Origin of the sequence: Nocardia sp. NPDC056952, from assembly GCF_042674185.1 — a bacterium.
Lineage (GTDB): Bacteria > Actinomycetota > Actinomycetes > Mycobacteriales > Mycobacteriaceae > Nocardia.
The window spans coordinates 97701-154251 of sequence record NZ_JBHURA010000008.1 but is presented as its reverse complement, the minus strand read 5'-3'; the positions used below and the strand labels follow the sequence as shown (position 1 = coordinate 154251).

At 67.9% G+C, this 56551-nt stretch carries 55 protein-coding genes and 1 tRNA gene (1 of these 56 running past the window's edge); 26 read left to right on the top strand and 30 right to left on the bottom strand.

The window, feature by feature from the left end; translation table 11 throughout:
* A protein-coding gene (locus tag ACFTS5_RS25800) for a (2,3-dihydroxybenzoyl)adenylate synthase (protein WP_378635643.1) crosses the window boundary here: on the bottom strand, positions 1-132 show its start. Its footprint begins 1518 nt before the window's first position; 132 of the gene's 1650 nt are visible here — the first part of the coding sequence; its start codon is at positions 130-132; its stop codon lies off the left edge, out of view.
* Between the two features lie 87 nt (positions 133-219).
* On the opposite strand from ACFTS5_RS25800, the gene ACFTS5_RS25795 reads away from it, so the two are divergent.
* The 4 genes from ACFTS5_RS25795 (at position 220) to ACFTS5_RS25780 (ending at position 3951) form a co-directional block, all read left to right on the top strand.
* Entirely contained in the window at positions 220-1005 is a 786-nt protein-coding gene (locus ACFTS5_RS25795) for an SDR family oxidoreductase (protein WP_378635640.1), read from the top strand.
* A 9-nt stretch (positions 1006-1014) separates the two neighbouring features.
* Positions 1015-2148, top strand: a complete 1134-nt coding sequence (locus ACFTS5_RS25790; RefSeq protein WP_378635638.1) for an isochorismate synthase MenF — start codon at positions 1015-1017, stop codon at positions 2146-2148.
* Positions 2149-2181: 33 nt separating this feature from the next.
* A complete protein-coding gene (locus ACFTS5_RS25785; RefSeq protein WP_378635635.1) occupies positions 2182-2850 on the top strand; it encodes an isochorismatase family protein in 669 nt (222 codons plus the stop codon).
* 102 nt (positions 2851-2952) lie between these two features.
* Entirely contained in the window at positions 2953-3951 is a 999-nt protein-coding gene (locus ACFTS5_RS25780; protein WP_378635633.1) for an ABC transporter substrate-binding protein, read from the top strand.
* A 24-nt stretch (positions 3952-3975) separates the two neighbouring features.
* On the opposite strand, the gene ACFTS5_RS25775 is transcribed toward ACFTS5_RS25780, so the two are convergent.
* The 4 genes from ACFTS5_RS25775 to ACFTS5_RS25760 all read right to left on the bottom strand — a co-directional run bounded on the left by ACFTS5_RS25775 (position 3976) and on the right by ACFTS5_RS25760 (position 8101).
* The gene (locus ACFTS5_RS25775) at positions 3976-5079 is read right to left on the bottom strand and encodes a mechanosensitive ion channel family protein (protein WP_378635630.1); all 1104 of its coding nucleotides are present in this window, start codon (positions 5077-5079) and stop codon (positions 3976-3978) included.
* 165 nt (positions 5080-5244) lie between these two features.
* Positions 5245-6663 (bottom strand): NAD(P)(+) transhydrogenase (Re/Si-specific) subunit beta, encoded by a 1419-nt coding sequence (locus ACFTS5_RS25770; RefSeq protein WP_378635814.1) that lies wholly within the window; start codon positions 6661-6663, stop codon positions 5245-5247.
* Between the two features lie 17 nt (positions 6664-6680).
* Positions 6681-6983 (bottom strand): NAD(P) transhydrogenase subunit alpha, encoded by a 303-nt coding sequence (locus ACFTS5_RS25765; RefSeq protein WP_056818017.1) that lies wholly within the window; start codon positions 6981-6983, stop codon positions 6681-6683.
* Positions 6983-8101 (bottom strand): Re/Si-specific NAD(P)(+) transhydrogenase subunit alpha, encoded by a 1119-nt coding sequence (locus ACFTS5_RS25760; protein WP_211300332.1) that lies wholly within the window; start codon positions 8099-8101, stop codon positions 6983-6985. The genes ACFTS5_RS25765 and ACFTS5_RS25760 overlap by 1 nt, the downstream gene beginning before the upstream one ends.
* A 405-nt stretch (positions 8102-8506) precedes the next feature.
* Between ACFTS5_RS25760 and ACFTS5_RS25755 the strand changes: the two genes are divergently transcribed.
* The 3 genes from ACFTS5_RS25755 to ACFTS5_RS25745 are packed head-to-tail and all read left to right on the top strand — an operon-like array spanning position 8507 to position 10436.
* Complete coding sequence (locus tag ACFTS5_RS25755) at positions 8507-8959, top strand: HIT family protein (RefSeq protein WP_378635626.1); 453 nt, start codon at positions 8507-8509, stop codon at positions 8957-8959.
* Entirely contained in the window at positions 8956-9795 is an 840-nt protein-coding gene (locus ACFTS5_RS25750) for a maleylpyruvate isomerase N-terminal domain-containing protein (RefSeq protein ID WP_378635623.1), read from the top strand. Before ACFTS5_RS25755 ends, ACFTS5_RS25750 begins: the two co-directional genes overlap by 4 nt.
* Entirely contained in the window at positions 9795-10436 is a 642-nt protein-coding gene (locus ACFTS5_RS25745; RefSeq protein WP_378635620.1) for a Type 1 glutamine amidotransferase-like domain-containing protein, read from the top strand. Before ACFTS5_RS25750 ends, ACFTS5_RS25745 begins: the two co-directional genes overlap by 1 nt.
* Before the next feature lie 24 nt (positions 10437-10460).
* On the opposite strand, the gene ACFTS5_RS25740 is transcribed toward ACFTS5_RS25745, so the two are convergent.
* Together ACFTS5_RS25740 and ACFTS5_RS25735 are read right to left on the bottom strand one after the other, a co-directional pair.
* Entirely contained in the window at positions 10461-10961 is a 501-nt protein-coding gene (locus tag ACFTS5_RS25740) for a GtrA family protein (RefSeq protein WP_378635617.1), read from the bottom strand.
* A 65-nt stretch (positions 10962-11026) separates the two neighbouring features.
* Positions 11027-11338: a hypothetical protein gene (locus ACFTS5_RS25735; RefSeq protein ID WP_378635615.1), complete on the bottom strand. Its 312-nt coding sequence runs from the start codon at positions 11336-11338 to the stop codon at positions 11027-11029.
* 339 nt (positions 11339-11677) lie between these two features.
* On the opposite strand from ACFTS5_RS25735, the gene ACFTS5_RS25730 reads away from it, so the two are divergent.
* Both ACFTS5_RS25730 and ACFTS5_RS25725 read left to right on the top strand, forming a co-directional pair.
* Positions 11678-13051 carry an FAD-binding oxidoreductase gene (locus tag ACFTS5_RS25730; RefSeq protein WP_378635612.1) on the top strand — a complete coding sequence of 458 codons (1374 nt, stop codon included), beginning with the start codon at positions 11678-11680 and terminating at the stop codon, positions 13049-13051.
* 19 nt (positions 13052-13070) lie between these two features.
* Entirely contained in the window at positions 13071-13355 is a 285-nt protein-coding gene (locus ACFTS5_RS25725) for a GNAT family N-acetyltransferase (protein ID WP_378635610.1), read from the top strand.
* Positions 13356-13358: 3 nt separating this feature from the next.
* On the opposite strand, the gene ACFTS5_RS25720 is transcribed toward ACFTS5_RS25725, so the two are convergent.
* From ACFTS5_RS25720 to ACFTS5_RS25700, 5 genes are all read right to left on the bottom strand, one after another.
* Entirely contained in the window at positions 13359-13796 is a 438-nt protein-coding gene (locus tag ACFTS5_RS25720) for an SgcJ/EcaC family oxidoreductase (RefSeq protein WP_378635608.1), read from the bottom strand.
* Positions 13797-13940: 144 nt separating this feature from the next.
* Complete coding sequence (locus ACFTS5_RS25715) at positions 13941-15101, bottom strand: acyl-CoA dehydrogenase (protein ID WP_067447997.1); 1161 nt, start codon at positions 15099-15101, stop codon at positions 13941-13943.
* 169 nt (positions 15102-15270) lie between these two features.
* A complete protein-coding gene (locus ACFTS5_RS25710; RefSeq protein ID WP_378635605.1) occupies positions 15271-15933 on the bottom strand; it encodes a TetR family transcriptional regulator in 663 nt (220 codons plus the stop codon).
* A gap of 56 nt (positions 15934-15989) precedes the next feature.
* Positions 15990-16496, bottom strand: coding sequence for a 5-(carboxyamino)imidazole ribonucleotide mutase (gene purE / locus ACFTS5_RS25705; RefSeq protein ID WP_378635602.1), 507 nt, complete (start codon positions 16494-16496; stop codon positions 15990-15992).
* Between the two features lie 44 nt (positions 16497-16540).
* The gene (locus ACFTS5_RS25700) at positions 16541-17764 is read right to left on the bottom strand and encodes a 5-(carboxyamino)imidazole ribonucleotide synthase (protein ID WP_378635599.1); all 1224 of its coding nucleotides are present in this window, start codon (positions 17762-17764) and stop codon (positions 16541-16543) included.
* 39 nt (positions 17765-17803) lie between these two features.
* On the opposite strand from ACFTS5_RS25700, the gene ACFTS5_RS25695 reads away from it, so the two are divergent.
* The gene (locus ACFTS5_RS25695; protein WP_378635597.1) at positions 17804-18346 is read left to right on the top strand and encodes a GtrA family protein; all 543 of its coding nucleotides are present in this window, start codon (positions 17804-17806) and stop codon (positions 18344-18346) included.
* 16 nt (positions 18347-18362) lie between these two features.
* Here ACFTS5_RS25695 and ACFTS5_RS25690 read toward each other — a convergent pair whose 3' ends face one another.
* From ACFTS5_RS25690 to ACFTS5_RS25680, 3 genes are read right to left on the bottom strand one after another with little or no spacing between them, the layout of a single operon-like run.
* Complete coding sequence (locus ACFTS5_RS25690) at positions 18363-19670, bottom strand: sensor histidine kinase (protein WP_378635594.1); 1308 nt, start codon at positions 19668-19670, stop codon at positions 18363-18365.
* Between the two features lie 5 nt (positions 19671-19675).
* Positions 19676-20374, bottom strand: coding sequence for a response regulator transcription factor (locus tag ACFTS5_RS25685; RefSeq protein ID WP_056818039.1), 699 nt, complete (start codon positions 20372-20374; stop codon positions 19676-19678).
* A gap of 41 nt (positions 20375-20415) precedes the next feature.
* On the bottom strand, positions 20416-20949 hold the full coding sequence (locus ACFTS5_RS25680) for a PH domain-containing protein (RefSeq protein ID WP_378635591.1): 534 nt from the start codon (positions 20947-20949) through the stop codon (positions 20416-20418).
* A gap of 148 nt (positions 20950-21097) precedes the next feature.
* On the opposite strand from ACFTS5_RS25680, the gene ACFTS5_RS25675 reads away from it, so the two are divergent.
* Entirely contained in the window at positions 21098-22066 is a 969-nt protein-coding gene (locus ACFTS5_RS25675) for an acyl-ACP desaturase (protein ID WP_378635588.1), read from the top strand.
* A gap of 36 nt (positions 22067-22102) precedes the next feature.
* Here the strand turns inward: ACFTS5_RS25675 and ACFTS5_RS25670 are convergent, their stop codons facing one another.
* Entirely contained in the window at positions 22103-22891 is a 789-nt protein-coding gene (locus tag ACFTS5_RS25670; protein WP_378635586.1) for a biotin--[acetyl-CoA-carboxylase] ligase, read from the bottom strand.
* 190 nt (positions 22892-23081) lie between these two features.
* Here ACFTS5_RS25670 and ACFTS5_RS25665 point away from each other — a divergent pair, with 190 nt between their 5' ends.
* From ACFTS5_RS25665 to ACFTS5_RS25655, 3 genes are all read left to right on the top strand, one after another.
* Positions 23082-24722, top strand: coding sequence for an acyl-CoA carboxylase subunit beta (locus ACFTS5_RS25665; protein ID WP_378635583.1), 1641 nt, complete (start codon positions 23082-23084; stop codon positions 24720-24722).
* A 129-nt stretch (positions 24723-24851) separates the two neighbouring features.
* Positions 24852-25181, top strand: a complete 330-nt coding sequence (locus ACFTS5_RS25660; RefSeq protein WP_378635581.1) for an acyl-CoA carboxylase epsilon subunit — start codon at positions 24852-24854, stop codon at positions 25179-25181.
* 43 nt (positions 25182-25224) lie between these two features.
* Positions 25225-25860 carry a nucleoside triphosphate pyrophosphatase gene (locus ACFTS5_RS25655; RefSeq protein WP_378635811.1) on the top strand — a complete coding sequence of 212 codons (636 nt, stop codon included), beginning with the start codon at positions 25225-25227 and terminating at the stop codon, positions 25858-25860.
* On the opposite strand, the gene ACFTS5_RS25650 is transcribed toward ACFTS5_RS25655, so the two are convergent.
* A complete protein-coding gene (locus tag ACFTS5_RS25650; RefSeq protein WP_378635579.1) occupies positions 25786-26550 on the bottom strand; it encodes a helix-turn-helix transcriptional regulator in 765 nt (254 codons plus the stop codon). The two genes, ACFTS5_RS25655 and ACFTS5_RS25650, sit on opposite strands and share 75 nt — an antisense overlap.
* A gap of 148 nt (positions 26551-26698) precedes the next feature.
* Between ACFTS5_RS25650 and ACFTS5_RS25645 the strand changes: the two genes are divergently transcribed.
* The 4 genes from ACFTS5_RS25645 to ACFTS5_RS25630 all read left to right on the top strand — a co-directional run bounded on the left by ACFTS5_RS25645 (position 26699) and on the right by ACFTS5_RS25630 (position 31107).
* Positions 26699-27589 (top strand): sulfurtransferase, encoded by an 891-nt coding sequence (locus tag ACFTS5_RS25645; protein ID WP_378635809.1) that lies wholly within the window; start codon positions 26699-26701, stop codon positions 27587-27589.
* A 188-nt stretch (positions 27590-27777) separates the two neighbouring features.
* On the top strand, positions 27778-29577 hold the full coding sequence (locus tag ACFTS5_RS25640; RefSeq protein WP_378635576.1) for an acetyl/propionyl/methylcrotonyl-CoA carboxylase subunit alpha: 1800 nt from the start codon (positions 27778-27780) through the stop codon (positions 29575-29577).
* A gap of 184 nt (positions 29578-29761) precedes the next feature.
* Positions 29762-30733: a patatin family protein gene (locus ACFTS5_RS25635; protein WP_378635574.1), complete on the top strand. Its 972-nt coding sequence runs from the start codon at positions 29762-29764 to the stop codon at positions 30731-30733.
* Between the two features lie 29 nt (positions 30734-30762).
* Positions 30763-31107, top strand: coding sequence for a hypothetical protein (locus tag ACFTS5_RS25630; protein ID WP_378635571.1), 345 nt, complete (start codon positions 30763-30765; stop codon positions 31105-31107).
* Positions 31108-31212: 105 nt separating this feature from the next.
* Here ACFTS5_RS25630 and lat read toward each other — a convergent pair whose 3' ends face one another.
* Both lat and ACFTS5_RS25620 read right to left on the bottom strand, forming a co-directional pair.
* Entirely contained in the window at positions 31213-32553 is a 1341-nt protein-coding gene (gene lat, locus ACFTS5_RS25625) for an L-lysine 6-transaminase (protein ID WP_378635569.1), read from the bottom strand.
* A 66-nt stretch (positions 32554-32619) separates the two neighbouring features.
* Positions 32620-33072: an Lrp/AsnC family transcriptional regulator gene (locus ACFTS5_RS25620; protein WP_056818059.1), complete on the bottom strand. Its 453-nt coding sequence runs from the start codon at positions 33070-33072 to the stop codon at positions 32620-32622.
* Between the two features lie 118 nt (positions 33073-33190).
* Between ACFTS5_RS25620 and ACFTS5_RS25615 the strand changes: the two genes are divergently transcribed.
* Together ACFTS5_RS25615 and ACFTS5_RS25610 are read left to right on the top strand one after the other, a co-directional pair.
* A complete protein-coding gene (locus ACFTS5_RS25615; RefSeq protein WP_378635566.1) occupies positions 33191-34708 on the top strand; it encodes an aldehyde dehydrogenase family protein in 1518 nt (505 codons plus the stop codon).
* Positions 34709-34761: 53 nt separating this feature from the next.
* Positions 34762-34835, top strand: a tRNA-Met gene (locus tag ACFTS5_RS25610).
* 43 nt (positions 34836-34878) lie between these two features.
* On the opposite strand, the gene ACFTS5_RS25605 is transcribed toward ACFTS5_RS25610, so the two are convergent.
* Positions 34879-35520 (bottom strand): histidine phosphatase family protein, encoded by a 642-nt coding sequence (locus ACFTS5_RS25605; RefSeq protein WP_378635806.1) that lies wholly within the window; start codon positions 35518-35520, stop codon positions 34879-34881.
* 43 nt (positions 35521-35563) lie between these two features.
* Between ACFTS5_RS25605 and ACFTS5_RS25600 the strand changes: the two genes are divergently transcribed.
* Both ACFTS5_RS25600 and ACFTS5_RS25595 read left to right on the top strand, forming a co-directional pair.
* Positions 35564-40429: a DEAD/DEAH box helicase gene (locus ACFTS5_RS25600; RefSeq protein WP_378635563.1), complete on the top strand. Its 4866-nt coding sequence runs from the start codon at positions 35564-35566 to the stop codon at positions 40427-40429.
* Positions 40430-40433: 4 nt separating this feature from the next.
* Positions 40434-41207, top strand: a complete 774-nt coding sequence (locus tag ACFTS5_RS25595) for an Fpg/Nei family DNA glycosylase (RefSeq protein ID WP_378635561.1) — start codon at positions 40434-40436, stop codon at positions 41205-41207.
* A 51-nt stretch (positions 41208-41258) separates the two neighbouring features.
* Here the strand turns inward: ACFTS5_RS25595 and glpD are convergent, their stop codons facing one another.
* Entirely contained in the window at positions 41259-43049 is a 1791-nt protein-coding gene (gene glpD, locus ACFTS5_RS25590) for a glycerol-3-phosphate dehydrogenase (RefSeq protein ID WP_378635558.1), read from the bottom strand.
* A gap of 201 nt (positions 43050-43250) precedes the next feature.
* On the opposite strand from glpD, the gene glpK reads away from it, so the two are divergent.
* Positions 43251-44747 carry a glycerol kinase GlpK gene (gene glpK, locus ACFTS5_RS25585; protein ID WP_378635556.1) on the top strand — a complete coding sequence of 499 codons (1497 nt, stop codon included), beginning with the start codon at positions 43251-43253 and terminating at the stop codon, positions 44745-44747.
* Between the two features lie 128 nt (positions 44748-44875).
* Here glpK and ACFTS5_RS25580 read toward each other — a convergent pair whose 3' ends face one another.
* Positions 44876-45190 carry a hypothetical protein gene (locus ACFTS5_RS25580; RefSeq protein ID WP_378635553.1) on the bottom strand — a complete coding sequence of 105 codons (315 nt, stop codon included), beginning with the start codon at positions 45188-45190 and terminating at the stop codon, positions 44876-44878.
* Positions 45187-45444 carry a hypothetical protein gene (locus ACFTS5_RS25575; RefSeq protein ID WP_378635552.1) on the bottom strand — a complete coding sequence of 86 codons (258 nt, stop codon included), beginning with the start codon at positions 45442-45444 and terminating at the stop codon, positions 45187-45189. The genes ACFTS5_RS25580 and ACFTS5_RS25575 overlap by 4 nt, the downstream gene beginning before the upstream one ends.
* Positions 45445-45585: 141 nt before the next feature.
* Here ACFTS5_RS25575 and ACFTS5_RS25570 point away from each other — a divergent pair, with 141 nt between their 5' ends.
* Positions 45586-46347 carry an XRE family transcriptional regulator gene (locus ACFTS5_RS25570; protein WP_378635549.1) on the top strand — a complete coding sequence of 254 codons (762 nt, stop codon included), beginning with the start codon at positions 45586-45588 and terminating at the stop codon, positions 46345-46347.
* The gene (locus ACFTS5_RS25565; RefSeq protein WP_378635547.1) at positions 46331-46804 is read left to right on the top strand and encodes an NUDIX domain-containing protein; all 474 of its coding nucleotides are present in this window, start codon (positions 46331-46333) and stop codon (positions 46802-46804) included. Before ACFTS5_RS25570 ends, ACFTS5_RS25565 begins: the two co-directional genes overlap by 17 nt.
* A 42-nt stretch (positions 46805-46846) precedes the next feature.
* Here ACFTS5_RS25565 and ACFTS5_RS25560 read toward each other — a convergent pair whose 3' ends face one another.
* From ACFTS5_RS25560 to ACFTS5_RS25545, 4 genes are all read right to left on the bottom strand, one after another.
* Positions 46847-48022, bottom strand: a complete 1176-nt coding sequence (locus ACFTS5_RS25560) for a PLP-dependent aminotransferase family protein (RefSeq protein ID WP_378635544.1) — start codon at positions 48020-48022, stop codon at positions 46847-46849.
* Positions 48023-48113: 91 nt separating this feature from the next.
* Positions 48114-49571: a hypothetical protein gene (locus ACFTS5_RS25555; protein WP_378635542.1), complete on the bottom strand. Its 1458-nt coding sequence runs from the start codon at positions 49569-49571 to the stop codon at positions 48114-48116.
* Between the two features lie 69 nt (positions 49572-49640).
* Positions 49641-50669 carry a hypothetical protein gene (locus tag ACFTS5_RS25550; protein ID WP_378635540.1) on the bottom strand — a complete coding sequence of 343 codons (1029 nt, stop codon included), beginning with the start codon at positions 50667-50669 and terminating at the stop codon, positions 49641-49643.
* Between the two features lie 289 nt (positions 50670-50958).
* Positions 50959-52359: an NAD(P)H-quinone dehydrogenase gene (locus ACFTS5_RS25545; protein WP_378635538.1), complete on the bottom strand. Its 1401-nt coding sequence runs from the start codon at positions 52357-52359 to the stop codon at positions 50959-50961.
* Positions 52360-52581: 222 nt separating this feature from the next.
* Here ACFTS5_RS25545 and ACFTS5_RS25540 point away from each other — a divergent pair, with 222 nt between their 5' ends.
* On the top strand, positions 52582-53043 hold the full coding sequence (locus ACFTS5_RS25540; protein ID WP_056819179.1) for a gamma-glutamylcyclotransferase: 462 nt from the start codon (positions 52582-52584) through the stop codon (positions 53041-53043).
* Between the two features lie 90 nt (positions 53044-53133).
* On the opposite strand, the gene ACFTS5_RS25535 is transcribed toward ACFTS5_RS25540, so the two are convergent.
* The 3 genes from ACFTS5_RS25535 to ACFTS5_RS25525 form a co-directional block, all read right to left on the bottom strand.
* A complete protein-coding gene (locus ACFTS5_RS25535) occupies positions 53134-54297 on the bottom strand; it encodes a M20 family metallopeptidase (protein WP_378635804.1) in 1164 nt (387 codons plus the stop codon).
* Between the two features lie 125 nt (positions 54298-54422).
* Positions 54423-55625 (bottom strand): M20 family metallopeptidase, encoded by a 1203-nt coding sequence (locus ACFTS5_RS25530; RefSeq protein WP_378635535.1) that lies wholly within the window; start codon positions 55623-55625, stop codon positions 54423-54425.
* Positions 55626-55674: 49 nt separating this feature from the next.
* Positions 55675-56376, bottom strand: coding sequence for an enoyl-CoA hydratase-related protein (locus ACFTS5_RS25525; protein WP_378635533.1), 702 nt, complete (start codon positions 56374-56376; stop codon positions 55675-55677).
* Positions 56377-56551 lie beyond the last annotated feature (175 nt).

The window sequence follows — 56551 nt, the reverse complement described above, 5'->3', positions numbered from 1 at the left end:
CGCGACCGCGCGCGCGGTGAGCACATCGCCGAATGTCTCACCGGTCCAACAGTTCTGCTCTCGATATCGTTGTGCCAGCTCAGCGGGCCACGGAGTGAATCCGGGGAGCACGGGATCGGTCAAGTCGAGCACCTCTTTCCAGCGGATCTTCGAAGTTCCTCGCCGGAAGCTGTAAGGGAAGCTAACCAACCGACGACGAAATCAGGTTAGGCTAACCTCATGCATAGTGGTGAGTCCAGAGGGCGAATCGTTGTCGTCACCGGCGCCGCCGGGGGAATCGGCGCCGCGATCGCCGCCCGTTTCGCCGGCGAAGCGGGAGTTCTCTCGCTGTGGGACCGCGACCCCGCCGTCCACAAGGTCGCCGCCGATCTGACGGCACGATCGGCTCATGGCATCGAACTGGATGTCAGCGACGGCGCCCAAGTACAGGCCGCCTTCGACCGGCTCACCACGGAATTCGGAACACCCGATGTCGTCGTGCACGCGGCCGGGCTCATGGTCGGCGGCTCCGCACTCGAACTCGACCCCCAGGACTGGGCACGCTGCCTGACCGTCAACGCCACCGGCACGATGCTGGTCACCCAGCGCGCGGCCGCCGAAATGGTCCGCGCCGGTCGCGGCGCGATCGTGGTCGTCTCCTCGAACGCGGCCGCCACGCCACGCGTCGCGATGGCCGCCTACGGCGCCGCCAAGGCCGCCGCCACCGCCTTCACCCGCTCGCTGGCTCTGCAAGTCGCGCCGTTCGGCGTGCGGGTGAACCTGGTCTCGCCCGGTTCCACCGATACCCCGATGCTGCGCGAGATGTTCGGCGGCACCGTCGACGACGCGGCCGAGAATGCGCTGCTCGACGGCGATCCGAGTGTCTACCGCCTCGGAATTCCGTTGCGCCGCATCGCCGCTCCCGCCGATATCGCGGGCTCAGTCCACTTCCTGGCGTCCGAGGACGCCCGCCACATCACGATGCACGACCTGCGGGTCGACGGTGGCGCAACGCTCGACATGTGACCGAGAGGAATGATCACCATCAGTACCGACAGCTCAGACCCCGCTTTCCTGCTGTCCCGCCCGCAGCGGACCGTGTCCGCCACCGCGGGCGGGACCGTCTTCCGCTCGGCACACGACGCGATCACCGCACTGCGCAGCGGCCGGATCAGCCACATCGTCGGCGCGCTACCGTTCACCCCTGGTGCTCCGACGGCGCTGTGGGCGCCGGACTCGGTGACGATCACCGAGGCGCCGCACCAGCCTAGTTCGCGAGCGCTCCCCCGCTTCGAACTCGATGCCGCGCTGCCCGCGCCGGAGGAGCACCGCCAGCGCGTCGCCACCGCTGTCGAACTGCTCGCCGATCCCGCGCATCCGTTGCGAAAGGTGGTGCTGGCCCGCGCTGTTCGCGCTCGGGCGCCGAAAACTGTTCGAGCACTGGATATCCTGGACCTGATGGTCGCCTCGGACCCGATGTCCAACGGATTCCTGGTCGACCTCTCCGCCGCGGGCGGGCGCTATCCCGGCCGCCACCTGGTCGGCTCCAGCCCCGAGATCCTGGTACGCCGCACCGGAAGTCAGGTCCTGAGCCACCCGCTGGCAGGCTCGGCCCGGCGAATCCTCGACGACAGCGGCGCCGACCGCGCCGCCGCCGACGCACTGCTCGCCTCCACCAAAGACCATGCCGAGCACCGCTTCGTGACCGACCAGGTTTCCGCCGTCCTGCGTGACCGGTGCGCCGAAGTACAAACTCCCGCACCAGAACTCACGGCCACACCGGCGATGTGGCATCTGGGCACGCCGATCACCGCGACAGTCCCGCTCGCCGGGCCATCGGCACTGGAGTTGGCAGTAGCACTGCACCCGACCCCCGCGATCTGCGGCACACCCACCGCGGCGGCCGCCCGCGTGATCGCCGAACTCGAGGGCGAACGCGGCTTCTACGCCGGTGCGGTCGGCTGGTGCGACGCCGACGGCAACGGTGAGTGGATGGTGAGCATTCGCTGCGCCGAGCTGTCCGCCGACGGCACCACCCTGCTCGCGCACGCGGGCGGCGGGATCGTCGCCGCCTCCGACCCCGCCGCCGAATTGGCCGAGACCACCGGCAAATTCCAGCGCATCCTCGGGCCGCTCGGTATCGCCGATCTGCCCGTCACCGTCGGCTGACCCCGCCGACCCAACGCTCAACGGAGACTCCCCATGCCCATTCCCCCGATCGCGCCCTATCCCATGCCGACCGCGGACGAGTTCACCGCCGACCAGGTCGACTGGACCGCCGAGGCCGGCCGCAGCGCACTGCTGATCCACGACATGCAGCAATACTTCCTCGACGCCTACGACCTCTACCGCGATCCCGCGCGCACCCTCATCGCCAACATCGCCACTCTGCGCGATCACTGCCACCGGTTCGACATCCCGGTCATCTACACGATGCAGCCCGGCGACCAGCATCCGTCACGGCGCGGAATACTCGCCGACTTCTGGGGCACCGGCATGTCCGAGGGCGCCGATACCGAGGTGATCAACGCCATCGCCCCCGACCCGCAGGACATCCAGGTCACCAAGTGGCGCTACTCCGCCTTCCAGCGCACCGATCTGCGTGAGCTACTCGGCTACTACGGTCGCGATCAACTCCTCATCACCGGCGTCTACACCCACATGGGCTGCATGCTCAGTGCCGCGGAAGCGTTCATGGGCGACGTGCGCCCCTTCCTCGTCCACGATGCCACCGCCGATTTCAGCCGCGACGAACACATCATGGCGCTGAACTACGTCGCCCGCCGCTGCGGTGCCGTCACCAGCACCGACGATCTGATCCGTCAGCTCGACACCACGAAGGTGGAATCCACCGAACGCCGATCCGCCTGATCGGTACCGACCAAAGGCCCTGCCGTTCCGATCAACGGCAGGGCCTTTTGCCCGCCGAGTCACCCCTGAACCTGCCCAAGAGAAGTAGAAGGAACACCTTTCATGTCAGTTCATCGAATGACGGCGCGCATGCGCGCCGCCGTCGCACTCCTGATCGTCGCGGTGGCCGCGACGGCAGCGGGCTGCGGCAGCTCCACCGCCGACCAGGCCGCCGGCGCAGGCACTCGCCAGGTGGACACCGCCAAGGGCCTCGTCACCGTGCCGGCCGACCCGCAGCGCATCGTGGTCCTCAACGGCGCTCTCGCCGGCTACCTCTTCGACCTGGATGCCAAGGTGAAAGCCGCGGACCCCCGCATTCTGGGCATCACGCTGAAGCCCGGCGAGTTTCCCCCGTCCTGGGCGGCGGATGCCGCGGAGCAGGGCACCGAGGCGGTGCCCTCCGGCGAGGACCTGAACCTGGAGTTCATCGCCGCCCAGCGGCCGGACCTGATCATCGGCGGCGGCCCCGGCTTCCCGGGCATGCAGTCGATCAAGAACTACGACAAGCTCACGGCCGTCGCGCCTACCGCGCTCGTACCCTCCGACGCCGCCAACTGGCAGGACCAGTTGAAGTCGGTGGCCGATATCGTGAACCGCCCCGGCAAGGTGGACAGCATGATCGCCACCTACAACGACAAGGTCGCGAAGGTGAAGTCCGGCGTGAAGCTGCCGCAGGGCGCGACGGCCGTGATGCAGTCCCAATCGGACGGCAAGCCCATCCTGCTCGCCCCCAACACCCCGCTGGCCACACTGCTCGCCGACGTCGGATTCACCATCGACGACAAGATCGAAGCGAAAGCGGGCAACCCGCCCCGGCCCGCGGCGGGCGACTGGGTGACCTTCAGCCCCGAACTACTGAGCACCGTCGTCGACGCTCCGGTGCTGTTCGTGATCTCGGTCGACAACGGCCGCGATATCGCCCAGCTGAAGGCAGATCCGGCGCTCGCGATACTCCCGGCCTTCCAGAAGGGTCAGGTCTACGAACTGCCCGCGGACAGCAAACGGCCGGACTACCGGGTTGCCATGGCGACCCTCGACCTGTTGGCCGAGCGCTTCAAGTGAGACAGCCGTCGGCGGCCCGCTGACCTAGCGCGCCGACGAAGCCCAGGGCTCGGTGGCCCGCACCGTCTGGTCGTCGACGCGATCACCTGACTGCTCGGCAGAGTGGGTGATCGAAGTCGGGATCTTGGGAAACGCGTGGGCGTGGTGGCGCCCGATCCAGGTGAGCAGCTCCTCGCGGACCGCGCAGCGCAGGGTCCACGCATCGTCGGCATCGGCGGCCGACATCGTCGCGCGGACGACGATGTCGGTCGGCGTGCTGTCGGTCACCAGCAGGTTCCAGTTGCGGCCGTCCCATTCCCGGCACTCGCGCAGGTAGGTGTGCAGGTGCTCACGCAGCGCGGGCACCGGGGTGCTGTGGTCGAGGTGCAGTAGTACTGTGCCGGTGACCTGTGAGCCGCCCCGCGACCAGTTCTCGTAGGGCTGGCTGTTGAAGTAGGACACCGGCATGGTGAGCCTGCGGTCGTCCCAGATCCGCACGGTCAGGAAGGCCAGGGTGATCTCCTCGACAGTTCCCCACTCCCCTTCCACGACAACGGTATCGCCGATCTTGACCGAGTCGCCGAAGGCGATCTGCAACCCGGCCATGAGGTTGCTCAATGTCGACTGGGCGGCAACACCGACGATGATGCCGATCACGCCCGCCGAGGCCAACATCGACGTGCCGAGGGTCCGCAGACTCGGGAACAGCAGCAGGATGGCCACCGCGGCGGTGGTGACCACCAGCACCGAGGTGACGATGCGACGCACCAGTCCGAGCTGGGTGCGCAACTGGCGCACGCGCGAAACCTCGCTGGCGCGTTGGGCATAGCGGCCCAGCAGGCTTTCGGCGACCACATCGGTAGCCCGGATGACCAACCACACCGCGGCGATGATGGCCGCCGTCGCCAGGAAGCTCCGGATCACCACGTCCTGGCGCAGGTCGAGCTCGGCAAGCGGGTAGACCGCGTGCAGGGTGACCGTCCCGAGCAGAACCTGAAGCGGCAGTTGCAGTCGCCGCAGCGACGGCAGATGGACGCTGGGACTGCGGCGCGCCGCGTAGCGCAGCACCCGCTCTACCAGCAAACCCACCGACACCGTGATCGCCACCGTAGCGAGCAGCACGATGATCGGCCGTAATATCTCCTCCACGAGATCGAACTCCTCTCGTTGCCGGCTTGCCTCAGCTGCGGCATACCCACACCCGCCGGCCACAGACATGACCGTCTGATTGCGAGTCGTAGGGTCGGCACAACGACAAGAGGCTCCGCTGTTCAACGCGAACAGCGGAGCCTCTTGCGGTTGTATTCGGCTGTCTTACAGCGCCTTCAGTTCCTCGGTGACCGCACCGACGGACTTCTTCGCATCGCCGAACAGCATCGAGGTGTGGTCGGCGTAGAACAGCGGGTTGTCGATACCGGCGAAGCCGGAGTTCATCGAGCGCTTGAGCACGATGACGCTCTTGGCCTGGTCGACATTGAGCACCGGCATGCCGTAGATCGGGCTGGACTTGTCGTCGCGGGCCGCCGGGTTGGTGACGTCGTTGGCGCCGATGACCAGGACCACATCGGTACGGTTGAACTCACCGTTGATGTCGTCCATTTCCTTCATCGCGTCGTAGGACACCTCGGCCTCGGCCAGCAGCACGTTCATGTGACCGGGCATGCGACCGGCGACCGGGTGGATCGCGTACTTGACCTCGACACCCTTGCCCTCGAGCAGCAGCGCCATCTCCTTGACCGCGTGCTGGGCCTGCGCCACGGCCATGCCGTAGCCCGGGACCACGATCACCTGGTTGGCGTAGGCCATCTGGATCGCGGCGTCGGCGGCGGAGGTGGCCTTCGCGGTCTTGGCCTCACCGTCACCCGCACCTGCCACAGCGCCGCCGCCACCGAAGCCACCGGCCACGATCGCGGGGATGGAGCGGTTCATGGCCTTGGCCATCAGGTTGGTGAGGATGGTGCCCGAGGCGCCGACGATCATGCCCGCGACGATCATCGCGGTGTTGTTCAGCGCCAGACCCGCGGCCGCGGCCGACAGACCGGTCAGGGCGTTGAGCAGCGAGATGACGACCGGCATGTCCGCGCCACCGATGGGCAGCACGACCATCAGGCCGAGCACACCGGCGAGCACGAGCAGGCCGATCATCCACAGCTGCGAAACGCCACCGTTGTCGGCACCGAGGCCGATCACGACGGCGCACACGATCGCGCCGACGAGCAGGATCAGGTTCAGCGGCTGCTGCAAGCGGCCGACGCTGATCGGCTTGCCGGACAGGAGTTCCTGCAGCTTCGCGAAGGCGATGATCGAGCCCCAGAAGGAGATCGAGCCGATCACCGCGGCGAACAGCGAACCGATGATGATGTGGATGGTCGGCTCTTCGTGCAGCTGCGAGAAGCCCGCGCTGTCGACGAATTCGGCCCACGCGATCAACGCGACGGTGCCACCACCGACGCCGTTGAACGCCGCGACCAGCTGCGGCATCTCGGTCATCTTGGTGCGGATGGCGGGCGGAACACCCAGTGCCACACCGACGATCAGACCGGCGGCGATGAGAATCCAGTTGAGCAGGGCCGCGTGCCGCACCGAGATCAAGGTGGCGACCACCGCGATACCCATACCGACAGCGGCGATCTGGTTGCCGCGCACGGCCGTCTTCGGGCCGGTCAGGCCCATCAGACCGTAGATGAACATGGAGAAGGCCACGATGTAGAGGCCGTTGACCAGGTAGGTCATGTTGTCGACTGCGTGCATCACTCGGCCGCCTTCTTCTTACCCTTGAACATGCCGAGCATGCGGTCGGTGACCACGAAGCCACCGATGACGTTCAGTGTTCCGAACACCACCGCGACGAACAGGATCACCTGTACGAGCAGCGAGGGGTCCTTCACATTGCCCAGGGTCACCAGCGCACCGAGCACGACGATGCCGTGAATGGCGTTGGTGCCCGACATCAGCGGGGTGTGCAGGGTGTTGGGGACCTTGGAGATCACGGCGAAACCGACGAAGCCGGAAAGCACGAGGATCGCGATGTTGGCGAGAAGTTCGGTGTACATCAGGCTTCCACCTCACGGGTGACGCAGGAATCCGCCAGGACCTGATCGTCGAAGTCGGGGGCGAGCTTGCCGTCGACCAGCATCAGTTCCAGCAGCGCCGAGATGTTCTTCGAGTACAGCTCGGAAGCGTGCTCGGGCATCGTGGCGGGCAGGTTCAGCGGCGAGGCGATGGTCACCTCGTGCTTGACCACGACCTCGCCGGGCTCGGTGAGCTCGCAGTTGCCACCGGTCTCACCGGCCAGGTCGACGATCACGCTGCCGGGCTTCATGCCCTCGACAGCGGCCGCGGTGACCAGGCGCGGTGCGGGGCGACCCGGCACCAGCGCGGTGGTGATCACGACGTCGAAGCCCTTGATGGCGTCTTCGAGCGCCTTCTGCTGCTGGGCCTTCTCCTCGTCGGTGAGTTCGCGGGCGTACCCACCCTCACCGGCGGCGTCGATCCCCAGATCCAGCCACTGCGCACCGACCGAGCGCACCTGATCGGCGACCTCGGGACGCACGTCGTAACCGGTGGTCCGCCCGCCGAGCCGCTTGGCCGTGGCCAGCGCCTGCAGACCGGCGACACCGACACCGAGCACCAGCACGGTGGCCGGCTTCACGGTGCCCGCGGCGGTGGTCAGCATCGGGAAGAACCGGGTCGACTCCGACGCGGCGAGCAGCACGGCCTTGTACCCGGCCACGTTCGCCTGCGAGGACAGGGCATCCATCACCTGGGCGCGCGAGATACGCGGAATCGCCTCGACGGCGAAAGCCTGCACACCGGCGGACTTCAGCGCGCCGATCTGATTCTCGGCATTGCGCGGCGCCAGGAAACCGATCAGGGTCTGCCCGGAGGACAGCTTGCCCACCTCGGCATCACTGGGCGGGGCGACCTTGACGACGACCTCGGCCGACCATGGGTCACCGATGGTCGCGCCTGCCTCTACATAGGCAGCGTCGGGAATGAGAGCGCCGAGGCCGGCACCGGCTTCCACGATCACCTCGACACCCTGCTTGGACAGGGCGGGGATGATCTTGGGCACCAATGCGACTCGCCGCTCACCCGGGCCGGACTCGCGAACGACTCCGACACGCGCTCCGCGCGGCGAACCCTCGCCCACGTTTTGCGTTGTCTCCACTAGTCAGACTTCCTTTTCGTGCTGGCTTCGAGCCTGGGAACAACGGGGCGCCGAAGTTACCTGTGAGTAAGTTCGACTGAAATCCTGGCAACTGTACTCGGCTCGCGGTGAGCCTAGCGGAGATGCCCGTCACAACGGAGAACTGGACTGACGACCACAAAACGGACACCGCGGCCCTCGTCAGCAGTGACAACCAGCTCCCGGCCCGGCAGACACCGGGCGGTACCCGCACCGAGATTCGTCGCCGCAGGTGGGACACGCAAGAGCGCACATCCACGTCGGTTACTTACCTCGACGTCCGACTCCGGGCCGGACGCCCGCGCATCCGACGAGACGTGATGCGCGTCATGGTAGTGACCCGTTCGGGCTGTTGCGCGACCCAGATCACACCGTAGGGTCGAGGCCGTGAACGACTGCGCCTTCTGTCTGATCGTGGCGGGTGCCGCACCGGCAACCATGGTCTACTCCGACGACGCGGTCTGCGCGTTCCTCGACATCCGTCCCATCACCCGTGGCCATACCCTGATCGTTCCCAAGGTCCACGCGACCGAACTCGACGATCTCGATCCCGACCTCGGCGCCCGGATCTTCCGCACCGGCCACCGTCTGGCCCGCGCCCTGCGCCTGAGCGGGCTGGCGAGCGACGGCGCCAACCTCATCCTCAACGACGGCACCGCCGCGTTCCAGACCGTCGGCCACGTCCACCTGCACGTGGTCCCCCGCAAGCACGGTGACAAACTCACCTTCGCCAAGGGTTTCCTGCTGCGTCGCCCGCACGAACCGAATTCGACCGCAGCGGCGATCCGCGCCGGCCTCACCGCGCTCGACCAGAGCGAAGCAGAAGGAGCACAGGGATGATCGAGACGCCGGGGCGCGAACAACTCACCGACCTGCTCGCCGAGCAGTGGGAAGCCATCGCGCTGCTGGTCACCGACCTCGACGAAAAGGCTTGGCGCCGAACATCTCCACTGCCCGGCTGGACCCTGTTCGACGTGGTCGCGCACGTGATCGGCACCGAGTCGTGGTTACTCGGCGAGACACCGCCGCCGCACGATCCCCTGCGTCCCAAGACCGACGTGCGAACCCTGCCGCATGTCCGCAACGAAGTGGCCGTGCTCAACGAGATCTGGGTCGACCGGTTGCGCCCGCTCTCCGGCAAGCGGCTGCTCGCGCTGTTCGACGAGACCACCGAGCGTCGCCGGGCGGCACTGGCCGCCATGGACGACGACGCCTGGCAGGCGCCGACCGTCTCGCCGGTGGGGCAGGTCCCCTACGGGCGGTTCATGCGGGTGCGGCTGTTCGATTGCTGGATGCACGAACTCGACCTCGCCGACGGGATCGGGCGCAGCGTGCCCGAGGGTGGCGCGCGGGCCGAGGCCGCGTTCGCCGAACTGACCATCGGTCTCGGCCGCGCGGTGGTGAAAGGCGCCAAGGCGCCGGATGGTTCGCTGATCACGCTGGACCTGACCGGTCCGGTGACCAGGCAGGTGCACCTGTCGGTCGCCGGTGGGCGCGGATCGGTTCTCGACGAGGTTTCCGACGAGCCGACCACCGTGATCCGCGTGGACTCCGGGCTTTTCGCGCGACTGCGCGGTGGGCGCACCACCGCCGACCGGCACCCCGGCGAAGTCGTCGTCGAAGGCGATACCGCGCTCGGTGAGCGGCTCGTACGGAATCTGGCGTTCACCATCTGATGCGGCTTTTCCTGGCGTCGTACAGGTTCGGTGGTTTCGCCGATCGGCTCGTCGGGCTCGTCGGTGCGCCGGGACGCGTCGCGGTGATTCCGAACGCGTGTGACGCGTGGCCCGATGCCTGGTCGTCGGCGGTGACGAGCGATGTGAAACCGCTGGAGCAACAAGGCTATTCGCCGGACGTGCTGGATCTGCGCGAGTACGCCGGGCAGCCGGAGCGGCTGGAACGGCACCTGCGCGGGTTCCCGATGGTCTGGGTGCGCGGCGGCAACACGTTCGTTCTCCGCGCCCAATTCGCCCGCAGTGGAGCCGATTCCGTGCTGCCCGCGTTGTTGCGCGAGGACGCGCTGGTCTACGCGGGCTACAGCGCGGGCGCGTGCCTGCTCGGACCCGATCTGCACGGGCTGGAAACCATGGACGACCCCGCCGAGGTGCTACCCACCACCGGCATCGAACCACAGTGGGACGGACTGGGTTTGGTCGATCGTCGCCTGATCGTCCACCTCGACTCCCCCACCGACCCGGATGGCGACTCTGCCGCGATGCTGGCCCACTGCGTCGCCGAGGACATCCCGCACTGGGCGCTCACCGACAACGACGTCGTCCTGGTCGACGGCGATCGCACCGAGGTGCTCCGGGGTTGACGCCGCGGGCACACCGACGCGCGATCACGCGGCGGTCGTCGCCGCCACCGCTGACCGGCGGCGGAAGACGAGCCAGCGCATCGCGCAGTACATGTACACGGCCTCGCAACCGCCCGCGAGCAACCTGGCCAGGTGATACTCCAGGCCGAGCGCGGTGAGACCCGAGCCGACGCCGAGGATGAACGCCAGGTAGTTCACCAGGACCACGACCACGTACACCGCCGCCTGCTTGCCCATCGGCGCATGGGAGTGGAAGTTGAACGTGCGGTTGAGCAGGAAGCTCAGCCCGAACGCCACAATGTAGGCGAGGGTGATCGACAGCCAGACGGGCACACCGAAACCGCCGTGCAGCAGTGTGAGCAACAGCAGGTCGACACCGAAGGTGAAGCTGTTGATCAGCGCGAAGCCGAGGAACGTCGCGGGCACATACCGGTCGAGCCCCCACGGCAACCGGGCGACGACCGCCTCACACCAACGGGTGAATCGATCGGCCACCGATTCGGTGACGCTCGCCTGATGCTCCACGCGGCCAGCCTGCCAGCGGCAGATGAAGCCAGGGTGAGCAACCGGCAAACGGGTGGGCCGAGCAGCTAGCGGCTGACCGCCGCGATCGGGCGAGTATCGAACGAGGCCCACGCGGCGAGGCAGCGGCGGCGGGTGAGCTCATCGGCCTCGGCGAGCAGAGCGTCCCGCAGCAACGCGGGGTCGGCCGCCCAGCGCGCGGCGATCTCGGCCAGCGCCCGGGCATCGAACATCCCGGTCGATTCCAGCGCGGACAGCCATTCGTGATGTGCGCCGGTGTGCACACAACGCATCACCTCGGTGTCGATGCCCGCGTCGGCGAACTCCGCGGCCAGCAGAGCACCCACCAGCTCGCCGCGGTCCTGCGGTTCCTTCATCATCGCCAGTCCTCCCTACGAAAAGCGGTGCGGCGCAACAACGTCGCATGATCGATGCGCGCGGAGCGCACCCGTGGAGCAGAACTCGAAACACGCTGGGCGGCGAGGCGATTCACCGTCGAACACACCCTGTCAGGGCATTGTGACGGATTGGACGGCGTATATACCAACGGGGCGCGCCAGATCACACCTATGCGTGGATTTCCTTGTTCGGGCCCACATCACATCCGGTCGATCACCAGGCATTCTTCTGCCCTGGCGTGGTTCACGTGCGCGCCCGGTCCGCGATCGGCCAGGACGAACTGCCCGCGACGGACGGGGTGCGCGGGTTAGCGTGAACAGGTGGACGAGCGCAGCGGTGACCTCGATTCGTTGATTTCGGCGTTGTCGGACGGGGCGGTCGTCATCGACCCCGATCTGCTGGCGGGCTACCGACAGGACTGGGCGCGCGATCCCGACGCGGGCACGCCGCTGGCGGTGGTGCGGGCGCGCGGCACCGCCGATGTCGCCGCCACGCTGCGGTGGGCGCACGCGAACAAGGTCCCGGTGGTGCCGCGGGGGGCCGGGACGGGCCTGTCCGGTGGGGCCACCGCGGTGGACGGCGGGATCGTGCTCAGCACCGAGCTGATGCGGGAGATCCACGTCGACGCGGTGACCCGGATCGCGGTGGCCCAGCCCGGGCTGCTCAACGCCGAGGTGAAGCGGGCCGTCGCCGCGGAGGGGCTGTGGTATCCGCCGGACCCGTCCTCGTTCGAGATCTGCTCGATCGGCGGCAACGCGGCGACCAACGCCGGCGGGCTGTGCTGCGTGAAGTACGGCGTGACCACCGACTATGTGCTCGGCATGGAAGTGGTGCTGGCCGACGGGACCGTGGTGCGGCTCGGCGGGCCGCGACTCAAGGACTCGGCCGGGTTGTCGCTGACGAAACTGTTCGTCGGGAGCGAGGGCACGCTCGGCGTGATCACCGAACTCACCCTGCGCCTGCTGCCGGCGCAGCCTCCGCAGTCGACCGTCGTGGCGAGTTTCGGCTCGCTCACCGCGGCGACCGACGCGATCCTGGCGATCACCTCGACCCTGCGCCCCGCCATGCTCGAATTCATGGACACCGTCGCGATCAACGCCGTCGAGGACGAGATGCGGATGGGGTTGGACCGCACCGCCGCCGCGCTGCTGGTCGCCCGCTCCGACGCCCCCGGCGAATTCGCCGGGCACGAAGCGCAGGTGATGGTGGGGCTGTGCGAGAAGGCCGGTGCGACCGAGGTTTTCCACACCGCCGATGCCACCGAAGGTGAGGCCTTCACCGCCGCCCGACGATTCGCGATTCCCGCCGTGGAGAAGATCGGGCCGCTGCTGCTCGAAGACGTCGGCGTGCCGTTGCCCCGGCTCGGCGACCTGATCGCCGGCGTCACCGCCATCGGCGAACGCAACGACGTGCTCGTCTCGCTCATCGCGCACGCGGGCGACGGCAACACCCACCCGCTGATCGTGCACGACCCCACCGACCCCGACAACACCGCACGCGCCCACCGCGCCTTCGGCGAGATCATGGACCTGGCCATCGCCCTCGGCGGCACCATCACCGGCGAACACGGCGTCGGCCGCTTGAAAAAGGCCTGGCTGCCCGACCAGGTCGGCCCCGACGTCATGGCGCTGACCCGCCGCATCAAGGACGCACTCGACCCCGAAGGCATCCTCAACCCCGGCGCGGTCCTCTGACCGGGTTAGCATCCGAGGCATGACCACCAGGCTCGAGCACAACGTCGCCGACACCCGCTACGAGATCTACCACGACGATGTCCTCGCGGGATACGCCGACTACGCCGAACGCGAAGACACAGAACTCCGCGACTTCCACCACACCATGACCTTCCCCGAATTCCGCGGCCGGGGAGTAGCGGCCGAAGTCGTGAAATACGGGCTCGACGACTCCCGCGAACACGGCTACCAGATCATCCCCACCTGCTGGTACGTCGAAAAATACATCGCCGAACACCCCGAATACGCCGACCTCGTCCCGTAATAGCTACACGGCGCTGCCCGCCACATTCGTGTTGTGTACCGAACTGACCCACCAGGTGTCGTTGTGTTCGGTGAAAACCCATGTGCCGCGGTTGGTTACCGAGAAATTCGGGGTGCGCAGTGTCTGCTCGACAGTGACGATCGCGTGCCCGCCGGAAAGGAAACGCGCGGCGAGAATCGTGTAGCGCGCTTCGGCGTCCGGGCTGTTGCGCATCGCCGTCCGGTGATAGGCGTGCAGTTCGTCCCAGCCCAGAAAGACAGTGCCCGCCGGGTTGACGAAAGCGACGTCGTCGGTGAAGACACTGTCGAAGGCGTCGGCGTCTTTTGCCGCGAGTGCGGCTTCGAGACTTCCGAACACGCTGGTGATCGCGGCCAGAGCGATGTCTTGATCCTGTGCGACTACGGCAGCCCTCGGGCGCGCGCCAGATGCGTCAACAGTCATCGTTCCAACATACGTATGTCGCCGTCTGCCGACCCGAATCCGCGTGCCCCGCACAGCAATCGACCGGGTGTTCCGGCCTGCCCCTCGTAAACGACCTGGACGAGGAGAAGCAGGCGATGTGGAACACCCGGTCGGGTGCGGGAATCAGCCCTTGAGCAGGTTACGAGCCATCACCAGGCGCTGGATCTGGTTGGTGCCCTCGTAGATCTGGGTGATCTTCGCGTCGCGCATCATGCGCTCGACCGGGAAGTCGGTGGTGTAGCCGGCGCCACCGAAGAGCTGGACGGCGTTGGTGGTGACCTCCATGGCCACGTCCGAGGCGAAGCACTTGGCGGCGGCGGAGATGAAGCCGAGGTTCTTCTCGCCACGCTCGGCGCGGGCGGCCGAGGTGTAGACCATCAGGCGGGCGGCCTCGATCTTCATGGCCATGTCGGCCAGCATGAACTCGGTGTTCTGGAAGCTGGCGATGGTCTTGCCGAACTGCTTGCGATCCTTGGTGTAGGCGATCGCGGCGTCCAGCGCGCCCTGGGCCAGGCCGACGGCCTGCGCGCCGATGGTCGGGCGGGTGTGGTCGAGGGTCTGCAGCGCGGTCTTGAAACCGGTGCCGGGCTCGCCGACGATGCGGTCGCCGGGGATGCGGCAGTTCTCGAAGTACAGCTCGGCGGTGGGCGAACCCTTGATGCCCAGCTTGTGCTCGAGCGGGCCGACCACGAAGCCCTCGTCGTCCTTGTGGACCAGGAACGAGGAGATGCCGTTGGCGCCCTTGTCGGCGTCGGTCACGGCCATCACGGTGTACCAGGAGGACTTGCCGCCGTTGGTGATCCAGCACTTGGAGCCGTTGAGGATCCAGTCGTCGCCGTCGGCCTTGGCGCGGGTGCGCATCGCGGCGGCGTCGGAACCGGCCTCACGCTCGGACAGCGCGTAGGAGGCCATCTCGCCGTTGACGATATCGGCCAGGACCTTGGTCTTGAGCTCTTCGGAGCCGTTGAGGATCAGGCCCATGGTGCCGAGCTTGTTCACGGCGGGGATCAGCGAGGACGAGCCGCAGACGCGGGCGACTTCCTCGATCACGATACAAGTGGCGACCGAGTCGGCGCCCTGGCCGCCGTAGGCCTCCGGCACGTGCACGGCGTTGAAGCCCGCGGCGTTCAGCGCGGTGAGCGCCTCCTCCGGGAAGCGGGCGTTGCCGTCGACGTCCTTGGCGTAAGGAGCGATTTCCTTCTCGGCGAGGCCGCGGATGGCGCCGCGCAGCTCGTCGTGGAAGTCCTCGAGCTTGAACAGATCGAAATCGGGGTTACCAGCCATCGGGGGCACACTCCTGGTCGTGGTCGTGATCGCTGCGGTCTCACAGCGCGTGTGGCGTCGGCACGCAGTGCCAATCTACCGAGGATTATACGCGCGGCACTCTATCGCTACATGCGGATATATGGTTGGCACTCAGTGTCACTGTCGAGCGCTTCGGCTCAGGTGGCGCTCACAGGTTACCGAGGCGCGCGGTGAGAAGATCGGCCACCTTGCGCGGCGGCATGTCGCGGGGGAACACGGCGAGCACCATGTCGTCGGACTCGCTCGGCGCCCTGCGGCCGCGCGGGATCATGGCCAGTTCAGTGCGCAGATCGGCGACCGCCGCCCCCGATTCGCCGCGCACCATCCGCCGCAGCAAGTAGTTGTGCGTGGCGGTGACAGCGGCCGTGTACTGCACCCGGACCAGATCGGGCACCTCCGGCAACCGGCCGCGCAGGAACTCGGTGAACAGCCGCTCGTACCGGAACACCGTGACGATCTCGCGCTCACGCAACGCGGGCACCCGCCGCACCACCTGATACCGCCGCGCCGCGATGTCGCGCCACTGCGTGAACCGCTCGAACACCCCGATCACGGCCTCGCACACCGCTTCCCACGGATCCCCGTCGCCGACCCCCTCGAGAAATTCCTGCGCCGAGGCCAGCTGGAACTCGTGATCAGCGAAGATCACATCCTCTTTGGACCGGAACTGCCGAAAGAAGGTCCGCCGCGAGATCCCCGCCGCCACCGCGATCTCATCCACCGTCGTCGCCTCGTACCCCCGCTCGGCGAACAATCGCAACGCCTGATCAACCACCGTGAGCCGAAACTGCGCCGCGTCATCGTGTGCCACGGGGGTCAACCGTAGTCACTGCTCCGCAAGCGCCTCACCTGACGTCGGGAACGTCGTCAGCCGAGGAGTTTGGTGCGCAGGGCTTCGTCCTTGTCGAGGACCATTTTCTCGAGGCCGGCCTGGAACTGTTCCATGCGGGTGCGCAGGGAGTCGTCGGAGGTGCCGAGGATGCGGGCGGCCAGCAGGCCCGCGTTGCGGGCGCCGCCGATGGAGACGGTGGCTACCGGGACGCCTGCGGGCATCTGGACGATGGAGAGCAGGGAGTCCATGCCGTCGAGGTACTTCAGGGGGACGGGGACGCCGATAACGGGCAGGGGGGTGGCCGAGGCGACCATGCCGGGGAGGTGGGCCGCGCCGCCCGCGCCGGCGATGATCACCTTCAGGCCGCGGCCTGCGGCCTCACGGGCGTAGTCGAGCATGCGCTGCGGGGTGCGGTGGGCGGAGACGACGCCCACTTCGAAGCGGATGCCGAATTCGGCGAGGGCCTCGGCGGCGGCTTCCATGGTGGGCCAGTCGGAGTCGCTGCCCATGATCAGGCCGACCTGGGGTCCGTTGGTGCTCACGTGGGTTCCTTAAAGTGGTCGAAAGCGTTGTGGTCGAAGCGGTTTCACGCGCCGTGCGGGTCCCAGCCGTCGGTCCAGACGGCATGCGACATCCAGTGCGCCGCCCGCTCGGCCTTTTCGCGGACCTCGACGGCGTCGTCACCGAGGATATTGAGGTGACCGATCTTGCGGTCGGGCCGTTCGCCCTTGCCGTAGAGGTGCACCTTGGCCTCGGGCAGGCGGGCGAACAGGTGGTGCAGGCGCTCGTCCATCGACATCTCGGGAGCCTCGGCCGCACCGAGGATGTTCGCCATCACCGTCACCGGGGCGAGCGGTGTCGTATCACCGAGCGGGTAGTCCAGGACCGCGCGCAGGTGCTGCTCGAACTGGCCGGTGCAGGCACCGTCCATGCCCCAGTGACCCGAGTTGTGCGGGCGCATCGCGAGCTCGTTCACCAGGAGTTCGCCGTCGTGGGTCTCGAACAGCTCGACGGCCATGACGCCCACCACACCCAGACCCGCGGCGAGCTCCAGCGCCATGGTCTCGGCGCGCGCGGCGAGGTCCTCGTCCAGGTCCTGGGCAGGGGCGATCACCACGGCGCACTGACCGTTGCGCTGCACGGTCTCCACGACCGGCCAGGTCGCGGCCTGGCCGAACGGCGACCGCGCGACCATCGCCGACAGCTCCCGCTTCAAGGAGACCTTCGACTCGGCCAGCAACTGCACACCGTGCGCGAGCTGGTCGGTGACCAGCTGGGTGGCCTCGGCCGCGTCGGCGGGCATCCACACGCCACGACCGTCGTACCCGCCGCGCACGGCCTTCAGCACGAACGGCCAGCCGTGTTCGTCACCGAAGGCCACCGCGTCCGCGGGCGCGGCGACCTCGACGAACGCCGGAACCGGCAGACCCAGCGCGGACAGCTTCGTCCGCATGGCCAGCTTGTCCTGGGCGAAGATCAGCGCCTGCGGCGGCGGCGCCACGTTCACGCCCTCGGCGACCAGCACGTCGAGGTGCTCGGTCGGCACGTGCTCGTGATCGAAGGTCAGCGCGTGCGAACCACGCGCGGCCTTTCGCAGCGCGGACAGGTCGTCGTGGCTGCCGAGCACGACGTCGGGGGTGACCTGGGCGGCGGGGTCGTCCGGCCGCTCGGCGAGCACCCGTAGACGCTGGCCCAGGGCTACCGCGGCCTGGTGCGTCATACGCGCGAGCTGGCCCCCACCGACCATCGTGACGGTGGGCATGGCTGACGGATCGAATGAACGTGCACTCACGTCGTGCAATGTTGTCATGTCGAATGCGAATGTTTGCGACCGGTACACTCAGAACTCGTGTCAATCGTCGACGACGTGGTCAGCGTCCTTCCCCCGCGCCTGCGAGAAATCGCGATCAGGCATAAAGAGCTGATCAAATTCGCCCTCGTCGGCGCCACGACGTTCGTGATCGACAGCGGCCTGTACTACCTCCTGAAATGGACGATTCTCGCCGACAAACCGCTCACCGCCAAGATCATCTCGGGCGTGGTGGCGGTGATCGCTTCCTACATCCTCAACCGAGAATGGTCGTTCAAGAATCGGGGCGGCCGGGAGAAGCATCACGAGGCACTGCTGTTCTTCGCGGTGAGCGGGATCGGGGTGGTTCTGGCCAATATCCCGCTGTGGATCTCGATCTATGGACTCGACCTCCGCGAACCGCATGTGAGCTTCGTCGTCGCGAACGTGGCCGATTTCTTCAGCGCGTTCATCATCGGCAACCTGCTGCAGATGGCGTTCCGCTTCTGGGCGATGCGGCGCTGGGTGTTCCCCGACGAGATCGACGAGATCGTCGCCGAGTTCGAGGAACTGATCGAAGAAGAGCCCCTCGGTCAATCCTGAGTCGGCCAATCCTGAGTCAGCGCGGCTCGGTCAGGGTCGCGTTCTGCGGGCCTTTGAGCTTGGAACCGAGGAACACCGCGAACAGGGCCGGACGGCGACGCTGCAACTCGAGCCGACCACCGTCGGCCTCGACCAGCGCGCGGGCCAGCGCGAGACCGACACCGGTCGAACCGCCCGCGGAGAAACCACGATCGAAGATGTGCGGCGCCAGTTCGTCGCGCACCCCCTCACCCTCGTCGGACACCTCCACACAGATCAGCGGGTCGCGAGAGCTCATCGTCGGGACCGTGCGCACCGAGATCGTGCAGGTGCCGCCGCCGTGCATCAGGGCATTGTCGACCAGCACCGCGACGGCCTCGCGCAGCCGCGAACCGGTGATCGGGGCCTGCAGGGACTCGTCGCCGAGCAGCAGCAGTTCGCGCCCGGTCTCGTGGAACGGGTGGGTCCACTCGGTGACGACACCGCGCAGTTCCGCCATCACCGGCACCGGATCGCGGTCGGTGGCGTCTTCGTCGCGGGACGCGCGGACCAGGTCGTCGATGGCATCGGTGAGCCGGTCGACCTGCGCCATCGCCTCCTCGGCCTCGTGCACCACCTCCGGGTCGGCGTGGGTGGACAACTCGTCCAGGCGCAGGCGAACGGCGGTCAGGCGGCTGCGTAGCTGGTGGGAAACGTCGGCCACCAGCGCGTGCTCGCGTTGCAGGCGGCCCGCGATCTCGACGGTCGCCGAATCGAGCACATCGGAGACCCGGTCCAGTTCGGCGATGCCGTGGCGGCGCGGATCGGGCCGGAAGTCACCCATCGCCAGCCGGGCCGCCCTGGCGGCCACATCGCGCAGCGGGTCGGCGACGCGGCGCGCGGTCACCACCGCGACCGAGAACGCCGCACCCAGCGAGGCGAGCACGGCCAGCGCCACCGCGGCCACCGCCTGCTCCTGGCGGGAATGCATCGGCCCGGCGGGCACCTCGAGCCGCAGCGAACCGGACGTGCCCATCGACAGCGATTCGACCAGCGGATCCGCCACCTCCGCGACGCCGATATCGGTGCGCGCGGCATTGTCGTGCGGCGCCGGATAGACGATGGTGAGCTTGCCGCCCTCGGGCACCAGCGCGCTCATGGCGCGCACGTCGAGACCGTCGTGGACGGTCCCGTCGACCCGTTCCTGGGCGATCACCTCGGTCGAGATCCGGTCGAGGCGACTCTGCAGATCGTTGCGGGTGATGTCTTCGACCCACAGCCACGCGGTGTAGATCAGCGGCACGCCGAGCACCACCGTGGTGATGGTCAGCACGGTCAGGATCGAGCGCAGGATGCGACGGCGCACGCCCGTCAGCCTCGGTGCGAGGTGGGTCCGTCGGTATTGAGCCGGAACCCCACACCGCGCACGGTGACGATGCGACGCTCCGCCATCGGGCCCTCGTCGCCGATCTTGCGACGCAACCAGGACATGTGCATGTCGAGCGTCTTGGAGCCGCGCAGGTCGGCGTCGCCCCAGACCTCGCGCAGGATGGTCTCGCGCGCCACCACCTGGCCCGCCCGGTCGATGAGGACCTTGAGCAGCTCGTACTCCTTGTTGGCCAGGTTCACCTCGGCCCCGTTGACCAGCACGCGCCGCGCCGCGGGTTCGAGCCGGATCGCGCCGACCTCCACCGCGTCGTCCCCGATCCCGCTGCGCCGCAACAGAGCTCGCACGCGGGCGAGGAGTTCGGCCAGCCGGAACGGTTTGCCCACGTAGTCGTCGGCGCCCGCGTCGAGACCGACCACGAAGTCGACCTCGTCGGTGCGGGCGGTGAGCATCAGCACGGCCAGATCGGCGCCGCTCGCACGCACCTGCCGGCACACTTCCAGCCCGTCCATGCCGGGCAGGCCGAGATCGAGGATCAGCAGGTCGTGGTTGCCCTCGAGGGCGCGGCGCAACACCGCCGGGCCGAAGCGTTCGACGGTGACGGTGTAGCCCTCACGCCCCAGTGCACGCGACAGGGGTGCGGCGATCGCCTCGTCGTCTTCGGCCAGCAGAACAGCGGTCATCTGCACAGGTTAAATGTTTCTGATCAGCGAGGACGGGCAGCTCACCGGTAGCCGCCGCCCCAGTGCTGCTCGTTGGCGGAACGTCCCGCCTCGAAGACCTGGTGGTAGAGCAGCGAATGGACCTGCTGGACCTGGGGCACGTCGTCGTACTCGAGCGGCTCCTCCGACGAGGAGCCGATGATCAGGGTGCCGGTGCCGAGCGCCCGGTCCAGCAGACCGTGGCGGAACTGCACACTGGAGATCCGGCTGAGCGGTATATCGATGCCGGTGTGGGTGAGCACGCCCTGGCGCACCAGCACCCGCCGCCCGGTGACGATGAAATGCGTCGACTTCCAGGCGATCACGCGCGCGACGACCCGCCACGCGACCAGCCCGAGCCAGGCCAGCCCGATCAGGATCAGCAACACCGTGCGCACGTGACCGGTGGTGTTGCGCCAGGCCAGGCCGCCGAGGAAACCGGCGATCGCGGTCACGACGATGAGAGTGACGATGGGCCACACCAACATTTTCCAGTGCGGGTGGCGGTGCAGGATCAACTGCTCGTCGGGCGCGAGGACATCCTCCGGGTAACCCATGATGCGACAGTACCGCGCTGGCACATCGAGTCCGGTGACAGTCACACCGCATTTCTCGATGCCACTGCCGAGGCGATACTGTGGATTACACGCTAGATGCCAGGTTTTGTCCTTATCTGCTTGCTCGACACCGACAGTGGAGGCACGCGTGACCGAAGATCTGACTCAGCTCGAAATCCTCACGGCCCTCGAACCTGTGGCCGAACAGAACCTCAACCGGCACCTTTCCATCGCCAAGGACTGGAATCCGCACGATTACGTCCCGTGGGAGGAAGGCCGCAATTTCGCCGCGATGGGCGGAAGCGATTGGGAGCCATCACAATCCAGGCTCACCGATGTCGCCAAGGCGGCGATGATCACCAATCTGCTCACCGAGGACAACCTGCCGTCCTACCACCGCGAGATCGCCGAGAACTTCTCCCTCGACGGCGCGTGGGGCACCTGGGTGGGCCGCTGGACCGCCGAGGAGAACCGCCACGGCATCGTGATCCGCGACTACCTCGTCGTCACCCGCGGCGTCGACCCGGTGGCGCTGGAGGAAGCGCGGATGGTCCACATGACCCAGGGCGCGCACGCACCGGCGAACTGGGGTGGATTCCTGGTGAACGTCGCGTATGTGACGTTCCAGGAGCTGGCCACCCGGGTGAGCCACCGCAATACCGGTCGCGTGTGCGACGACCCGATCGCCGACAAGATGCTGGCCCGCGTCGCCACCGACGAGAACCTGCACATGATCTTCTACCGCAACCTGTGCGCGGCGGCCCTCGACCTGGCTCCCGACCAGGCGATGCCCGCGATCACCAAGGTGCTCACCAATTTCCAGATGCCGGGCGCGGGCATGCCCAACTGGCGGCGCAACGGCGTGCTGATGGCCAAGCACGGCATCTACGATCTGCGCCAGCACCTCGACGAGGTGGTACGGCCGGTGCTCAAGCAGTGGAACGTCTTCGACCGCAACGACTTCGGTGCGCGTGGTGAGACAGCGCGCGATGAACTCGCGCTGTTCATCGACAAGCTGGAGAAGGACGTGCTGCGGTTCGAGGAGCAGCGCGACCGGCTGCTGGCGCGCGAGCGCGAGGTGGCCGAGCGCGCGACCGCGGGTGCGGGCGCACACTGATCCGTCTCGGCGACGGGCCCGGCTGCGGGCCCGTCGTCAGTACTGTCCGCGCAGGTGGGAAACGTCGCCGGCCGACACCGCCCGCTCACCGATGAGCAGCCGCCCGGTGTCGTCGACATCGCTCGCCACCCCGGTGAGCACCGTCCCGCCGGGGAGTTCGGCTCGCACTTCCATGCCGATGGTGGCGCACCGCTCACGGTATTCGGCCACCAGATCGACGGTGTCCCAGCCCGACCGCTCCCACGCGGTGAAGCGGCGCGAGAACTCGGCCAGGATCGCCGCGACCAGCGCGGTGCGGTCGACGTTCTGCGCACCGGCCAAGCTCAGCGAAGTCGCGTGGGCGACAGGCAGTTCCGATTCGGCGAGGTCGACGTTCATCCCGATGCCGACCACCACCGCGGGCGCGATTCCGGTCGCGGCGACCTCGGCCAGGATGCCCGCGAGTTTGCGGCCGTCGAGCAGGACATCGTTGGGCCATTTCAATTCCGGTGCGACACCGGCGGTGCCGCGCAGCGCGTCGACCACCGCGATGCCGGTGAGCAGCGGCAACCAGCCGAGCGCGGCGGGGTCGATGCCGGGCAGGCGCACCAGGATCGACAACGAGATCTGCGCGCGGGGCGGACTCACCCACGCGCGGGCATGTCTGCCGCGACCGCTCACCTGTTCCTCGGCGAGCAGAGCCTGACGGTCGGCGGACGGGTCGGCGGCGCGAGCGACCAGGTCGGCGTTGGTCGATCCTGTCGATTCGACTACATCGATCCGGTCGTAGAACGACAGTCCCTGCGAGCTGCGCAGACGCGGTACATCGATGGGTGCCCTGTTCATTCTCGGCACGTTACTGGAGTTCTCTGTGAACGATCATGACCGTACCGAAATGGCGCTGTGGGCGTAGCCCATCCTCAGACTGCGCATGGCCGGAGCGAATGCGGAGGTACGCCTAGCTGGGGTTTCTCTACTGGCCGGTAAGCGAGACTGCCGTGGTGCGCGGAGGTGTCACTCGTTACACTCGCAACCCATGACGAGTGTCCAGCAGCAGCCCGCATCGGAATCGGCGGGCGCCCCCGATATCCACACCACCGCCGGGAAGCTGGCTGATCTGCGGAATCGGCTGGAAGAAGCGCAACACCCGATGGGTGAGACCGCGGTCGACAAGGTGCACGCCAAGGGCAAGATGACCGCGCGTGAGCGCATCCTCGCCCTGGTCGACGAAGGCTCCTTCGTCGAACTCGATGCCCTCGCCAAGCACCGCAGCGTGAATTTCGGCCTGGAGCACAACCGACCGCTCGGCGACGGCGTCGTCACCGGCTACGGCACCATCGACGGCCGCGACGTGTGCATCTTCTCCCAGGACGTCACCGTGTTCGGTGGCTCCCTCGGCGAGGTCTACGGCGAGAAGATCGTCAAGGTGATGGACCTGGCGATCAAGACCGGCCGTCCGCTGGTCGGCATCAACGAGGGCGCGGGCGCGCGCATCCAGGAGGGCGTCGTCTCCCTCGGCCTCTACGGCGAGATCTTCCACCGCAACGTGCAGGCCTCCGGCGTGATCCCGCAGATCTCGCTGATCATGGGCGCCGCCGCCGGTGGTCACGTGTACTCCCCCGCGCTCACCGACTTCGTGGTGATGGTCGATCAGACCTCGCAGATGTTCGTCACCGGACCCGACGTGATCAAGACCGTCACCGGTGAAGAGGTCTCGATGGAGGACCTGGGTGGCGCGCACACCCACATGGTGAAGTCCGGTGTGGCCCACTACGTGGCCTCCGGCGAGCAGGACGCCCTCGACTACGTCAAGGACCTGCTGAGCTACCTGCCGAGCAACAACCGCGCCGAGTCCCCGCGCCACGCGCCCACCGACCCGATCAACGGGGCGATCGAAGATTCGCTGACCGACGAGGACATCGAGCTCGACACGATCATCCCGGACTCGCCGAACCAGCCCTACGACATGCACGAGGTCATCCGTCGTCTGCTCGACGACGACGAGTTCCTCGAGGTCCAGGCCGAGCGCGCGATGAACATCATCTGCGGCTTCGGCCGGGTGGACGGGCGCAGCGTCGGCATCGTCGCCAACCAGCCGACCCAGTTCGCCGGCTGCCTCGACATCGACGCCTCGGAGAAGGCCGCGCGCTTCGTGCGCACCTGCGACGCCTTCAACATCCCGATCATCACCCTGGTCGACGTGCCCGGCTTCCTGCCCGGCACCGGCCAGGAATACAACGGCATCATCCGCCGTGGCGCGAAGCTGCTCTACGCCTACGGTGAGGCCACTGTGGGCAAGATCACGATCATCACTCGCAAGGCTTACGGCGGCGCCTACGACGTCATGGGTTCCAAGCACATGGGTGCCGATGTGAACCTGGCATGGCCCACCGCCCAGATCGCCGTGATGGGTGCCTCCGGCGCCGTCGGATTCGTCTACCGCAAGCAGCTGCTCGAAGCCGCCAAGAACGGCGACGACGTCGACGCGCTGCGCCTCGAGCTGCAGAACGAGTACGAGGACACTCTCGTGAACCCGTACGTCGCCGCCGAGCGCGGTTACGTGGACGCGGTCATCCCGCCCTCGCACACCCGTGGCCAGATCGTGTCGGCGCTGCGGCTCCTCGAGCGCAAAATGGTGACCATGCCGCCGAAGAAACACGGCAACATTCCGCTCTGAAAACGCGATATCCCGGATAGGCCGCGCACACTTGTTGTGGAACACAACTATTGATCAGCGCGGCCGCACCGGGAATGATCGCGGCAACCGCGCTGTGAAGCGAAGTAAGTGCAGGAAGGATCTGGCACTGTGACAACTGTGGCAGAAGAAGACGTGTTGACAGTCGCCGAGCTCGAGCTCGTCGTCGAACCGCTCGTCGAAGAGGTCGAACTGCCGGCGGGCACGGAGGCGCAAGCCCCCGTCGATGCCGCGGGGGAACCGCTGTTCCGCATTCTCAAGGGTTCGCCCACCGATCAGGACATCGCGGCGCTGGTCGCCGTCCTGAGCGCGGCGGCCGCCAGCGCACCCGTCGGCGGATCGAACGGACCGGCCGACGCGTGGGGCACATCGACGATGATGCATCGGGGCACGAACCCGTTCTCGCCGTACGTGTACCCGATGCTGTCGCACCTGCGCTGAGGTGACCGAAGCTGGTGCGGCGGTCACCGGAGCTGATGCTGTGGTGACCAGGCTGGTTCTGGCGTCGGCCTCGCCTGCCCGGCTCGGGATCCTGCGCACCGCGGGCATCGACCCCGTGGTGCGGGTCTCGGGCGTAGACGAGGACGCGGTGTCGGCGGCACTGCCCGCCGGTACCTCCTCGCACGATGTCGTCGTCGCCCTGGCTCGCGCCAAGGCGGCCGACGTCGCCGCGTCGATTCCCGAATTCAGTGCCGACTGTGTCGTCGTCGGCTGCGATTCGATGCTGCTCGTCGACGGGCAGCTCCAAGGCAAACCGCACACCCCAGAGGTGGCGCGCGAGCGCTGGGCCACGATGGCGGGCCGCAGCGCGGATCTGATCACCGGGCACTGCGTGTTGCGGCTGCGCGACGGCGAGATCGTCGCCGAGTCGGCCGAATGCAGCAGCACCACGGTGCATTTCGCGAAGCCGACACCGGACGAGCTCGATACCTATATCGCTTCCGGTGAGCCGCTGAAGGTCGCCGGCGCGTTCACCCTGGACGGGCTGGGCGGCTGGTTCGTCGACCGGATCGAAGGCGATCCGTCCAGCGTCATCGGGATCGGATTACCGCTGTTGCGCCGACTGCTCGAAGACGTCGGCGTCGGTGTCACGCAACTGTGGCGGGACCCGCGGGACTGACGGCGCGACCACGTGCTGATCCCCCGGCTCCACGGCCGGGGTGCGGTCGGGCGCGGTCATCGTCAGATCGAGCCGGGCCGTGCACAGCTCGGGCTCGACGAAGGGGTGCAGCTGCACGTCCACCCGGCCACGGGCGCCGTTGCGTTCGAGCACCTCCCGCATGAGGCCCATGTGCACACCGCACACCACCTCGGCGTGTGAGCGGGCCAGTTCCCGCAGCGGGCAGGCCGTCAGGTTGATCTGGACGTGCTCCGAGGTCTCACCGGCGGGTTCCTTCTCGGGTGCGAACCCGAGCTCCGACATCAGCGACATGGTGATGTCCCTGGCGTCGGCGAGGGTTTCCACCGGCTGGGTACCGATGTCCATCCGGGCACCCCAGGCGCGACCAGCGGCCACGGCGGCGGCGGAACGGGCGACCGGGTCGGGACCGAGATGGTCGGCCAGTACCTGCGCGAGCTCCTGATATCCCACCGAGCGCTGCACCGCGCGATAGCCGATGCGCGGGCGGCCGCGGCCGCGTGGCGGTTGCTGGAACTGACGGACCAGCGATTCACGGGTGAGGACGTCGAGGTGGAATCGGACGGTGGTGACGTGCTGTCCGGTGATGCGGGCCAGTTCCTGGGCATCGAGGGGCTCGGTGGCGCCACGTAGGATCGCGAGCAGTCGCCGTCGCGGCCAAGAATCGGACATAGCTCACCCCTCCTCTCCAGAGACTTTATCGGACATCCGTGCGCTTTATTCGCCCATTGTGTCGATTCGTGATGTGCCACCACACACTTACCATCGGCTGCGACCACACAGTGGTCGCACCCACCCAACTCGCGTGAAGGACCACACCGTGCCCGTCGCCCCGGATCCGCACCCCGCCTTCGGTTCCTACGCAGTCCCGCATCGATTGGTAACCACAGAATGGCTGTCCGCAAACATCGGCGTGCGTGGTTTACGAATCATCGAGTCCAACGATGACATCCTGCTCTACGACATCGGCCATGTTCCAGGCGCGGTCAAGATCGACTGGCGCGGCGACCTGAGCGACCCCGTGACCCGCGATTATGTCGACGGCAGGCGCTTCACCGAGCTGATGCGCGCCAAGGGTATCGAGCGCGACGACACGATCGTGATCTACGGCGACCGCGGCAACGCCCAGGCCGCGCACACCGCCTGGATCTTCACCCTGTTCGGCCACGAGGACGTACGCCTGCTCGACGGCGGCCGCGACGCCTGGATCTCCGAGGAGCGCGACACCACGTTCGACCAGCCCTACCCCACGCCCAGCGACTACCCCGAGGTCACGCGCGACGACACGACCGCCCGCGCGTTCCGCGAGGACGTACTGGCCAGACTCGGCAAACCCCTCGTCGATGTGCGCTCGGCGCAGGAGTACTCCGGCGAACTCGAGGACAAGCCGCTCAACCAGGAGTACGCCGCCCTGCGTGGCGGGCACGTGCCGACGGCAGTGAACATCCCATGGACCGAGGCTGCCACCAACGACGGCCGCTTCCGCTCACGCGCCGACCTGGACGAGGTCTACGGCGCGCTTCCCGCCGACGACCTGGTCGTGTACAGCCGGGTGGGCGAGCGGTCCAGCCACACCTGGTTCGTCCTGACATTCCTGCTCGGCCGCAGGTCGGTGCGTAATTACGACGGATCGTGGATCGAATGGGGCAACTCGGTGCGGGTACCGATCGTGACGGGCACCGAACCAGGTGTCGCGAATCGGATCATTTGAAACATGTTCACATCACTGGACGCCGCGTAGTGTGACCTGCGACCTACTCGACAGTAGGGCTAGCCGAGTTCGAGCAGGGTTGGCACACTGCCTACACTCGCCCGAGACGAAAGTTGTCGATACCGGGCACGGGGCCTAACCGGCGACCCGTTCCCCGACGCGACCAAAGATTGCACACAGGAGGCTCAGTGCCCAGCCATGCCAGCGCACGGATCACGAAGGTACTCGTAGCTAACCGCGGCGAGATCGCGGTTCGCGTGATCCGGGCTGCCAAGGACGCGGGAATCACCAGCGTCGCGGTGTACGCCGAGCCCGATGCCGACGCTCCCTTCGTGAAGCTCGCCGACGAGGCGTTCGCCCTCGGCGGTCAGACCTCTGCCGAGTCGTACCTCGTGTTCGACAAGATCCTCGACGCCGCGGCCAAGTCCGGCGCCGACGCGATCCACCCCGGTTACGGTTTCCTCTCCGAGAACGCCGACTTCGCCCAGGCCGTCATCGACGCCGGGCTGATCTGGATCGGCCCGTCGCCGCAGTCCATCCGCGACCTCGGTGACAAGGTCACCGCGCGCCACATCGCCGAGAAGGCGAAGGCGCCGATGGCCGCGGGCACCAAGGACCCGGTCAAGAACGCCGACGAGGTCGTCGCGTTCGCCAAGGAATACGGCGTCCCGGTGGCCATCAAGGCCGCCTTCGGTGGCGGTGGCCGCGGCATGAAGGTCGCCCACACCATCGAGGAGATCCCCGAGCTGTTCGAGTCGGCGACCCGTGAGGCCATCGCCGCCTTCGGTCGCGGCGAGTGCTTCGTCGAGCAGTACCTCGACAAGGCCCGCCACGTCGAGGCGCAGGTCATCGCCGACCAGCACGGCAACGTGGTCGTCGCCGGTACCCGCGACTGCTCGCTGCAGCGCCGGTTCCAGAAGCTCGTCGAGGAGGCGCCCGCGCCGTTCCTGTCCGACAAGGTGCGCGCCGCGATCCACGAGTCGGCCAAGCGCATCTGCCGCGAGGCGGGCTACTACGGTGCGGGCACCGTGGAGTACCTGGTGCAGGGCGAGACCGTGTCGTTCCTCGAGGTGAACACCCGCCTGCAGGTGGAGCACCCGGTCACCGAGGAGACCGCGGGCATCGACCTGGTGCGTCAGCAGTTCGCGATCGCCAACGGCGACGAACTGTCGATCAAGGAAGACCCCACCCCGCGTGGCCACTCGTTCGAGTTCCGGATCAACGGTGAGGACGCCGGTCGCGGCTTCCTGCCCGCTCCCGGCCCGGTGAACGTCTACCGTGAGCCCTCGGGCCCCGGTGTGCGCGTCGACTCCGGTGTGGTCCAGGGCAGCGTCATCGGTGGTCAGTTCGACTCGATGCTGGCCAAGCTGATCGTCACCGGCGAGAACCGTGAGCAGGCGCTGCAGCGTGCCCGCCGTGCACTGGCCGAGTTCGACGTCGAGGGCCTGGCGACGGTGATCCCGTTCCACCGCGCGGTCATCGAGGATCCGGCCTTCATCGGCGACGGTGAGAAGTTCGACGTCTACACCAAGTGGATCGAGAACGAGTGGAAGAACACCGTCGAGCCGTACACCGCCGGCGGCGCGTCCGACGATGACGACGACGATCTGCCCCGGCAGAAGGTTGTCGTCGAGGTCGGTGGACGTCGCGTCGAGGTGTCGCTGCCCGGTCAGTTCACCCTCGGTGGCGGTGCGGCCGGTTCGGCCGGCAACGGTGTGGTGCGCAAGAAGCCGAAGGCGCGCAAGCGTGGCGGCGCCGGTGCCGGTGCCGCGTCGGGTGACGCGGTCACCGCGCCGATGCAGGGCACCGTCGTGAAGGTCGCGGTCGAAGAGGGCCAGACCGTCGAGGCGGGTGACCTGATCGTGGTGCTCGAGGCCATGAAGATGGAGAACCCGGTCAACGCGCACAAGGCCGGTGTCGTCACCGGGCTCGCTGTCGCGGCGGGTGCGGCGATCACCCAGGGCACGGTCCTGGCGGAGATCAAGTAGGTAACAGCTGTACACAACGGGCGTCGGTCTCCACGGACCGGCGTCCGTTGTCGTTCGTCGAGCGGCCCGAGGAACTGAGCTGACGGATTACCGCCCGGCAGCGTGAGACGAATCAGTGAACGGGCGCGGAAGATCATGCGTCTCGCCCGGCTGAGCGACCGGCTTCTGTCGTATCGTGGATCGGGTGACCAGTACTGCGCACACCGATCTGGACCCGCTCTCGACGCCGGGTTCGGCAACGGTGGCCGAGGTCATCCAGGCTCGCCGGGAAACCGGTAGCCGCACCGACGGCAATCGTCTCGCGCTGGTGATCGAGGGCGGTGGCAGCCGCGGTGTGTATTCCAGCGGCATGGTGCAGGCGCTCGAGGAGCTGGGTCTGGCGAAGGTGTTCGACGCCGTGTACGGCACGTCGGCCGGGGCGATCAACGGCGCCTGGTTGCTGTGCGGGCGCGCGGCGACGGGGATGCGTTCGTGGACCGATCCGGCGATCATGCGCCGCGTGGTCGATCCGGTACGCATCTTCCGCGGTCGCCCCGTCTTCGATCTGCACTATCTCGTGCATCGCGTGTACGACGGCATCGAACCGATGGACTTCCCCGCGATTCTGGCGAACCCCACCACCTTCCACCCCATCGCGACCGATATCCGCACCGGGCAGTCGGTGGACCTCGGGCCCTACATCACCGACAAACAGAGCCTCATGACGGCGTTACGGGCCTCTGCGGGCCTTCCCCTGCTGGCGGGACCACCGGTCGCCCTCGCGGGTGGCAGCTATTTCGACGGCGGCCTCACCGAAACCGTCCCGATCCGCACCGCCGTGGCCGCGGGCACCACCCACGCCCTGGTCCTGCGCACCCGCCGGACCGATGAGGTCCGCCCGCCCGCGCCGCTGCTGCATCGGGTGGTCGGCGGCGGTTACATGCGTGCCATCGCCCCCGGTGCGTTCCGGGCGTGGAACAAGCGGCCGGGTCAGCAGGCGATGGAGGACAGCTACCTCGACGGCCTCGGCGACCACGTCCTCCAGATCCACCCACCCGCAGGTTCCCCGGCCATCGACAGCGCGGCCCGCGACACCGACCTGCTCACCCGCGCCCTCGACATCGGCCGCACGGCCGTTCATTCCCTGCTCGGTGGCGGCACCCTCCGCACGGCATGACCCGGCGGCCGAACCACTAGGCTGCTCGCGTGGAACCGATCGAGATCAACGCAGGGTCCTGGTATCTGCGCGCGCTGCGCGCCGACGAGCGCATCGACGACCGACCCGCGCTGGCCGACGGCGGCATCACCGATCCCGGCTACGTGGCCACCCGGTCGGCGCAGTGGGCGGACGAGTCGCACTTCTCCTGGGCGGTCTGCGTTCCGACGACGGCCGAGATGGTCGCCGAGATCGGCGTGACGCCCGGCCCCGACGCCACCGCGGCGGTGACCGGCTGGGCTCGTCCCGGCGAGGACGAGGCACTGGCCGCCGGCCTGGCCTCGGTCCACCGCTTCGTCACAGGCGCGCTCGGACTGACCGCCGTGTCCGCCTGATCACTGCGCCGCATCTGCCGACCGGGTCCTGCGATCACGGACGAGTGAAGACGGAAGTGGGCCGACGGCAATCGTGCCGCCGGCCCAGCCCGGAAATCCGGTGAGTTACCGGCGTTCTCGCGTGAGCACCGCGTCGAGGGCGTCGACGGCCTGACTCAGCTCGTCCTCGGTGACAGTCAGCGGCGGACGGAAACGGATGCCGCGCTCCCCTGTGCCGAGCAGCAGCACATGCTCACGTTCGCGCAGTTCCGTCACCACCCGATCGCGCAGCTCCGGCGTCGCCAGCGTCACCGCGCACATCAGCCCACGGCCACGCGCCTCACTGACCATGTCCGGGTGCGCGACGGCCAGTGTGCCGAGCCGGTCGAGCAGGAACGCGCCGAGCGGTTCCACACCCTCGATCAACCGATCCCGTTCCAGCACTTCGAGAATGCGCCGGGTGCGCACCATGTCGGTGAGGTTGCCACCCCAGGTGGAGTTGAGCCGTGAGCTCACCCGGAAGACATTGTCGACCACCTCGTCGACCCGGCCGCCCGCCATGATTCCGCAGATCTGGGTCTTCTTGCCGAAGGCCACCACATCGGGCGCGACATCCAATTGCTGGAAGGCCCAGGTGGTTCCGGTCAGGCCGACGCCGGTCTGTACCTCGTCGAGGATGAACAGCGCGTCGTTGGCGTGACACAGCCGCTGCATGGCGGCGAGGAATTCCGGCCGCAGATGACGGTCACCGCCTTCGCCCTGGATCGGTTCGGCGATGAAGCAGGCGATGTCGTGCGGGTTGTCGGCGAAGGCCTGTTCGGCCTGGGCCAGCGCCCGCGCTTCGAGGGCTGCGATGTCGGCACCCGCGAAAGTGTGCGGTGTGTCGATGCGCGGCCAATCGAATTTCGGGAATCGCGCGGTCTTGACCGGGTCGGTATTGGTGAGCGACAACGTATAACCGCTGCGCCCGTGGAAGGCGCCGGTCAGGTGCAGCACCTTGGTACCGAGTTCCGGTGCGCGGCCGTGCGATTCGTTGAGCCTGCTCTTCCAGTCGAAAGCGACTTTCAGCGCGTTCTCCACCGCGAGCGCGCCACCGTCGACGAAGAACAGGTGCGGCAAGCGCGGATCACCGAGCACGCGAGCGAAGGTGTCGACGAAGCGTGCCATCTCGACGGTATAGATATCGGAGTTGCTCGGCTTGTTCAGTGCGGCGTTGGCCAGCTCGGCGAGAAAGCCCTCGTCGCCGGCCAGCGCGGGATGGTTCATCCCCAGTGCGTTGGAGGCGAAGAAGCCGAACATGTCGAGATAGCTGGTGCCGTCACGTTCGTCGACGAGCGTGCGACCGTGCGATTCGTGTAGGTCGAGCACAAGCTCGAAACCGTCCGCGAGGATGTGCGAGGACAGGATCTCGTGGACCCGGTCGGCGGGGATGACCGCCGCGCCAGGGCGCTCCAGTTCGATGGTCATGAAACCGACGATACGCAAATATTTACGGAAGTTCTACGGAATCACGAATCAAATTACGGAAGATCACTACCTGTCATAGAATGTCTGCAGGATGATGGTGCTGCGGGTGTGCACGTTGGCCGTGGCCCTGATCTCCTGCAGCAGATGTTCCAGATGCCGAGGCGAGGCCACCCGCACCAGCAGGACGTAGCTCTCCTCGCCCGCCACCGAATGGCACCCCTCGATGCCGGGGATGTGCTGCAGTAGGGCGGGCGCGTCATCGGGCTGGGACGGGTCGAGAGGAGTGATCGCGACGAACGCCGACAACAAGTGCCCGAGCGCTTCGGGGTCCACCTGCGCCGCGTATCCGCGGATCACGCCGCGCGCTTCGAGCCTGCGCACGCGCGATTGCACCGCGGAGACCGAGAGACTGGCCTTCTCCGCCAGATTCGACAATGTGGCGCGGCCGTCTGCCATCAGTTCTTTGATCAATAGTCGATCGATGTCATCGAGCTGGGGTCGAGCCGGTGTATCCGCCATCAGCGAAGGCTAACGCAGCGTGGGGCTCGCGCGGGGAAAACTTCTTTCCGTTCCCCACCGAATTCTCCCGAACTTTTCCGTGAGTCGTACCAAACAGCAGAAGGTGAGCAGAGTACCGATGACGCAGACCGTGAACTTCTCCGAGCAGCTCTCCCTGCGAGCCAGGGCGCTACTGCACGGCCTCGGCGCCGCTGCGCCGGAGCCCGGCCCGCTGCTGGCGCGCACGCCGATCTCCGGCGGTGTCCTGTTGCCGCTGGCCGTCGACGCCCCCGCCGACGTGGATGCCGCGATCGGCCGCGCCGCAACCGCGTTCGAGGCGTGGCGCACGGTCCCCGCGCCGGGGCGGGCGGGCCTGGTGCGCAGGCTGGCCCAGTTGCTGGTGGCCCATCAGGACGAGCTGGCGGAGCTGGTGACCCTGGAGGCGGGCAAGATCGGCCCCGAGGCGCTGGGCGAAGTGCAGGAGATGATCGACGTCTGCGAGTTCGCGATCGGACTCTCGCGCCAGCTCTACGGCGCCACCATGCCTTCCGAACGTCCCGGCCATCGGCTCATGGAGACGTGGCATCCACTCGGTGTCGTCGGGGTGATCTCGGCGTTCAATTTCCCTGTCGCGGTATGGGCTTGGAACACCGCGATCGCCCTGGTGTGCGGCGACACGGTGGTCTGGAAGCCGTCGGAGACCACACCGTTGACGGCGCTGGCCTGCCACACGCTGCTGCGTCGCGCGGCGGTCGACGTGGGCGCGGATCCCGAAGTGCACCAGCTGATCCAAGGGGACGCGACCGTCGGCTCGGCGCTGGTCGACGACGGCCGGGTCGCCCTGGTGAGCGCGACGGGCTCGGTGCGGATGGGCGCCACCGTCGCCCCGCGGGTGGCCGGGCGTTTCGGTCGATGCCTGCTCGAGCTGGGTGGCAACAACGCCGCGATCGTCGCGCCGAGTGCCGATCTGGAACTGGCGGTGCGTGGCATCGTCTTCGCGGCGGCGGGGACAGCGGGCCAGCGGTGCACCAGCCTGCGACGGTTGATCGCGCATCGTTCGATCGCCGACCAGCTGGTCGAACGGCTGGCCGCGGCGTACAGCCAACTGCCCGTGGGTAATCCACTCGACAACGGCGTCCTGGTCGGGCCGCTGATCAACGAGCGCGCCTTCGCCGGGATGCAGAAGGCGCTGGTCGGGTCGGTGGCCGAGGGCGGCGACATCATCTGCGGCGGTGAGCGAGTCGAGACGCTCGGACCCGGCGCCTACTACGTGCGGCCCGCCCTCGTCCGCATGCCCGCGCAGACCGAGCTCGTGCGCGAGGAAACCTTCGCGCCGATTCTGTACGTGCTGACCTACGACGAACTCGACGAAGCCATCGCCTTGAACAACGGTGTGACCCAGGGACTTTCCTCGTCGATCTTCACCCTCGACCAGCGCGAGGCCGAACAGTTCCTCGCCGGTTCCGACTGCGGCATCGCCAATGTCAACATCGGGACATCGGGCGCGGAGATCGGCGGCGCGTTCGGCGGGGAGAAGAACACCGGCGGCGGCCGGGAGTCGGGCTCCGACTCCTGGAAGGCCTACATGCGCCGGGCCACCAACACCGTCAACTACTCCACCGAACTCCCGCTCGCGCAAGGCATCCATTTCGGCTGATCAGGCAGGCGATTTCGCCTTCCGACCCACCCCGTGTAAAGTGGTATTTGCAACGCGGGATGGAGCAGCTCGGTAGCTCGCTGGGCTCATAACCCAGAGGTCGCAGGTTCAAATCCTGTTCCCGCTACTACGAAGAAGGCCCCGGAGTTTCGACTCCGGGGCCTTCTTCGTTATCCGTTGCCGAGTCGCAGGGTCCAGTTCCCCCGGTAGTGCAGCCGGGTAACGCTCGCGGGCGGAACATCCATGCGCCAGAACGACTTCGCCGGTGCGTCGAGCACCACGAGCAGCGCGGCGCGCACCACGGCGGGGTGCGTCACCGCCACGGTGTTACGACCCGACGAGGCGATCTCGGCCAGCCAGAAGCGCACCCGCTCGACCAGATCGGTGATGGATTCCCCACCGTGCCCACGGAATTCGGGGTCGGTGAGCCAGGCGAACAACTGGTCCTGAGCGAGTTTGCCCATCTCACTGCCCCGCCACGACCCGGCATCGAGGTCCCGTAATCGCACGTCCTGTTCGCCGACCAGGCCCAATTCCTCCGCCGTCTCGCGAACCCGCCGCTCCGGTCCTGTCCGCACCAACGCTTCATCGAGCGGCACACAGGCACGCACAGCGGCCCGCCCCGACTCGTCAAGGGGTTCATCGACAGGAAATCGCGCCTTACGTACCGCCTCGGTAAGGCCATGGCCGACAAGGTCGACTCTCAGCACCGTTTGCACGAGAGTCGAGGGTAGCGACGAATGCGATCCACGCCACAACCCGGGCCGGGCGCCTCCCCGGTCATCGGCGTGTTCGCGCTGGTCGGGGCGCATGATGGCGACGAAGTTGTCGGTGGGTCGGTGCACACTTGGTGCTATGGATCGGTTCTCCCCCGCGACAGCACAGTGGTTCGACGGCGCCTTCCCTGCTGCCACGTCGGCCCAGCTCGGCGCGTGGGACGCGATCGCCGCAGGCGAGAACACACTGGTGATCGCGCCGACGGGGTCGGGCAAGACCCTGTCCGCGTTCCTGTGGGCCATCGATCAGCTGGCTCACCGGGACCCACCCGAGCCGGGAGCGTCCCGGGGCACGTCGGTGCTCTATGTGTCGCCGTTGAAGGCGCTGGCTGTGGATGTGGAACGCAACCTGCGGGCGCCCCTGGTAGGAGTGACGCAGACGGCGAAACGGCTGGGGCTCGACCCACCGGATATCTCGGTGGGGGTGCGCTCCGGCGACACCCCGCCCGCCCAGCGCCGGGCGATGTTGCGCACCCCACCGGACATTCTCATCACGACCCCCGAGTCGTTGTTCCTGCTGTTGACCTCGGCCGCTCGCGAGACGCTGGCCCAGGTCAACACCGTGATCGTCGACGAGGTGCACGCCATCGCCGGGTCGAAGCGTGGTGCGCACCTGGCATTGTCGCTGGCCCGGCTGGATCAGCTCACCGACAAGCCCGCGCAACGGATCGGGTTGTCGGCGACGGTGCGCCCGCCCGAGGAGGTCGGGCGATTCCTGGTCGGGAACGCGCCTATCACCATCGTGCGGCCGCCCGCACCGAAGACCTTCGACCTGTCGGTGCGGGTGCCGGTGGCCGATATGACCGATCCGGGAGGCGACTCCGATCAGCCGGGTTCGATCTGGCCGCATGTCGACGAGGCCATCGTCGACCTGGTGCTCGAGCATCGGTCCTCGATCGTGTTCGCCAACTCCCGGCGGCTCGCCGAACGGCTGACCGCGCGGCTCAACGAGACCTATGCCGCCCGTCTCGGCGAGCCGGTGGAGACCGAGCACAAGCCACCCGCCCAGCTCGGGCCGTCCACCGAGGTGATCCACGGGGCCGAGCACCTGTTGGCGCGCGCCCATCACGGGTCGGTCAGCAAGGAACAGCGCGCCATCATCGAGGACGACCTCAAGACCGGTCGGCTGCGCTGTGTGGTGGCCACCAGCAGTCTCGAGCTCGGCATCGACATGGGCGCGGTGGACCTGGTCGTCCAGGTGGAGGCGCCGCCCTCGGTGGCCAGTGGTCTGCAACGGGTCGGTCGGGCCGGGCACCAGGTGGGTGAGATCTCGCGGGGCGTGCTGTTCCCCAAACACCGCACCGACGTGATCCACTGCACCGTCGCCGCCCAGCGCATGCTCACCGGTGAGATCGAGAAACTCCAGATCCCCGCGCACCCGCTCGACATCCTCGCCCAGCAGACGGTGGCGGCCTGCGCGCTCGAATCCATCGACGTCGACGCCTGGTTCGATCTCGTCCGCTCCACCGGCAGCTACGCGAATCTGCCCCGCTCGGCCTACGAGTCGGTGCTCGACCTGCTGGCCGGGCGCTATCCGTCCGACGAGTTCGCCGAACTACGTCCGCGCGTGGTGTGGGACCGCGACGCGGGCACCATCACCGGCCGTCCCGGCGCCCAGCGCCTGGCGGTGACCTCCGGTGGCGCGATCCCCGACCGTGGGATGTTCGCGGTGTTCATGGTGGGCGAAAAGGCTTCGCGGGTGGGTGAACTCGACGAGGAGATGGTCTACGAGTCGCGCGTGGGCGATGTGTTCGCGCTGGGTGCGACCAGTTGGCGGATCGAGGAGATCACCTTCGATCGGGTGCTGGTGTCACCGGCGTTCGGGCTGCCCGGCCGGCTGCCGTTCTGGCACGGTGACGGGTTGGGCCGGCCCGCTGAATTGGGCGCCGCGCTGGGCGAATTCGTTCGCACGGCCGGTCAGGTATCAGCCGACGAGTTGTCTCGGATCGTGGCGGACATGGGCTCCGGCACCGTGCTGACCACGGCCGACGCCACGTCGAAAGTTCCCGAGCCACTGCCCGAACCCACGAAGCCGACCCCGAGCTCGAAGAAGGCCGGGCGCACCGCCGAGCAGAGCAAGCCCGCGGTACGGCTCGAGCAGTTGGTGCGCACCGCCGGACTCGATCAGAACGCGACAGCGAATCTGGTCGGCCTGCTCGAGGAACAGCGCAGTGCCACCGGCCAATTGCCGACCGATCGGACGCTGGTCGTGGAACGATTCCGCGACGAGCTCGGCGACTGGCGCCTGGTGCTGCACTCGCCCTACGGCACCCCGGTACACGCACCGTGGGCGCTGGCGGTAGGTGCGCGCCTGCAGGAACAGTTCGGCATCGATGCCGCCCCGACCGCCTCCGACGACGGCATCGTGGTGCGCCTACCCGATACGACCGACCAACCACCCGGCGCCGAACTGTTCGCCTTCGAACCCGACGAGATCGACGACATCGTCACCGAACAGGTGGGCGGCTCAGCCCTTTTCGCGTCCCGCTTCCGCGAATGCGCCGCCAGAGCGTTGCTCCTGCCTCGCCGCGACCCCGGCAAGCGCGCACCGCTGTGGCAGCAGCGGCAGCGCTCGGCCCAATTGCTGGACGTGGCACGCAAATTCCCGCAGTTCCCGATCCTGCTGGAAACCGTCCGCGAATGTCTGCGCGACGTATACGACCTGCCCGCCCTGCGCGACCTGCTCACCAAGGTGGCCCGTCGCGAGATCCGCCTGATCGAGGTCGAGACCGCGAGCCCGTCGCCCTTCGCCGGCGCTCTGCTGTTCTCCTACATCGGGCAATTCCTCTACGACGGCGACAGTCCACTGGCCGAACGCCGGGCAGCCGCGCTGGCTTTGGACTCCAGCCTGCTCGCCGAACTCCTCGGCCGCGTCGAGCTGCGCGAACTCCTCGACCCCGCCGTCATCACCCTGACCGAGCAAGAACTCCAGCGCCTCACCCCCGAGCGCCTGGCCCGCGACGCTGAAGGTCTGGCCGACCTGCTCCGTCTACTCGGTCCCCTCACGCCCACCGAAGCCGCAGCACGCTGCGTTCCCCGCCCCGGCACCGCGTCCGCCGCGCGCCACGCCGAAGCGATGGACACCGGCGCCCACTCACCCGACGAACCCTCACACAGCACGCCGGATGAAAGACTCGAGTCCGCCCGCGGCGACCTGCTCGCCGATTCCGACGCACCGGCGTGGTTCGCGGAACTGCGGGATTCGCGACGGGCGCTGGAGGTTTCGTTCGCAGGTCGTACCTGGTGGGTGGCGGTCGAGGACGCCGCTCGGCTGCGGGACGCGCTCGGCGTGCCCTTGCCGATCGGAGTGCCCGCGGCGTTCATCGAACCGGTCCCCGATCCGCTCGGCGACCTCGTCGGGCGCTACGCGCGCACTCACGCACCGTTCACCACCGCCGCGGTCGCCGACCGCTTCGGCCTCGGAACGGCCGTCGCCGCGACAGCGCTGCACCGCCTGCTCGCCGAGAAACGCGTGGTGGAAGGTGAATTCACGCCGGACACCGCCGGCGGCGAGTGGTGCGACGCCCAGGTCCTTCGCCGTTTGCGCCGCCGTTCACTGGCCGCCGCGCGGCACGAGGTCGAGCCGGTGTCCACCGCCGCGTACGCGCGGTTCCTGCCGTCCTGGCAACACGTCGGGTCCGGCGAGCTACGCGGTGTCGACGGCGTGGCCACAGTAGTGGAACAGCTTGCGGGCGTACCGATCCCGGCCTCGGCGTGGGAGTCGCTGATTCTGCCCACCCGAGTGCGCGACTACTCCCCCGCCATGCTGGACGAGCTGATGGCGACCGGTGAGGTGGTGTGGTCGGGCCACGGCGCGATCACCGCCCGCGACGGCTGGGTCGCCCTCCACCTCGCCGACCAGGCGCCCTTCACCCTGCCTCCCGCCGACGAGATCGACCCCACCGACATCCAGCTCGGTCTCCTGGCCGCACTCGGCGCGAATCTGGAACCGTGGCCGATGGTCGATCTCGACGCACCCGATCCCGGCGCCGCGAACCGTGTCCAGCGGCTGCCATCCACCTTGCGCGGCGGCGGCGCCTATTTCTTTCGCCAACTCGCCGACTCCGCGGGCTTGCTCGACGACAAAGCCGCCGGGGAGGCCCTGTGGCAGCTGGTCTGGGCCGGCTATGTCTCCGGTGACACCTTCGCCCCGGTGCGCGCCCTGCTGTCCGGCACCGCCCGCGCCACCACCGCGCATCGCACCCCGCGCCGCTCGCCCCGCGGCCGCGCGTACCTGCCGCGACCGGCGATGCCGACCCGGTCCGGTCCGCCCACACTGGCGGGACGCTGGTCGATCCTGCCCGAACGCGTGCAGGACAACACCGTTCGCGCCCATGCCACCGCCGATCAACTGATCGAACGCTACGGCGTGCTGACTCGCGGTTCGGTACAGAACGAAGGGATAGCCGGCGGTTTCCAGCTGATGTACCGCGTGCTCACCGAGTTCGAGGATCGCGGCCGGTGCAGGCGCGGCTATTTCGTCGACACGCTCGGCGGCGCCCAGTTCTCCACCACCGACACCGTCGACCGCCTGCGCTCGTTCGACACCGACCGTGACACCACCAGAGCGGGCGTCGCGCTCGCCCTGGCGGCATGCGACCCCGCCAACCCCTACGGCGCCGCGCTACCGTGGCCGAAGGGCGACGCCGAGGGCGGTCATCGGCCGGGCCGCAAAGCGGGCGCGTTGGTGGTTCTGGTCGACGGCGAACTGGTGCTCTACTCCGAGCGCGGCGGCAAGACTCTGCTCAGCTTCACCGAGGACGTCGGCCTGCGCCGGGCGGCAGCGTTCGCGCTGGCCGGGCTGGTGCGCGATCGCCGGGTCGACAGCTTGGTGATCGACAAGATCAACGGAGACACTGTGCACGGCAACCTCTTCGCCGAAGTACTGATCGAAGCCGGTTTCTCGATGACCCCCAGCGGTCTGCGGCTGCGCAGGCAGGTGTAGCCGAATGCCAGAGGGCGACACCGTCTTCCGCGCCGCGCAGCGCCTACGCACGGCGTTGGTCGGTAAAACGCTCACCCGCAGCGATTTCCGGGTTCCGCGGTACGCCACCGTGGATCTGGTCGGCGAACGGGTCGAGGAGGTCGTGAGCTACGGCAAGCACCTGTTCATCCGCACCGACCGCGTGAGCGTCCACACCCACCTGAAGATGGAAGGCGTGTGGCGGGTGTTCCACCGCGGCCAGCGCTGGACCAAACCCGCGGTCACCGCGCGAGTGGTGCTTGCCAACGACGAGGTCGAGGCAGTCGGCTTCTCACTCGGCAAGGTTCAGGTGCTGCTGCGCGCCGACGAACACACGGTCATCGACCACCTCGGCCCCGATCTCCTCGGCCCGGATTGGGATGCGGCCGAGGCTTTGCGCAGGCTCACCGAGTACCCGCGTCGCGCCGTCGGTCTCGCCCTGCTCGACCAGCGCAATCTGGCGGGCATCGGCAACATCTACCGCAGCGAGATCTGTTTCCTGCGCAAAGTCCACCCCGTTACCCCGGTCGGCGACATCCCCGATCTCGTGGCGCTCGTCGACGAAGCTCACCGTGTTCTCGGCAAAGCCGCACACCAACCACCATGGCGCGCCATGGTCTACGGCCGCACTCGCCGTTCCTGCCCCCGCTGCGGCACCCCGATCGCGTCCCAGTTGCTCGGCGAAGACGACCCCGCCGACCGCATCACTCAACGCGAACGTGGCATCTTCTTCTGCCCACGCTGCCAGCCCAGCCCGTGAGCTCACCTCGCCCGTGTGTGCTCACAGCCCGCAGCGCCCCGGTCCGATGGCTCAGCGGTCCTGCGGCACCGGTTCCAGCAACTGCGGACGCGGCTCCGGAGCGGCTGCCCGCAGCGCGTCGGCCGATGTGTCGTCGGGTTGGGTCTGCGATTCGATCTCGGCCCGTACGCGCGCCTGGTACGTGGACACCTCGCGGTCGATATCCTCCGCGTCCCACCCGAGAACGGGCGCCACGAGGTGGGCGACCTGCTCGGCGCAGTTCGCGCCGCGATCGGAATATTCGATCGAGATGCGGGTGCGACGGGCCAGGATGTCGTCGAGGTGCAGCGCGCCTTCCGCGGCCGCGGCGTAGACCACTTCGACCTGGAGGTAGGCCGGTGCGTCGGTAATCGGTTGCAGGAGTTCGGGTTTGCCCGCCGCCATCGCGAGCACCTCGTCGACCAGCGAGCCGTAGCGGTCGAGCAGGTGCGTCATCCGGTACGGGTGGATGCCGTAGTGCTCGGCGAGCTGCACGGTCTGGTTGACCAGCGCGAAGTAGCCGTCGGCGCCGAGCAGCGCCACCTTCTCGGTGATCGACGGCGAGACGCGTGCCGGAATGTCTTGTGCGGCTTCGTCCATCGCGTCCGCCGCCATCACCCGGTAGGTGGTGTACTTGCCGCCCGCGATGCTCACCAGTCCGGGCGCGACCCTGGCCACGGCGTGCTCGCGCGAGAGCTTGGACGTGTCGTCGTTCTCCCCCGCCAGCAGTGGGCGAAGGCCCGCGTAGACGCCGTCGATATCGGCGTGCGTGAGCGGGGTCACCAGCACTTCGTTGACCCGGTCGAGCAGATAGTCGATATCGGCCTTGGTCGCCGCGGGATGGGCGAGGTCGAGATTCCAGTCGGTGTCGGTGGTGCCGACGATCCAGTGCGCGCCCCACGGGATGATGAACAGCACCGAGGTGGTGGTGCGCAGGATGATCGCGGCATCGCTGACGATGCGGTCGCGCGGCACCACGATGTGCACACCTTTGGACGCGCGCACATGGAATCGGCCGCGTTGCCGCGACAGACTCTGCACCTCATCGGTCCACACACCCGTCGCGTTGATCACCACATTCGCGCGCGCCTCACCGGTGCGCCCGTCCTCGGTGTCCCGCAGCTTCACCCCCACGACCCGGTCGGCTTCGCGCAGAAACCCGACGACCTGCGTGGAGGTGCGGATGACCGCACCGTAGTGCGCGGCGGTGCGGGCGACCGTCATGGTGTGGCGGGCGTCGTCGACGACGGTGTCGTAGTAGGTGACGCCGCCGATCATCGAATCCCGGCGCAGGCCGGGGGCGAGCCGCATCGCGCCGTGCCGGGTCAGATGATGCTGTCCTGGAACGGATTTCGAGCCGCCCATGGTGTCGTACAGGGTCAGACCCGCGGCGACGTAGGGCCGCTCCCACACGCGATGTGTCAGCGGATAGAGGAACCGCAGCGGCTTCACCAGGTGCGGTGCGAGCGTCGACAACGCCAGCTCACGCTCCTTCAGCGCTTCCCTGACCAAGCCGAATTCGAGCTGTTCGAGGTAGCGCAGGCCACCGTGGAACATTTTGGACGAGCGGCTCGACGTGCCCGACGCGAGATCGCGGGCCTCGACCAGCGCGACCGACAGCCCCCGTGTCGCGGCATCGAGCGCGATACCGGCGCCCACGACGCCGCCGCCGACGACCAGGACGTCGAACTGATCCTTACCCAGCCGTTCCCAGGCGGTCCGCCGATGTTCGGGCCCCAGATCGCCGGGTCCGAGCCGATCCCTTTTCCCGCCCGCGACCAGCTCTCCCGGGTGCAGGAACGGAAACTCCGGTGTCTGCGACATGCTCGACTCCTCGCCGCCGGCCGATTCCGGCCGGTCCCAGCCGACAGTTGGGGCAAACGCCGCGTTCCCGGCGCCGCTGCGTACAGGCTAAACGTAGTCCGCACTCGTCGCTGGGGACGTGCGCGGCGAGGCGTGGGCCCGAAATTCGTCGCCGACCACAAATCTTGCGGTCGCCGGCTCCGCTTTCGGTAACCTGCATCAATGCGTCGCTATGTGGCTGCCATCGATCAGGGCACGACTTCGAGTCGGTGCATCATCTTCGATCGGCAGGGTCGGATCGTCGGAACCGCGCAGCGCGAGCATCGGCAGATCTTTCCCAAGCCCGGCTGGGTGGAGCACGATCCGGCGGAGGTGTGGCGCAATACCGAGTCGGTGCTCGGCGCTGCGCTGGGCAACAGCCGGTGTTCGGCCGGGGATCTGGCCGCGGTCGGGATCACCAATCAGCGTGAGACCACCGTGGTGTGGGATCGGGCGACCGGCGATCCCGTGTACAACGCGATCGTATGGCAGGACACGCGCACCGATCAGCTGTGCACCGAACTCGCGGGTGAGCAAGGGCCGCAACGCTATGCGGACCGCACCGGCCTGCCGCTGTCGACCTATTTCGCCGGGCCGAAACTGCGCTGGATCCTCGACAATGTCGACGGCGTACGGGCGCGCGCCGAGGCAGGCGACCTGTGTTTCGGCACCATGGACAGCTGGGTGCTGTGGAAGCTGACCGGTGAACACCTCACCGACGTCACCAACGCCTCACGGACCATGCTGATGGATCTTCGCACCCTGCGATGGGATCCACAGATCTGCGCAGATTTCGACATTCCGATGTCGCTGCTCCCGCAGATCCGCAGCTCGTCAGAGGTCTACGCCGACATCACCGCCGGTCCGTTCGAGGGCATCCCGGTCGCGGGCATTCTCGGCGACCAGCAGGCGGCCACCTTCGGCCAAGCGTGCCTGTCCCCCGGCGAAGCCAAGAACACCTACGGCACAGGCAATTTCATGTTGCTCAACACCGGCACCACACCGGTGTTCAGCAAGCACGGCCTGCTCACCACCGCCTGCTACCAACTCGGTGACACGCCGGCGGTGTACGCCCTCGAAGGCTCGATCGCCGTCACGGGCTCCCTGGTCCAATGGCTGCGCGACAACCTCGGCATCATCTCCTCCGCCGAAGAGGTGGAACCCCTGGCCCGCAGCGTCGACGACAACGGTGGCGCCCACTTCGTCCCCGCCTTCTCCGGCCTGTTCGCCCCCCGCTGGCGCCCCGACGCCCGCGGCGTCATCGCGGGCCTGACCCGCTTCGTCACCAAGGCTCACTTGGCCAGGGCGGCACTGGAATCCACCGCCTTCCAAACCCGCGAGGTAGTCGACGCCATGCGCGCCGACGCCGCCGCCCAGCACCTCGACCTGGAACTCACCACCCTCAAGGTCGACGGCGGCATGACCGGCAACAACCTCCTCATGCAATTCCAAGCCGACATCCTCGACGTCCCCGTAGTCCGCCCGGTGGTCCGCGAAACCACCGCCCTCGGCGCCGCCTACGCCGCCGGCCTGGCCGTCGGCTACTGGTCCGACCTCGAAGACCTCCGAGCCAACTGGATAGCCGACCAGACCTGGACCCCTTCGATGTCCGAAGAGGAACGCACCCACCGCTACGCCGACTGGAACAAGGCCGTAGAACGCACCTACAACTGGGTCTGAGGATTCCACTCGACCGCGACTTCCGCGAAATCTCGAATTTCAGCCACCGCCCAATGCCCGGTCATCTGAATCGAGCTACGCGATCCAGGCTTCGCGCCCATCACCGGACCGGAGACCGCGCCGAGGGATCATTCTCCGATGACGTAGGACCTCGAAAGTGTGTTCTGGTCATCGACGGTGATGACGTCGCAAATACGAACCAAACGCTCAGGAACCTCGAGACCGAAATGATCTCGACGAGGAGTGATGACAGCCTCGGCCTCGGCCCGCCGTGCGACGTCGATCAATTGGGAGATCGGATTCTGAGTCCCTCCGCTGAACACGATCGTCTTCGCGAGGTCGTAGCCGTACCGCTTCGCCAGTGAGCGGATTCGAATCTCGTCCCAGTTCTGTGCCGGGCCGGAGATGTCGGAGCGTAGGTATCCGATCGCGATTGCCTTCATTCGGCGAGCGCCGAGCGGGGAACGTCGAGCATGGCCCGACCAGCAGGCGTGGTCACGTACGCGCGTCCACAGGGCGACAGTTCCCAGGCCTGCCGTGAGACCTGTCGGAGTAGTCCGTTGCCGTGCAACGTGCGCAAAGCGCGTCGCGTTCGACGGAGGGGGACAGCGGTCTCGGCGGTGATCTGGCGGTCGGTGAGCTGTCCGCCCGGGTGCAGGATTCGCAGGACGAGCGCTTGGTCGAACAATGTTGTCATCTGTCATTCCTTCGCTGGGATCAGGTCCGCGCTGAAGCCGAAACTATGGGAATACGGTGCGCACCTGAACCACGCCTAGGACGGTTCAGTGGACATTTGAAAGGTCCTGCACGTCCCGAAAATGCGCCGTATGGTTCAGGAATGACCCAGCGTTTGCACTCGGCGATGCTGCGCGCGCGGATGGACTCGGCCGCGCTGGCCGAGGCCGTCGACGTCGACGCGAAGACCGTCAACCGATGGCTGTCGGGCAGGGTTCCGCATCGTCGTACGCGAGCAGCTGTCGCGCGGCTTCTCAACGAGTCGGAAGACCTCCTGTGGCCGCAGACACGGCCAGACCTCACACCCGGGGCCTCGGCCACCGCCGAAGTTCAGTCTGCCTACGCACATCGGGCCGACATTCCCAACGAGCTGTGGACTTCGTTGCTGCTCGGCGCCGACGAACAGATCGACATAGCCGGGTACGCCTACCCATTTGTGCTGGAACTCCTTCCGAACGCCGCGGACATACTCGCATCGAAGTGCCGCAACGGAACTCGTATTCGAATGGCCTTCGCAGACCCTGACTGCCCCCATGTCGCCGAACGCGATGCGCTGGAGCAGATGAGCGGGACGCTCCCCGGCCGGATCCGCAATGCGCTGAACATGTTGGGTGAGCTGACCGACACCCCCGGGTGCGATATCGGTCTGCACACCGCCCATCTCTACAACTCGGTATTCCGGTTCGACGACCAGATGATCGTGACCCCCTACCTCATTCGAGCCCGCGGATACCAACACCCGGCGCTACACCTCCGGAAGCTTTCCCCCCACGGAATATTCACCTCGTTCGCCGAGCAATTCGAACAGATCTGGGGTTCGGCGACCCATTACCCGGAAGGACTCTCGCGTGGGCTCTCGGCGTGACTACTACCGCGATCCCCGCGCGCCGAAAGCGAACAGCCTGGCACCCGGCGGCTCCATGCTTGTCGCAGATAGCAAAGGCCGAATCCTGATGCAGCGTAGAGGCGATTCCGGCAATTGGTCACTGCCGGGTGGCGTGATGGAGATCGGCGAGACGCTCGAAGAGTGCGCCGTACGCGAGACGAAAGAGGAGACCGGCCTCGACACCGAGATCACAGGATTGCTGGGCATCTACACCGACCCGGAGCATGTCATCGAGTACTCGGACGGCGAGGTGCGACAGGAGTTCGCCGTCACCTATTTCGGTCGAGTGGTGGGCGGCGAGCTCGCTGTCAGCAGCGAATCGACGGAGGTCCGCTTCGTCGGACCGGACGAGCTGAATGATCTACCGATGCATCCCACCGTCCGCCTGCGACTAGAGCATTTCGCCGAACGACGGCCACGCCCGTACCTCGGTTGAGTCACCGGGTGTGGGAAGTTCTGTTCCGGTGCGCGCCGGTCGCTAGCCGATCGCCGACGACAGCCTGTCGACCGCTTCGGTCAGGGTGGCCTCGTCGGAGGTGGTGAAGCACAGCCGCAGGGAATTGTCGGCGGTATCGGTGACGGCGAAGGCTGCGCCGGGGACGTAGGCGACGCCGGAGTCCAGGGCGGCGGGGAGGAGGGCGGCGGTGTTGGTGTTGTCGGTGAATTCGGCCCAGATGAACATGCCGCCGGTGGGGTCGGTGCACTGGAGGCGGTCGGCGAAGGTGGCACGGAGGGCGGTGGTCAGGGCGCGGGCTCTGGTGCCGTAGGTAGCGCGGATCGCATCGATGTGGGCTGCCAGCCACGTGGTGTCGGTCAGCAGGTCGGTGGTGATCTGCTGGGTGAGCGACGAGCCGCAGAGGTCGGCGCCTTGTTTGAGGAGTTCCACTGCGCGGGAGACTCTTTCGGGGGCGATCATCCAGCCGACGCGCAGGGCGGGAGACAGGATCTTGGAGACGCTGGAGAGGCGGATCACCTGGGGCGAGTACGAGGCCACCGGCGCGGGGGCGGGCTGGTCGAACCACAGTTCGCCGTAGGGGTCGTCTTCGATGACCCAGAAGCCGTGCGCCTCAGCGAGTTCCGCGAGCCGGCGGCGGCGTTGCGGTGCGAGGGTGACGCCGCCGGGGTTGTGGAAGTTCGAGACGGTGTGGACGAGCGCGGGACGTTCGCCCGCGGCCAGCAGGTCCTCGAGGATGTCGAGCCGCATGCCGCCGGAATCCAGAGGGACGGCGACGATTCGGGCCCCTGCGGCTCGAAACACTTGCAGCGCACCGACATACGCGGGATCCTCGACGATCACGAGGGCGCCGGGGTCGAGGAGCACTTCGGCCAGGAGCGAGAGCGCTTGCTGGGAGCCGTGGGTGATGAAGACTTCGGCGACGGGCACCGAGCGGCCGATCGCGGCGGATTCCCGGGCCGCGATCACCTCGCGCAGCGCGGGCCAGCCGGACGACTCCGTGTACTGCAGCACGGCGGGGTCGCTCAGTGCGGTCTCGGCGGCGAGGGCGATGCGGTCACGCGGCATCAGCGCCGCGTCGGGCAGCCCACCGGCGAGGCTGATGATGTCGTCGCGGGCCGTGAGTTTGAGCAGATCCCTGATCGCCGAGCTCTGTAGACCGGCGAGCTTGCCCGCCAATGCTGGAATTGTCAGCGACATGGGAACCTCCGGGGACGCCGAGAGAAGCAATCATCCTACGATTGCATATCGTCCACCAGAATGTGAAATTGTTGTCTCATACAATGAGACACTACCGCGCGGTGATGGACTTGACCTGCCACTTTCCGTCGGTGTTCGTGGTGATGATCTCCTGCTTGTAGACCACGGCCGAGCCATCGGGGTGCATCTCGCGCAGTTCGACGTCGTAGCGGCCCACGCTGGTTTCGCGCATCTTCACGCAGTGAGTGGTGCCCGCGGGGATCTGACCGTCGATCGCCTGCTGGATGGTCTCGGCGGGTGAGATGTTCTCGGCGTCGGGCGCCACGAACTCACGCACCTTCGCCCCGGAACGGTCGGTATAGAAGGCGTACTGGAAGCCGAGGATGGCCCTGGCGCCGGTGCTGGTGTCGCCCGGTCCGTTGCCCACGGTCACCGACTGTTCGGCGACGGACTGGCACTCGGTGCCCGACGCGATCGAGGGAACCGGCGCGGCCGTGACACCGGGATCGGCGCCGCCACCGCGCTTGACCAGCCCGATCGTCAGGACCAGCGCCACCACGAGCAGAACCGCCGCGGCCACACCGCCGATGATCCAGCGCAGGCGCTTGTTGTCGGGTTCCTTCTCCACCGGCGCCGGGGTGGCCGGCGTCTTCGGCGCGAGACGGCGCGCGATCGGGTCGTCGGCCCACGACAGGCCGGGTTCGGACGGCGGCTTGGGAATCCCGCCGTCATCGTCGGGGTTGTCCCACCACGCCTTGTCGGCGGCGGGCCTCGGCTTGTCGGGAACCAGCGGAGTGCGGGAGCCCTCGGGCGGCCGCACCGTGTCCGCGGCGGGACCGCTATCGCGTGACGGCGGCTGCGGCGCAAGATCTTTGGAGCCGGGGCGACCGCGACGGATCACCTCGGTGAGTTCGCGACCGGACGTCACCGGCACGGAATCACCGAAGACCGAGTCGCCGAAGACCGAACTCTCACCGCGCGGCGGCTCACCACCGAAACGCACAGTCGAGTCGGCGGCGGGCGGACCACCGGGAGTGGGTCCGCCGAACGGCGCGGGAGGACCCGGACGAGCGGGCGGTGGCGTCGCTACCGCGTCACCGAAGACGGAGGTCGGCGCGGAACGGCGACCATCGGGCAACCGAGGCGGCGCTTGGCCGCTCCCCGGCACCGGGCCTTGATCTGTCGGCGTGGAGCCCGAAGGCGGAGCCGAGAGCCGCGCGGGCGGACCGGGCGGCACCGGGCCGGCGAACGGACCGGCAGGCGGCGGAGCGACGGGCGGCTGACCGGCGACGGGCCCACCGAACGGACCCGGCGCGGGCGCACCGGCCGGCGGACCGAACGGGCCCGGCGTGGGTGCGCCGGAAGGCGGTTCGGCCGGTCGCCAACCCCGCTCCGGAACCCCGGACGGCGCGGGCGGAGGCGTGGCGGGAACGGGCCCACCGAAGCCGGCGTCATCGACCGGCGGCCCGAAATCTCCTACGGGAGAGCCGAAATCCGCGGCCGATCGTTGTCGATCGCCGCGTTCGTTCTCGTCGCCCTCGGTGCCCAAGTCCAATCCTTTCCCGGGACACACGTGTGGGGCGGTCGAAGGCGACCGCCCCACACGACATACTGCGTGTCAGTACTGGATCGAGCCACCCCACTGGGTGTTCACACCCGCGACGTTCACCGTCTGAAGCAGCTCCCCCGGCACGGGCAGTGTAGCCTTCGCGGCCGCATCGAGCGCGGCGTTGCCGCCCGGCTGCGCCTTGATCCAGTTCTCCACCGCGGCCTTGGCCAGGTTGGCCTGCGTGGTGTCGAGCACCGTCACGGTGGTGTTGTCGCTGCGGCCGTCGCCACCGTTGAAGGTGGTGACCTTGACCTCGTTCGCGCCGACGTACTCGACCGAGATACCGGCGTCACCGAAACCGCCGCCCGGCGTCCGGTAGCCGACCGTGCCGACGTAGCCCGAGGCGTTGTTGTAGTGATGGGTGTTCGCCAGGATTCCGGCACCGTCGACGGTGACGCCGATTTCCTGACGCGGGCCCTCCATCTCGACGACGGGCGCGGCGGGCGCGTTGGCCAGGCGCGGCGCCTGCCAGGCCGGCTCCTTCGGCTCCTGGACGAGGGTGTCCGGAGACTCGACCTCGGCCTCGGTGCCGGTCCCGGTGCCCTGACCGGACGGCACGGTGGGCTGCGTCTGCTGCTGGCCCGGCGTGGCGCCCGGCTGGGTCGGCGTGGTGCCCGTCTCCGGCTTGGTGGTGCCCGGCTGGTCGGGCGTCGCGCCCGCGCGCTCCGGCTGGACCGCAGGCTGCGCCTGACCGGGGACCGGCAGCGGCGCGACACGGGGGCTGGTGACGCCCGGCTGGCTCGGCGTCGGCTTGGCGGGGGTGCCCTGCTCCGGCTGACCGGGCGCGGGGCTGGTGACACCCGGCTGGGCCGGCGTCGGCTTGGTCTCGCCCGGCTTCGTCTGACCCGGCTTGACGTTCTCCGGGGTTTCCGTTTCCGGGGTCTCCGGAGCTTCTACTTCACCCGAAGGCTGGCCCGGCTGCGCAGGAGCCGGAGTCGCGGGCGTGGTCGGCTGGTCACTGGGGACCGCGCCGGCCGGAGCCGCGAGGAGGGTTGCCACGGCTGCCGCGGCGGCCAAAGGCAACGACGTGCTTGCCATCGCTCGCTGCGCCCGACTCGGCTTACGATGCTTCACTTTTCGTAATCCCTTTCCCGGAGGGAATCCCCCACTGCTCCACCACGCGATCACAACTGATCGCGCCTCGGCGGTGAGTCAACCACATGAGCGCGGGACAGGCAACGCAGCACCAGGTTTCGCTTTCACCGGGCTCCGCCTGCGCAAACACCTGGTGTGGCGGTTGCCGAGAAGCGACGAGCGCCGTTGGCGAACAACACAATTCGAAACCTGAAACGCGTTGTGATTCGTTTCACAATACGGTGTCAGGGGCTCAGTCGAGGTCGTCGTGGCGCATCAGCAAACGTCCGGCTTCGGTGAGCGAGCCGGTGAGCGAGGGATACACCGAGAACGTCTGCGCGAGATCGGTGACCGTCAGATTGTTCTGCACCGCCAGCGCGATCGGCAGGATCAGCTCCGACGCGATCGGCGCGACCACCACACCGCCGATCACCACACCGGTCGCCGGGCGGCAGAAGATCTTGACGAAGCCGCGCCGCAGCCCCGACATCTTCGCGCGCGGATTGGTGTTGAGCGGCAACATCACTGTGCGCGCGGGGACCTCACCGTTGTCGATGGCGGTCTGGCTGACACCGACGGTCGCGATCTCCGGGCGGGTGAACACCGCCGAGGCCACCGTCTTCAGCCTGATCGGGCTCACCCCCTCGCCGAGCGAGTGATACATCGCGATCCGGCCCTGCATGGCGGCCACCGAAGCCAGTGGCAGCAGACCCGTGCAGTCGCCCGCGGCGTAGATACCGGGCACCGACGTGCGTGAAACCCGGTCGACACGAAGGTATCCGCCGCGGTCGAGTTCGATACCGACCCGGTCCAGGCCCAGGTTCTCGGTGTTCGGGGTGGAACCGACGGTCATCAGGGCGTGCGAACCGGTGACGGTGCGGCCGTCGGACAGCTTCACCACGATGCCGTCGGCGGTGCGCTCCACCGCGTCGGCGCGAGCGTGCTTGACCAGCTCGACGCCGCGTTCGGCCAGGGCTTCCTCGAGCACGAGGGCGGCGTCGGCGTCCTCGCCGGGCAGCACGCGGTCGCGGCTCGACACGAGCTTCACCCGCACACCCATCTCGGTGTAGGCGGACACGAATTCGGCGCCGGTGACACCGGATCCGACGACGACCAGCGTCTCGGGCAGCTCCGGCAGGTCGTAGAGCTGGCGCCAGTTCAGGATCCGCTCACCGTCGGGCTCGGCGCCGGCGAGCACCCGCGGGCTCGCGCCGGTCGCGATCAACACGACCTCGGCCTCGAACTCCTCGGAGCTCCCGTCGGCCAGGTTCGCGCGCACGCGATGCGCCAAACCCGGTGCGGGCCCGACCAATTCGCCATAGCCAGGAAGTAGTTGCACCCCCGCGGCCTGCAATTTGGCGCGGATATCGGAGGACTGCGCCAGCGCGAGCGCCTTGACGCGCGCGTTCACCTCGGGCAGATGCACCTTGGCCTGGTCGGCATCGATATTGATGCCGAGGTCGCGCGCGCGACGCAGATCGGTGCGCAGGCCCGTCGAGGCGATGAAGGTTTTCGACGGCACGCAATCCCACAGCACACAGGCGCCACCGATACCGTCGGCGTCGACCAGGGTCACCGTGGCCCCGTGCTGAGCGGCTACCAGCGCCGCCTCGTATCCGGCCGGTCCACCGCCGATGATCGCAATCCGTGCCACCAGTCACGCTCCTTGTGCTCGCCTGATCGGACCTGCCCCTTGTGAGGGCTCGTCCGTGCTGTCGCCCCATCATTTCAGGTGCTCTGTGACGTGCCCGGGTCGGATCGGTGAACAACGGTGCGCGTGTTCTGTGCCACGTTCGGCACCACCGGCAAGTGTGACCGTCAGCCGATCTGGGTGGGAGACAGGAATTCCACCGTGGTTATTGGCTACAGTTCCATGGTGCCGATCTATGCCGCCTACGGGTCCAACATGGACTCGACGCAGATGCTGGAACGCTGCCCGCATTCGCCCATGTCCGGGACCGGGTGGCTGGAGGGTTGGCGCCTGACCTTCGCCGGTGACGACATCGGCTGGGAAGGGCCGTTGGCCACCGTCGTCGAGGATCCCGGCTCCCGGGTGTTCGTCGTGCTCTACGACGTCTCCCCCGAGGACGAGGACAGCCTCGACCGCTGGGAGGGCTCCGACTTCGGAATCCACAAGAAGATCCGGATCCGGGTCACCGGCACCCAGGGCGAGTCCCGCCTGGCCTGGCTCTACGTCCTGGACGCCTACGAAGGCGGCCTCCCGTCGGCCCGCTACATCGGCGTCATCGCCGACGCGGCCGAAAAGGCAGGCGCCCCAGAGGACTACGTCCACGCCCTCCGCACCCGCAACAGCAAGAACGTCGGGCCCGGCGCCTGAGCTGTTCCGCCTCCCCGAATATTCAGGCCGGACTCGCCGGCCGCCGACATCATGTCGGCGGCCGTGAGTCGGCTGGGTCAGCCCGTACCGCTATGCCTGCAGAACGATGTTCGTCAGCGTCCGGACACCCACAGCCAAAGCGCGCTCGTCGATGTCGAAGGTCGGCTGGTGCAGGTCCAGCTGCTCGCCGACGCCGGACCAGACACCCAGCCTGGCCATCGCGCCGGGCACTTCCTCCAGGTACCAGGAGAAATCCTCGCCGCCGCCCGACTGCGGGGTGTCGGCCAGCGCGTCCTCACCCAACCCCAGGATGGCGTTCTCGAACATCAGCGCCGACGTCGGATCGTTGACCACCGGCGGCACACCACGCTTGTAGTTGAGCTGGTAGCGCACGCCCGTCGGCGCGAGCAACCCGTCGACGATCTCGCGGACCAGCGGTTCCAGCAGCAGCCAGGTGGCGTGATCACCGGTACGCACGGTGCCCGTGAGCATGCCCGTCTGCGGAATCGCGTTGGGTGCCTTGCCCGCGCTCACCGCACCCCAGACCATGATCGTGCTGGTCCGAGGATCGACGCGGCGGCTCAGCAATCCGGGCAACCCCGTGATGACAGTTCCGATCGCGTAGACCAGGTCGCTGGTCAGATGCGGCCGCGAGGTATGCCCACCGGGCGAATCGAGCACCAGCTCGACAGTGTCGGCCGCCGACGTGATGGCCCCGGTCCGCACCCCGACCTTGCCGACCTCCAGACGCGGATCGCAGTGCAGCGCGAAGATCCGGTCGACCCCGGTCATTCCACCGGCCGCGACCACATCGAGCGCACCACCGGGCATCACTTCCTCGGCAGGCTGGAACACCAACCGCACCCCGACCGGCAGCTTGTCCTGCGCCTCGGCCAGCGCGAGACCGGCACCGAGCAGCACCGTGGTGTGCGCGTCGTGCCCGCAGGCGTGCGACACGCCGGGCACCGTCGAGGCGAAGGTCAGACCGGTGAACTCCTGCATCGGCAGCGCGTCCATGTCGGCGCGCAAGGCGATCCGCGGCCGATCGGTGGGGCCGAAGTCACAGATCAGCCCGGTGCCGCCCGGCAGCACCTCCCAGGTCAGCCCGGCCTTGGTGAGCCAGCCCGACACGAACTCGGTGGTGGTGAACTCCGCCCGCGACAACTCGGGGTTGGCGTGGATATGCCTGCGCCATTGCACCAGGTCGCCGGTGTGCTCGGCCAGCCATGCGTCAACGATCTCGGTTCCCGACATCAGAGTTGGTTCGGTGTCCGGCGTGGTCGGACACGCTGCGGTCTCGCGCGCCATCGAGTGGGTGCCCACACCCATCGATAGCGCGTCGGAGCCTGCGCGTGCGGTGCCCGGATGGCCGGAAATGGTCACCGAATGTCCTCCTGTCGTTCGATCAGCCGTTGCAACAACCTGTCCCTGTGTACTTCATCGCCCGCGATAGCGACAGCGGTACGCGCCAGCGCCAGCGCTCCGTCGAGCACCGCCCGGTCCGCCGAGGCGTTCACCGCGGCGGCGGCGAACGCAGGCTGGTGGGTTGCCGCACCGCCCGCGTCGATGCCGATCACCGGGTGGATACCGGGGATGACGTTGGTGACGTTGCCCATGTCGGTGCTGCCGAGCGGTCGCAACACCTCGAGCTCGGGCGCGATCGGCACCCGTCCCAGTCCGGTGATCTGCGCGCGGTAGGCAGCGGAAAGAACCGGATCGGGGGTGAGCTCGGTATAGGTGGGCGCGAGCGTCCGTATGTCGTGGGTGCAGCCGGTCGCCAGGGCGCCCGCTTCGAAACACGCCTTCGCTCGCCGCATCAGGTCGTCGAGGGAGCCGGAATCCGCCGCGCGGAGGTAGTACAGCAACTCCGCGCGTCCGGGCACGATGTTGGGGGCTACGCCACCGTCGGACACTATACCGTGCAGCTGCTGGCCGGGACGCAAATGCTGACGTAGCAAGCCGACAGCAACCTGGGTCAGGGTCACCGCGTCGCCGGCGTTGCGGCCCAGTTCGGGCGCGGCGCTGGCGTGCGCCTCGCGGCCGTGGAAGACGATGGCGAGGTCGGCCAGTGCCAGTGAGCGCGCGCCGACGATATCGGTGGGCCCAGGGTGGACCATCATCGCCATCGCGATGTCGTCGAAGGCGCCCGCTTCCAGCATGAGCACCTTGCCGCCGCCGCTCTCCTCCGCGGGCGTGCCGAGCACCACCACGGTCAGGCCCAGCGCGTCGGCCACGGCGGCCAGCCCGATGGCCGCGCCGACCGCGGACGCGGCGATGATGTTGTGCCCGCAGGCGTGCCCGATCTCGGGCAGCGCGTCGTACTCGGCGCAGATACCGACGGTGAGCGGGCCGCTGCCGTACACCGCGCGAAACGCCGTCGACAGCCCGGCGACGCCCGTGGTGACGGCGAATCCGCGCTCGACCAGCGGCGCGAGGACCTTGGCGACGCTACGCGTTTCGGCGAAGGCCAGCTCCGGTTCGGCGTGAATCGCGTGCGAGAGCCCGATCAGCTCGTCCGAGGCAGCCACAATCGCGGCGTCGGAGGCGGTGGCTGTGAGTTCGCCGGTGCGCGAGGGTGCCATACCCCCAGTCTTGCATCAGTGCCCGACAGCGGCGCACCGGCGAGCGAGGTCAGTTGCCGAAGGGAAGGTTCTCCGGGGTGACCGGCGTGGCCAGCGCGGCGAGAGTCTCGGCGTGCAGCGCGGTCTTGATGATCGGGGTGATCGGCTTGCGCAGGCTGGTGAGCGCGGCGGCGCGGGCGATCGCGGCGGGCAGCACCTCGTCGGCGTCGGCCTTGGCATCGGCGATCCCGGCGGCGATGGCCTCGTCGGCACCGAAACGGTGGCCGGTGGTCATCGCCTGGACGCACACCTGGTTGCTCAGGCGACCCTTCAGCAAGCCGTTCATGCCGATCGTGAACGGCATGCCGAGGTGCACCTCGGGCAGCGACCAGAAGCCGCGGTCACCGCGCATCACGCGGAAATCGTGGGACGTGGCCAGCATGGCGCCCGCGCCGAACGCGTGGCCGTTGACCGCGGCGATCGTGGGCATCGGGAAGGTCAGCAGGCGGGTGTAGAGCGAGTGCACCCGGTCGAGGTAGCCGTGGATCTTGTCCAGGTTGCCGAAGACGTAATCGGTGTCGAGGCCGTTGCTGTAGTACTTGCCGGTCGCGACGGTGACCAGCGCGGCAGCACCCTCGGACGCCTCGACCTTGTCGAGTGCGGCGTGGAAGGCATCGATCCAGCCCGGCGAGAAACGGTTCTCGTTGTCTGTCTCACCCTCGTTGCCGAGGTACAGGACGAAAACATCACCAGAGCGCTCCAAATACGGCATGCAGGGGAGAATAGTCCGCACCTGAACCCTCCCCTACTCGCGGGTAGGCACCTTCCCCGCCCCGCACGACCCGACCTCGAGGAGGGTCCGCCGCGTAGCGGCGGTTCGCGGCCGTCCCGACGATCAGGTGCCGTTGCGTAGGCGACGAAGGAGCAAGCAACGGTGCCTGATCGAC

Coding starts and splice junctions, on each gene's coding strand:
- ACFTS5_RS25580 (WP_378635553.1), bottom strand. CDS start 45,190: ATGAAGGCAATCGCGATCGGATACCTACGCTCCGACATCTCCGGCCCG.
- ACFTS5_RS25715 (WP_067447997.1), bottom strand. CDS start 15,101: ATGGCTGGTAACCCCGATTTCGATCTGTTCAAGCTCGAGGACTTCCAC.
- ACFTS5_RS25615 (WP_378635566.1), top strand. CDS start 33,191: ATGACGCAGACCGTGAACTTCTCCGAGCAGCTCTCCCTGCGAGCCAGG.
- ACFTS5_RS25785 (WP_378635635.1), top strand. CDS start 2,182: ATGCCCATTCCCCCGATCGCGCCCTATCCCATGCCGACCGCGGACGAG.
- ACFTS5_RS25770 (WP_378635814.1), bottom strand. CDS start 6,663: ATGACCTACCTGGTCAACGGCCTCTACATCGTGGCCTTCTCCATGTTC.
- ACFTS5_RS25570 (WP_378635549.1), top strand. CDS start 45,586: ATGACCCAGCGTTTGCACTCGGCGATGCTGCGCGCGCGGATGGACTCG.
- ACFTS5_RS25765 (WP_056818017.1), bottom strand. CDS start 6,983: ATGTACACCGAACTTCTCGCCAACATCGCGATCCTCGTGCTTTCCGGC.
- ACFTS5_RS25605 (WP_378635806.1), bottom strand. CDS start 35,520: ATGCGCCCCGACCAGCGCGAACACGCCGATGACCGGGGAGGCGCCCGG.
- ACFTS5_RS25560 (WP_378635544.1), bottom strand. CDS start 48,022: ATGTCGCTGACAATTCCAGCATTGGCGGGCAAGCTCGCCGGTCTACAG.
- ACFTS5_RS25670 (WP_378635586.1), bottom strand. CDS start 22,891: ATGAACAGGGCACCCATCGATGTACCGCGTCTGCGCAGCTCGCAGGGA.
- ACFTS5_RS25535 (WP_378635804.1), bottom strand. CDS start 54,297: ATGTCGGGAACCGAGATCGTTGACGCATGGCTGGCCGAGCACACCGGC.
- ACFTS5_RS25795 (WP_378635640.1), top strand. CDS start 220: ATGCATAGTGGTGAGTCCAGAGGGCGAATCGTTGTCGTCACCGGCGCC.
- lat (WP_378635569.1), bottom strand. CDS start 32,553: ATGACCATCGAACTGGAGCGCCCTGGCGCGGCGGTCATCCCCGCCGAC.
- ACFTS5_RS25720 (WP_378635608.1), bottom strand. CDS start 13,796: ATGACTGTTGACGCATCTGGCGCGCGCCCGAGGGCTGCCGTAGTCGCA.
- ACFTS5_RS25790 (WP_378635638.1), top strand. CDS start 1,015: ATGATCACCATCAGTACCGACAGCTCAGACCCCGCTTTCCTGCTGTCC.
- ACFTS5_RS25750 (WP_378635623.1), top strand. CDS start 8,956: ATGATCGAGACGCCGGGGCGCGAACAACTCACCGACCTGCTCGCCGAG.
- ACFTS5_RS25525 (WP_378635533.1), bottom strand. CDS start 56,376: ATGCCGTATTTGGAGCGCTCTGGTGATGTTTTCGTCCTGTACCTCGGC.
- ACFTS5_RS25620 (WP_056818059.1), bottom strand. CDS start 33,072: ATGGCGGATACACCGGCTCGACCCCAGCTCGATGACATCGATCGACTA.
- ACFTS5_RS25575 (WP_378635552.1), bottom strand. CDS start 45,444: ATGACAACATTGTTCGACCAAGCGCTCGTCCTGCGAATCCTGCACCCG.
- ACFTS5_RS25600 (WP_378635563.1), top strand. CDS start 35,564: ATGGATCGGTTCTCCCCCGCGACAGCACAGTGGTTCGACGGCGCCTTC.
- ACFTS5_RS25780 (WP_378635633.1), top strand. CDS start 2,953: ATGTCAGTTCATCGAATGACGGCGCGCATGCGCGCCGCCGTCGCACTC.
- ACFTS5_RS25595 (WP_378635561.1), top strand. CDS start 40,434: ATGCCAGAGGGCGACACCGTCTTCCGCGCCGCGCAGCGCCTACGCACG.
- ACFTS5_RS25745 (WP_378635620.1), top strand. CDS start 9,795: ATGCGGCTTTTCCTGGCGTCGTACAGGTTCGGTGGTTTCGCCGATCGG.
- glpD (WP_378635558.1), bottom strand. CDS start 43,049: ATGTCGCAGACACCGGAGTTTCCGTTCCTGCACCCGGGAGAGCTGGTC.
- ACFTS5_RS25550 (WP_378635540.1), bottom strand. CDS start 50,669: ATGGCAAGCACGTCGTTGCCTTTGGCCGCCGCGGCAGCCGTGGCAACC.
- glpK (WP_378635556.1), top strand. CDS start 43,251: ATGCGTCGCTATGTGGCTGCCATCGATCAGGGCACGACTTCGAGTCGG.
- ACFTS5_RS25685 (WP_056818039.1), bottom strand. CDS start 20,374: ATGACCGCTGTTCTGCTGGCCGAAGACGACGAGGCGATCGCCGCACCC.
- ACFTS5_RS25680 (WP_378635591.1), bottom strand. CDS start 20,949: ATGGGTTACCCGGAGGATGTCCTCGCGCCCGACGAGCAGTTGATCCTG.
- ACFTS5_RS25530 (WP_378635535.1), bottom strand. CDS start 55,625: ATGGCACCCTCGCGCACCGGCGAACTCACAGCCACCGCCTCCGACGCC.
- ACFTS5_RS25735 (WP_378635615.1), bottom strand. CDS start 11,338: ATGATGAAGGAACCGCAGGACCGCGGCGAGCTGGTGGGTGCTCTGCTG.
- ACFTS5_RS25700 (WP_378635599.1), bottom strand. CDS start 17,764: ATGACAACATTGCACGACGTGAGTGCACGTTCATTCGATCCGTCAGCC.
- ACFTS5_RS25650 (WP_378635579.1), bottom strand. CDS start 26,550: ATGTCCGATTCTTGGCCGCGACGGCGACTGCTCGCGATCCTACGTGGC.
- ACFTS5_RS25665 (WP_378635583.1), top strand. CDS start 23,082: ATGACGAGTGTCCAGCAGCAGCCCGCATCGGAATCGGCGGGCGCCCCC.
- ACFTS5_RS25725 (WP_378635610.1), top strand. CDS start 13,071: ATGACCACCAGGCTCGAGCACAACGTCGCCGACACCCGCTACGAGATC.